Origin of the sequence: Bradyrhizobium sp. (assembly GCF_004799405.1) — a bacterium.
In the GTDB taxonomy this organism is placed as follows: Bacteria; Pseudomonadota; Alphaproteobacteria; order Rhizobiales; family Xanthobacteraceae; genus Bradyrhizobium.
In genome coordinates, this window is the sequence record NZ_SSMW01000159.1 from 1 (window position 1) to 53,672 (window position 53,672).

The following is a 53,672-nucleotide window of genomic DNA, read 5'->3' on the forward strand; positions in this document are numbered from 1 at the left end:
AGCTTATTGATGCTGAGACTGGCAGTCATCTGTGGGCGGAACGGTACGACCGCGAGCTGAACGACATCTTCGCCGTGCAGGACGAGATCACCGACGCGGTTACTAATTCAATCACGCCCGCGATTGGAAAAACCGAACAACATCGTGCCGTTCGCAAACCACCGGAAAGTTTGGGCGCGTGGGAGGCCTTCCACCGGGGGCTTTGGCATATGAGTCGCATCGGCGTGACGGAGAACCAGGCGGCGATAGCTTTTTTCCGACAGGCAATTGATCTCGACCGGAACTTCGCACCCGCGCACGCTTTTCTCGCGTCCGCGATATATCAGGGTTTTTCGCTCTACCAGACATCAACTTTCGCCGAAGTCATAGACGAAGTTCTCATGACGGCCCAAAGGGCAATCTCTCTTGATCCACTGCAGCCAGGGGTCCATTTGCTCATGGGATGGGTATTGTTCTATCGGGGGGATTGCGCGGGTGCGTCGGCTGAAGTCCGGCAAGCACTCGATAACAGCCCAAATTACTCCGGCGCTCACCATCTTTTGGGCGTGGTGCTGCTATTTTCGGGCTCGCCGCGCGAAGGACTCGAAGCCTTTCGCGAGTCGCTAAGGCTCGATCCGCTCAATCCCTCACGTCATCTCGTGTTAGTCCAGATCGTCATAGCTCACTATTTTCTTCGAGAGTATGACGCCGCCGTTGCGGCGGCAGAGGAGGCAATACGGTTTTTCCCCGAGCACCCATGGTGCTACCGCTGGCTTGCGGCGGCGCTTGGGCAGGCTGGTCGCTTGGACGAGGCCAGACAAACCCTGCAGAAGGCAATCACAATCTCTCCGAAGTCGTTCGACATGTCCGTGCGCCAACGCCCCGCGTCCTGGCGACCCGAGGACTACGAGCACATGCTCGAAGGACTCCGGAAGGCCGGGTGGGAAGGCTGACTCGCCAGAAGGCCACTCCGAACGGCTGATTTGGAGCCAAGTATGGTGAGGCCTTCCAGGAGGTCCTCTTATTACCTTTCGTCAATCTGCTTAGATTTACTTTGCTACTTGCGGCGGCGACTTTGGAAATGCCGTGAGCATCCGGATTTTCCACACACCGTCCTCACGAACATTAACCGCGGTCCAACGGCCACCAAATTCTATAGGCGTGCCGCTCTGGTTCTTTCCAGTTCCCCGGTATTCTCCCATGGAGATGACCGTATCCGGTCCTAACGGCCAAAACTGATCGAGTGTATTTTCGACGTGGTCAAATCCGGCTTTGAAAACGCCCTCATACCATTTCACGAGGTCCGTATGCAGCCCCCCTGGATTTACGAGCACGCCATCCTTCGCGTAAAGCGCAGCCATTGCCGCAGGGTCCAGCTTGCTGAAGGTCGCGGGGTATGCTGCCAACCCTTTTTCGATTTCCTGCCTAAGGTTTTGATCTTGCTCAGCGGCAGCAGCTGGCGCCAAAAGTGCTAGAAAAGAACACAACAGGTAAGCTATTCTCACGGTGCATCCTCCTTTGACGAATGACGGGAAAGCTTGAAAATACGGGCTTTAAACAGCCTTCCGGGGTCAGCCCGGAAGTAATTTCAGACGGCTCAACCCATCCGGTGCAAGGCGCAGATTTTGTTGCCGTCGGGATCGCGCAGATAGGCAAGATAAATTTTACCCGCCGCGCCCTCCCGAACGCCCGGCGGTTCTTCGCAAGACGTGCCGCCGTTGGCGACGCCGGCAGCGTGCCAGGCGTCGGCCTGTTCGCTTGAGCCGCACGCAAAACCAATGGTGCCCCCATTAGCCGGGGTCGCAGGCTTACCATCGATCGGCTTCGACACCGAAAAGACGCCGGTCTTGGTGCGGTAGAAGATGCGGTGGCGGTCCACAGTCGCGGGAGGTACACCGAGCGTACTCAGCAGCGCATCATAAAACGCCTTGGCTTTTTCCAGGTCGTTTGTTCCGATCATCACATGCGAAAACACTGTCCTGCCCTCCCGATCTCTCCCGCACGAACGAACATCGTGGGAAGCCGAGGTTAGCAGGGTCTGCCGGAGCAGGAAAGTATCACGGCGAAGCTGAGTCGCCTGAGGAGTGTCGAATTGCTTCCCAAAGTGAGGGAATTGCGCCCCGATGTTCCGTTATCATGTCACTGCCTTCGGGGATCCTGAAACTAGACGCATGGCGATCTGCGTGAAGAAATCGATGCGCGACTTGAAACTGCTATGCGCTCGTCGGGCAAGGAAGGCGGGCATTCCATTGCGTGAACTCATCGGCCTGGTGAGGGAACCGACAAATATAACACACTCGAAACAAATTGGGGTTCGGGTGTGACTGAGGGTATCAATAACCTTCGGTAATCTCCTAGTGTTTTGATCTGTTAAAGGCTGCTTTGGCGCGGGGGCCACCGGAATGACGTATCAATCTGTTTTTAGTACAGATCGTTCCCGGAATTTATTCAAGCCGATCGCTTGCTTGATTGGTTCGGCGAGTCTTATCGCATTCAGTGGAGCACAGGCGGCCGATCTTCCCGTCAAGGCCAAAGCGGTCGAGTACATGAGGATCTGCTCCCTGTATGGTGCCGGTTTCTACTATATTCCCGGCACCGACACTTGCATCAAGCTGAGTAGTTATCAGCGCGTTGACGTGCTGGCTAACTCAAACTTCGACGACACCGGCAACTATTCGGCGCAGAGCGGCGCGAAAAATCGCTTCACCAACGCCTTCACCTGGCGCTCCCGTGCAGATCCCAGCATCGATACGCGCACCGCGACCGAATACGGCGTGGTCCGTACCTTCACCGATCTGGCGTTCACCTGGACCGACGACTCCTATACAGGCAACCTGACAACTGGTGCCGGTACCGTTTACTCGGCTCTCGGTGGCAGCTCGGCGGTTGCCCCGGGTGGCAACGCGAACAACGGCAATTTGGGCTTGGTCGCCGCCGGTTCGCTCGGCGTCTACTACGCCTTCATCCAGTTCGCCGGCTTCACGATGGGTAAGGCCGTCTCGCCGTTCAGCGCTCCCTGGCAGAACTATCCCGGCAACAACTTCGACGGTCTCGTCGGCGGCGGCGGCACGGTTACCGGCGTCAACCAGTTCGTCTACACCGCCGACCTTGGCGGCGGCGTATCGGTTACGTTCGGTGCGCAGGATCCGACCCAATACTATCAGGCCGGCGTCCTCAACTTCAGCCCGACCGCGACTACCGGTTCCGGTCTCTTTGGCAGCACTGGCTCCAACGACTACGGTGGGAACACCTTTCCTGACGTGATCGCCACCCTGAAGGTCGATCAGGCCTGGGGACTTTTCCAGGCGTCGGTAGCGGCGCATGACAACAATCCCGCTTACTACAACAACAACCAGAGCAATACGATCGGTCTTCTGCCCGGCCAAATCGGTGGCGGTCCCGAGGACAAGTGGGGCTATGCCGGTCAGTTGGCCTTGAGGATCAAGAACATCCCGACGGGAGCCGGCGACGTGATCAACGTTCAGGGCGTCTACACCGACGGTGCCACCCGCTATAATATCCAGGACCTGGCAACTCAGGCTGGCGCGGCCGCGATCTTTGGCCACAGCAGCATACCTGGCGTCTTCCAGAGCGTCGGATTCGGGGTTGCCCCCGACACCGTGTTCAACCTGCATGGTTCGCAGCAGTTGATCCAGACCTGGGGTGGGCGCGGTGCGTTCAACCACAACTGGGATCCGTACTGGAGTTCCGCCCTCTATGGTGCCTACGCTCACGTCAACTTCGGCGGCGGCAGCGCCTTCGACCTTACCTCGGCTCGGGGTATCTACTGCCACGGGTTCGTGGCCGCGACTGGTCTTAGTACGGGTCTTGCTGGCTGCAACCCGGACTATAACATCGCGCAGCTTGGTACGATCACCCGGTGGACTCCGGTCAAGAACCTGACCTTCTCGGCGGACGCTACCTTCACCCATCTGCAGCAGGATATGGCGGCTGGATCTTTGATCGTCTTCGGCAGCTCTGCCATTGCCAAGCCGTTAGCAGTCTACCAGATTAAGAATGAGAACACCGGGATCCTTTTGCTCCGGGCACAGCGCAACTGGTAATCGATAGCGCTCGGCGGAAACGCAAGAGCACATCGCTCGGAGGCGGACCACCAGTTAAATTTGACGTACCCGCCCTTTGCGATGGTCGTCGATTCTTTGGCCATTGGCTCCAACACGACGCGGATGCCGCTCAACGCTCAGCGTTGGAAGCCCGCGATTTTTTGGCTACTGAACTGGCTAAATAGATGCCATTCTGACAGCTCGGAATCGTCTTGAAATATTTGGCTCTGGATCGATAGCCAATGTCGCATATTGGCACAAAGCGGACATGCGGGCCCGAGCTGACGATGTCCGTTACTGGGGGAATAGCGGAAGTGGTCGCCCGACTAATCCAGTGTAGCGGCCCGAATGTCGTGGAGCACCGCAAGCGTCATTTCACGGGCCACTTCTTCCGCAGTCCAGTGCGTTACGTCCACAAGCAATTTATATTCTGGCCGCTTATGTGCTTGCCCGTATTTCGCCCAAACGTCCTCGATCCCACAATCTATCGCCATAGCGACGTCCTTCATAAGGTTGTCGCCCACATAAACACATTCAGCTTTCTGCAAACCTAGACCGCTCACAATGGCGTTCAGCACAGCGGGATTTGGTTTCTTCGAGCCCTTCGGAGTATGTTCGGATTTGGTATGCTTCAGCTTGTACAGTTCCGCTGGGTATCTGCTGAGGCCACGGCATCCTTCGCCTCTTGCCTGATCGCCGTCACTAATGGACCAAAAAGATAGGCCAGCGCTTCGTCTGGAATAATTGGCTCAACACCCAATCCCGTGCCCGCGAATTTACCGTTAGGGCCAGCTCTGAATGTTCCGACCGCTCCTTCAGCGTCGCCGCCCGGCAAACTGCCGCAAAATAAATCCAAATAAGATTGTCGATTGGGTCGGTGTAGCCTTATGCGGAAACATCGCACCCTATGAAGGTCAAAAATGGCTTGTTTTGAGGCTATCACTATACCCCCGCAGGTTACTGCGGGGGCTGGGTAGGCCGACAAGGACCGATGAACAGGAGCGTGGGGCGTTAGCCCCCGACGTCGCCGCTGACGACATCGCCGAACAGCTCCCATTTCTCGCCCTTGAACCGCTGCAACTGAAGCTGGCTGATCGGGGCAAAATCGGTGGCGCTGGTGTTGATCTTGATGCCGGGCAGCAGCATCTCGGTCCGGAAGTCCTTCAGGCTAGCCGCCTGCTTCATGACGTTCTCGCGGGTGAGGTTGTCGCCGCACTGCTTGAGAACCTGAATCAGGGTCTGCGTCACGCCATAACCGACGATGACGGAGGCATCGTTCTTGTCGCCTTCCGGAAAATCCTTCGCCATGAAGGCCAGGAATTCCTTCATGCCGGGATCGTTGGCCCATTGCGGATCCGAAACGTCCTTGAGGTAGGCGGCAGAGATAATGCCTTGCGCATTCTCAAAGCCGGCCGGCTTGATCACGCTGCCGACCGAAGCCGCAACGTTGTTGAGGAAATGCAGCGGCTTCCACTCGATCTCCGACAGCTTCTTGATGGCTTGCGCTGCGAATTTCGGCGTCGTGATATCGACGAAGATGTCGGCGCCGGTGGCCTTGAGCTTGACGAGATGGTTGTCGATCGAAGGCTCGGTGGTCTCGTAGCTTTCCTCGGCGACGATCATCGAGGCGGCTTTGGCGCCGAGGCCGTCCTTCAGGCCCTTGAGGTAATCCTTGCCGTAATCGTCGTTCTGATACAGCACCGCGATCTTGGCGTCGGGTTTGTTCTTCAGAATATATTTCGCGTAAATTTGCGCTTCGCTCTGGTAGTTGGGCTGCCAGCCCATGGTCCACGGAAAATTCTTGGGATCGTTCCATTTGGTAGCGCCGGTGGCGACGAACAGTTGCGGCACCTTTTTCGAATTCATGTATTTTTGAATCGCGGAGTTCGGCGGCGTGCCGAGCGAATTGAAGACGAACAGAACCTCGTCGCTCTCCACCAGCTTGCGAGCCTGCTCGACGGTCTTGGGCGGGCTGTAGCCATCGTCGTAGCTGATGAAGTTGATCTTGCGGCCGTTGATGCCGCCGGCGTCGTTGATCTTCTTGAAATAGGCGGCTTCGGTCTTGCCGATCACGCCGTAGGCGGAAGCCGGTCCGCTATAAGGCATGATGTTGCCGATCTTGATTTCGGTGTCGGTGGCGCCGGTGTCGTATTTCTTTTGCGCGAGCGCGCCGCTGCTCGATGCGGCGAGCACCGCCAGCGCGGCCGCCGAAGCGATTGCGATTTTGTTGATGGTTGCAGTCATTACGGTCTCCCTGTTTCCGATGATCTGGATGGCGTGTGTCGCGGCTTCTGGATCGAAAGCTCTTGATGACCTCGGGCGCCCAAATACCATTTTACCGGAACCCTCACAAGAAAAAGCCCCTGCGGCAAAGACGCAGGGGCTGCTTCTTTAGTAGTCAATTGGCTTTCGTGGTTAATCGGCCCGGCTGGCGGGCCGATTGAAACGTCAGCCGCCAACGTCGCCGCTGATGATCTCGCCGAACAGTTCCCATTTCTCGCCCTTGAATTTCTCCAACTGAAGCTGCGAAATCGGGGCGAAATCGGTGGCGCTGGTCTGGACCTTGATACCCGGCAGCAGGCCGCCCAGTTCAAGCCCATTGATGCTGGCCGCCTGCTTCATGATGTTCTCTCGGCTGAGATTGTTGCCGCAGGCCTTCAGTACGTGCACGAGGCCCTGGGCAACGGTGTAGCCGTACATCACGGAGGCATCGATCCTGTTGCCTTCGGGGAAATACTTGGTGAGGAACGCGTCGAAGGCCATCATGCCGGCATCGTTCTTCCACTGTGGATCGGACGTATCCTTCAGGTAGTTGGACGAGATGATGTCCTGCGAATTCTCAAAGCCGGCCGGTTTGATCACACTGCCGATCGAGGATGACACGTTGTTGAGAAAGTGCAGTGGCTTCCATTCGATTTCCGCCATCTTCTTGATCGCCTGCGCCGCGAATTTTGGCGTGGTGACGTTGAAGAACACGTCGGCGCCGGTCGATTTGAGCTTGACGATGCTGGAATCGATGGTCGGCTGCGTGGTTTCGTAGCTTTCCTCGGCGATGATCATCGAGGCGGCCTTGGCGCCGAGGCCGTCCTTGAGGCCTTTCACATAGTCTTTGCCGTAGTCGTCGTTCTGATAGAGTATGGCGATCTTGGCATCGGGCTTGTTCTTCAGGATATATTTGGCGTAGATGCGGGATTCGCTCTGGTAGTTGGGCTGCCAGCCCATGGTCCACGGAAATTCCTTGGGGTCGTTCCATTTGGTGGCGCCGGTGGCGACGAACAGTTGCGGCACCTTTTTCGAATTCATGTATTTCTGGATCGCGGAATTCGGCGGCGTGCCGAGCGGGTTGAAGATGAACAGCACTTCGTCGCTCTCCACCAGCTTGCGCGCCTGCTCGACCGTCTTGGGCGGGCTGTAGCCGTCGTCATAGCTGATGAAATTGATCTTGCGGCCGTTGATGCCGCCTTCGGCATTGATCTTCCGGAAGTAGGCATCTTCGGTTTTGCCGATTACGCCATAGGCAGAAGCCGGACCGCTATAGGGCATGATGTTGCCGATCTTGATTTCGGTATCGGTGGCGCCGATGTCGTATTTCTTTTGTGCAAGTGCACCGCTGGAGGTTACCGCGAGCACCGCAAGGGCAGCCGAAAAGGCCCCCAATCGCAAATGGATAGCAGGCATTTTGATCTCCCTGATCTCGGTTGAATGTGTCGTTTTTTTTGATTGGGAGCGCTTTGCGGCTCCTCGCCGCATTCAATACCCTTGGAGGCCACCCTTCAAGAAAAAGCCCCCTGCGAAGCGCTCGCGGGGGGCCTCATTTAGTCGAACAAACCGGCCGGGCGGAGGCCCGTTGACCCAGGACCCCGGTTACCGAGGCGTTAGTTTCCTCTGAGTTTGCCGATCAAATGCTGGACCACGATGGCACCCTGCCTTGCGCCATGCGGCACCAGGAAGATGACGAGGAACAAGAGCACGCCGAACACCGCGCCGGAGAGGCCCTTTGAAATTCCCTCCGCGATGTTCGGCACGAAAATGATGAAGGCCGAACCGACGATCGATCCGGGCAACCATCCGACGCCGCCGACCACCATGCCGAGAAACAGCGAGATCGCCAGCGCAATGGTGTAGCTGTCGGGGGCGACGAACTGCACCGCGATCGCCCCGAGGCCGCCGGCCACGCCGGTGATGCCGGCGCTGACGCCGAACGCCAGCGTTTTGTACAGCGCGACGTCGATGCCCATGGCGGAGGCCGCAATCTCATTGTCGCGGATCGCCATGAAGGCGCGGCCGGAACGCGACCTCAGCAGGTTGACCGAGAAAATATAAATCGCGAGCGAGATCGCGAGCGTGAAGTAATACAGCCACATGTCCTGCGACATCGGCAGACCAAACGGCGCATCGGGCTTGGTCACGACCAGGCCCTGCACGCCGCCGGTCCAGTATTCGAACGCCCCGAGCTTCAATAGCTGCGGCATGGCGGTTGCCAGCGCAAAGGTGGCCAGCGCCAGATAGACGCCGCTCAGGCGCAGCGCCGGCTGGCCGAACAAGAATCCAAACCCGAAACAGATGACGCCGGCGACGGGCAGTGTCAGGGCGTAGTTGATCCCGCCATGTTCCATCAGGATCGCCGAGGTATAGGCGCCGACCGCGTAAAACGCGCTCTGGCCGAGCGAGAACTGACCGCTGCCCCCGGTCAGGATATTGAGCGCCAGCACGGCGACCGCATAGATCAGCAACATCGTGAGCTGGAAGATGATGAAGTTCTTCACCAGCAGAGGCACCGCGATCAGCAGCACCAGTACGGCCAGTGACGTTCCGTAGCCGAGCGTCATGGCCTTCTTGGGAACGGCCTCGACGGCGGCTGCTTCGGTGACGGTTTCCTCGATGGCGCTCATGATCAGACTCGCTTCACGATGGGCCGGCCCAACAGGCCCGCAGGTTTGACGACCAATACGACAATGATCAGGGCCAGCGCGATCGGCAGTTTCAATTCATTGCCGGCGCCGGGGATATAGGTTCCGGCGAGATTTTCCATGATGCCGACCAGGAAGCCTCCGATCACCGCCCCCAGCGGGCTGGTCAGGCCGCCGAGTACGGCGGCGGCAAATCCGTAGATCAGCACCCCGAGCATCATGTTCGGCTCCAGGAACACCACCGGTGCGATCATCATGCCGGCAATGGAGCCGATCGCGGCCGCCATGCCCCAGCCGAGCGCGATCATCCACGAGGTGTTGATGCCGACCAGCCGGGCCGATTCAGGCAGCGACGCGGCCGCCCGCATCGCCAGCCCCATCCGGGTGAACCGAAAGAAGAAAAACAGCCCGATCAGCAGCAGGATGGTGACGCCGATCATGCCGGCCTGATGGGTCGAGATCAGCTGGCTGCCGAGAAACGGGTACGAGCCGAACGGCGTCGGATACTGCTTGATGGTGAAGTCCCAGATCAGCCCGGCCACGCTGTTGACGATCGAGTACAGCGCGATGAAGCCGGCGACGTTGGTCAGGATCGGCGCCTTCGCCAGCGGCTTGAACAACAGCCGTTCGATGGCGATGCCGCCGATGAAGGACAATACGAGCGTGAGCACGAACGCTCCCCAGTAGGGTACGCCCCATTGCATCAGCTGCCAGGAAATGAAGGTCGAGAACATCGCCATTTCGCCCTGCGCGAAATTGAGATGATCGATCGCCTGGTAGATCATGACGACGGCAAGCGCCATGCAGGCATAGATGGCGCCGGTGGAGATGCCAGCCAGGACTTGATTGGTAAAAAGCTCCATGACCGTGTTCCTCAATAACCCAGATAGGATTTACGGACGTCTTCGTTGTTGGCGATCTCACTGGCGCTTCCGGACATCACGATCCGCCCGGTTTCGATCACATAGGCCTTGTCGGCGAGTTCCAGCGCCAGTTGCGCGTTCTGCTCCACCACCAGAATGGTGACCTTGTCCTCGCGGTTGATCTTGCCGAGGATCTTGAACAGGTCGCGCACGATCAACGGCGCGAGGCCGAACGACGGTTCGTCGAGCAGCATCAGCCTCGGGCGCAGCATCAGTGCGCGCGCGACCGCGAGCATCTGCTGTTCGCCGCCCGACAAGGTGCCGGCCTGCTGGGTATAGCGGTCCTTCAGGACCGGGAAATGGTCGTACATGCGCTCGATGTCGGACACCACGCCGGCCCTGTCGGTTCGCGTGATGGCGCCGAGCTGGAGGTTTTCCTCCACCGTCATGGTGGTGAAGGTGCCGCGTCCCTGCGGCACATGGGCGATGCCGAGCCGGACGATGCTTTCGGTCGGACGGCCGATCAGCGGAGCGCCTTCGAATTCGATGGTGCCGGTCGAGCGCACCATGTTGCAGATGGCGCGCAGCGTGGTGGTCTTGCCGGCGCCGTTGGCGCCAAGCAAAGTGGTCATGCTGCCTTCGCTGAGATCGAACGCCATGCCATGAAGCGCCTGGACCTGGCCGTAATAGGCTCGCAAATCCCTGACATTGAGCATCGCCGTCATTGGTCCTTGCTCCCCAGATAGGCCTTGATGACATCGGGGTCGGACTGCACCGCGGCCGGCGTTCCCTCGGCCAGCTTGCGGCCGAAATTGAGCGCGACCACGTGGTCGGCGATCGACATCACCAGCCCCATGTGATGCTCGACCAGCAGGATGGTCATCTTGCGTTCGTCGCGAATGCGGCGGATCAGGTCGCCGAGGACGTGGACCTCTTCGTGGTTGAGGCCGCCGGCGGGCTCATCAAGCAGCAGGATCTTCGGATCCGCGGCGAGCGCGCGCGCCAGCTCCACCCGCTTCTGGGTGCCGAACGGCAGACCGGAAACCGTGACGTGGCCGACATCCTCGAGGTCGAGGTAGCCGAGGATTTCGTGGACGCGCTTGTTGAGCTCGGCTTCGCTGCGGCGGACCCAGGCCAGTCTCAGGGAGTCGCTGATGATATCGCTGTTGGTGCGGGAGTGGGTGCCGATCCGGACGTTGTCGAGCACCGAAAGATTGGGAAACAGCGCGACGTTCTGGAAGGTGCGGCCGATGCCGATCTCGGCGATGCGGTGCGGCGGCCGCGTCAGGATGCTCTGGCCTTCCATCAGGATGTCGCCGGAGCTCGGCTGGTAGAGCCGGCTGAGGCAGTTGAAGAGGGTGGTCTTGCCGGCGCCGTTCGGTCCGATCAGGCCGAGGATCTGGCCCTGCTGCATGTCAAAGGACACGCCGTTCAACGCGACGATGCCGCCGAACACGACGCTGACGTCGCGAACCGCCAGCAGCGGATACGCCTCGTGCGCAAGCTGTGCCTGCGTCATTTGGTCCGGCCCGGATCGACGACTGGGCCTGCGCAACCCTGCGGATCTCGCCGCCGGTCATGACGATGAAGGCTACCTGATCCCCTCGACCATACGTGCAACTTTCCCTCCTGCTTTCAACTTTTTGCTTTCCGCTTTTTTTGATTGTGTCGTCGTGCCGCCCAGGGCGGCTTCGATGTTCCTTACCATCGCCACGAGGCGAGGTCCAATATCGTCGCGCAGCCGGTCTTCCGTGAAACGGAATGCGGGCGCCCCGCAATTGAAGGCGTAGGGGCCGGTGCCGTCGTTAAGCTTTAGCGCGACGCCGACCGCATGCACGTCGTCCTGCCACTCGCCGGCCGAGATCGTAAAGCCGAATTGCTCCACGGTTTCACCGGAGCGCTCGATGCCGTCCCGGATCAGCGGCCAGCGGCTGCCATAATGTTCGCGCAGTTCGCGCAATAAAGAGGCACGCTCGTCGCTCGGCAGCGCCCAGATATAGGCCCGGCCCATCGCGGTGGTCGCGATCGGGATGCGCGAGCCGACGTCGAGCTGGACGCCCAGCGTGAGACCGTTACGGCTCTGGCCGAAATAGATCATGCTGAGCCGGTCGCGGCCGCCGACCGCGACCGCGCCGCCGGTCTCGCGCATCAGTTCCTCGCGATAGGCTTCGGACAAATGCCGAACGCCGAGATTGGCAAGGGCGGCGTAGCCGAGCGACATGGCCGAGGGCGCCAGTTGATACTTTTCGAAACGTGGAACGGGTGTAAGGTAGCCCAGCCTGGTCAAGGTATAGGTCAGCCGCGAAACGGTCGGCTTTGGCAGGTTGGTACGGGCCGCGATCTCCTGATTGCCAAGAAGCCCGTCGTTGGGACGGAATGCGCGCAACACATCAAGACCGCGGGAGAGCGCGACGACGAAGCTGCGATCAGTCGCCACTTTCTTGCCTGGACGCTTCATACTTTGCTGCTGCGCGGACCTCGTTGACAACGGACGTGCTTCAAAATAACCCTCCGTGTCAAGATGTGGAATTAAATTCCGCACTGCGAAATCGTCGAGAAAAAGATCTTTAAAGGGAGAATCCCGTGAACGAAGTGGTCAAGCTCGAGCGTCAGGACGTGGTCGCCATCGTTACGGTCAACAGCCCTCCGGTCAACGCGCTGAGCGCCGCCGTCCGCGGCGGCATTCTGGACTGCATCAAGCGCGCGATCGCCGATCCCGAAGTAAAGGCGATCGTGCTGACCTGCGGCGGCCGCACCTTTATCGCCGGCGCCGACATCACCGAATTCGGCAAGCCGCCGAAGCCGCCCGGCCTGCATGAAGTGCTGGCGGTCATGGAGAACAGCTCCAAGCCGATCGTCGCCGCCATTCACGGCACCGCGCTTGGCGGCGGGCTAGAAGTGGCGCTCGCCTGCCATTTCCGCGTTGCTACTAAAGACGCAAGGCTCGGCCTGCCCGAGGTGAAGCTCGGCCTGCTGCCGGGCGCCGGAGGCACGCAACGGTTGCCGCGCGCGGTCGGTCCGGAACTCGCGGTCAAGATGATCGTCGGCGGCGATCCGATCGGCGCCCCCGAAGCGCTCAAGAACGGCCTGATCGAGGAAATCGTCGAGGGCCCGGCCGCCGGCGGCGAGGCGTTTGCCCGCAAGGTGCTGGCGGAGAAGCGCCCCTTGCGCAAGCTGCGCGACGACGACAGCAAGCTCGCCGCCGCCAAGGCCGACCGCTCGATCTTCACCAACGCGGTGGCCGCCATGACCAAGCGGGCGCGCGGGCTGGAAGCGCCGTTTGCCGCGGCCGACGCGGTCGGCGCCGCCATCGACCTGCCATTCGACGAAGGTCTTAAGAAGGAACGCGAGGGTTTCCTCAAGCTGGTGGCGAGCGACCAGTCCAAGGCGCAGCGCTACGCCTTCTTCTCCGAGCGCGAGGCGGCGAAAATCGCCGGCGTGCCCGAGGGCACCAAGCCGCGCAATGTCGAGCGGGTCGCCATTATCGGCGCCGGCACCATGGGCGGCGGCATCGCGATGTCGTTCGCCAATGCCGGGATTCCCGTGACGCTGATCGAGACCGGGGAAGAACAGCTCAAGCGCGGCATGGGCGTGATGCAGAAGAACTACGAGGCGACCGCGGCCCGCGGCGGCATTCCCGCCGACGCTCCCGCCAAGCGGATGGGCCTGATCAACGGCGTGGTCGGGATCGAGAACGTCAAGGACGCCGACCTCGTCATCGAGGCCGTGTTCGAGACCATGGCGATCAAGAAAGAGGTGTTCGCCAAGCTCGACCAGTTCGCCAAGCCGGGCGCCGTGCTGGCGTCCAACACCTCCTACCTCAACATCGACGAGATCGCCAAAGTCACAAAACGTCCGCAGGATGTGCTCGGCATGCACTTCTTCAGCCCGGCCAACGTGATGAAGCTGTGCGAGATCGTGCGCGCGGCAAAGACCGCGCCGGATGCGCTGGTCACCGCGGTCGCGGTTGCCCGCCGCATCGCCAAGGTGCCGGCGGTGGTCGGCGTCTGCGACGGCTTTGTCGGCAATCGCATGCTGGCGCAGCGCGGCAAGCAGGCCGAGAAGCTGCTGTTCGAAGGCGCGTTGCCGCAGCAGGTCGACGCGGTGGTGACCAAGTTCGGCATGCCGATGGGTCCGTTCGCGATGGGCGATCTCGCCGGTCTCGACATCGGCTGGCGCTCGCGCAAGGATCGCGGCATCAAGTCCGAGATCGCCGACGCCCTATGCGAGGCCGGCCGCTTCGGCCAGAAGACCGGCAAGGGCTATTACAAGTATGAAGGCGGCTCGCGCGCGCCGCTGCCCGATCCCGAAGTGGAAAAGCTGATCGACGAGACCCTGCAGCGGCTCGGGCGCAAGCGCCGCGTGGTCAGCGACGACGAGATTCGCGAGCGCATGATGTATCCGATGATCAACGAGGGCGCGCGCATCCTCGAGGAGAAGATCGCGGCGCGTCCGAGCGATATCGACGTGATCTGGCTCTACGGCTATGGCTGGCCGATCTATCGCGGCGGCCCGATGTTCTACGCCGACCAGGTCGGGCTCAAGCACATCGCCGACCGGCTGTCGTTCTACGCCAAGGAAACCAACGATCCCTCGCTGGAACCCGCGCCGCTGCTCAAGCGCCTGGCCGCCGAAGGCAAGACGTTCGCCTCGCTGGCGCAGACGGCGAAAGCGGCGTGATGGGCGACGCGAACCTCAACGCGTCGTCCCTACGAACGCAGGGACGACGTGCGGACATGACCCATCCCGGCGAACAGTTCTATCCGGAGGGTGTCCGCTGGGACGATCCGATCCCGCGCGGCACGCTGCCCGACCTGCTGGCGAAGGCGGCGGCCGAATACGGCGCGCGGCCGGCGCTCGAATTCCGCGATCGTCCGATCAGCTACACCGCGCTCGAAGCGATGGTCGAGGTCGCGGCATCGGCGTTCCTGCGCGCCGGTTACGGCAGGAACCATTCGGTGGCGCTGTTTCTCGGCAATTCGCCGGATCATCCGGTCAACTTCTTCGGCGCGCTGAAAGCCGGCGCCCGCGTCGTGCATCTTTCCCCGCTCGACGGCGAACGCGCGCTGTCGCACAAGCTGAGCGACAGCGGCGCGCGCATTCTGGTCACCAGCGATCTTGCGGCGCTGCTGCCGATGGCGCTGAAATTTCTCGACAAGGGCCTGCTCGACCGCCTGATCGTCTGCGAGGATGACAGTTGGGGCGCGGTCGGCAATCCGCACGCGCCGATCCCGGATCACCCGGCCATCGTCACCTTCAAGGCCTTCGTGCAGGGTGCGACCAAGCCGGTGCAATGGCCTGTCATTTCGGCCGACGACGTTGCACTGTTGCAATATACCGGCGGCACCACCGGATTGCCGAAGGGCGCGATGCTCAGCCATGGCAACCTGACCTCGGCGGTGTCGATCTATGATGTCTGGGGCAGGAAATCGCGCGCCGAACGCGACGCAATCGAGCGCGTGATCTGCGTGCTGCCGCTGTTTCATATCTTCGCGCTGACCGTGATCCTGCTCGGCAGCCTCGAACATGGCGACCTGATCTCGCTGCACCAGCGTTTCGACGTCGAGGCCGTGATGCGCGACATCGAGGTCAAGCGCGCCACCGCGTTCCCTGGCGTTCCCACCATGTGGATCGCGATTGCCGGCCTACCCGATCTGGAAAGCCGCGACCTGTCGTCGCTGGCCACTTGCGCATCGGGCGGCGCGCCGCTGCCGGTCGAGGTGGCGAAGATCCTGGAACGCAGGGTCAACATGAAGCTCAAGAGCGGCTGGGGCATGACCGAGACCTGCTCGCCCGGCACCGCCCATCCCAAGGACGGTCCGGAAAAGCCAGGCTCGATCGGGCTGATGCTGCCCGGCATCGAGATGGACGTGGTGGCGCTCGACGATCCCAACAGGCTCCTTGCCGCCGGCGAAGTCGGCGAAATCCGCATCAAGGGACCGAACGTCACCAAAGGCTACTGGAACCGGCCGAAGGAGACCGCCGAAGCGTTCGTCGGCGACCGCTTCCTGACCGGCGACATCGGCTACATGGACAGCGACGGCTATTTCTACCTGGTCGACCGCAAGAAGGACATGATCATCTCCGGCGGCTTCAACGTCTATCCGCAGATGATCGAGCAGGCGATCTATGAACACCCCGCCGTGCAGGAAGTCATCGTGATCGGCGTTCCCGACGACTACCGCGGCGAGGCGGCCAAGGCCTTTGTCAAATTGCGCGCCGGCGCCAAGCCGTTCACGCTGGAGGAGCTCAAGACGTTTCTCGCCGGCAAGCTCGGCAAGCACGAAATTCCCGCCGCGCTCGATTTCGTCGACGAGCTGCCGCGCACCACGGTGGGAAAACTCTCGCGCCACGAATTGCGCAACCAGCAATCGGTGCAGCAGCCCGCACAGCCCAGGCAACAACAACTCGCCGCCGGAGGTCGCCCGTAAATAAACCCCATCGTCGTCCCGCCTTCGCGGGGACGACGAGGAAAGATATCGCGTACTACGAAAAACAATTCATCCGCTCACAGGAGGATCCGATGGATCTCAGCTTCACCAAGGAAGAAGTGGCGTTTCGCGACGAAGTGCGCGCGTTCTTCAGGGACAACGTGCCGCCGGCGACGCGCCAGAAATTGCAGGAGGGCCGTCATCTCGGCAAGCAGGAGATGATCGACTGGTGGCGCATCCTGAACAACAAGGGCTGGGGCGTGTCGCACTGGCCGAAGGAATATGGCGGCACCGGCTGGAGCTCGGTGCAGCATTACATCTTCAACGAGGAACTGCAGATGGCGCCTGCGCCGTCGCCGCTCGCCTTCGGCGTCAGCATGGTCGGCCCCGTGATCTACACCTTCGGCAATGAACAACAGAAGAAGCATTACTTGCCGCGCATCGCCAATGTCGACGACTGGTGGTGCCAGGGTTTCTCGGAGCCGGGCTCGGGCTCCGATCTCGCCTCGCTCAAGACCAAGGCCGAGCGCAAGGGCGACAAGTATATCGTCAACGGCCAGAAGACCTGGACCACGCTGGCGCAGCATGCCGACTGGATCTTCTGTCTTTGCCGCACCGATCCTTCCGCCAAGAAGCAGTCGGGCATTTCCTTCATCCTGATCGACATGAAATCGAAGGGCATCACGGTGCGTCCGATCCAGACCATCGACGGCGGCCACGAGGTCAACGAAGTGTTCTTCGACGACGTCGAGGTGCCGGTCGCGAACCTGGTCGGCGAGGAGAACAAGGGCTGGGACTACGCCAAGTTCCTGCTCGGCAATGAGCGCACCGGCATTGCCCGGGTCGGCGTTTCCAAGGAGCGCATCCGCCGCATCCGGGAATTGGCGGGCCAGGTCGAATCCGGCGGCAAGCCGGTGCTGGAAGATCAGGCCTTCCGCGAAAAACTCGCCGCGGTCGAGATCGAGCTGAAGGCGCTCGAACTGACGCAGCTTCGCGTCGTCGCCGACGAGAACAAGCACGGCAAGGGCAAGCCCAACCCGGCGTCCTCGGTGCTCAAGATCAAGGGCTCGGAAATCCAGCAGACCACCACCGAGTTGCTGATGGAAGTGATCGGCCCGTTCGCCGCCCCCTACGACGAGCATGGCGACGACGGCAGCAACGAGGCGATGGACTGGACCGCGCAGATCGCGCCGAGCTATTTCAACAACCGCAAGGTCTCGATCTACGGCGGCTCCAACGAGATCCAGCGCAACATCATCACCAAGGCGGTGCTGGGGTTGTAGCCGTCATTCCGGGGCGCGCGTCAGCGCGAGCCCGGAATCCATACTCCCGATCGTGGTTATGGATTCCGGGCTCGCTCGCTTCGCTCACGCCCCGGAATGACGAGATATGTTTTGAATACGGGGAAAATAAAAAATGGATTTTGATCTGTCCGAGGAGCAGCGGCTTCTCAAGGAAAGCGTCGACGGCCTGCTCAACAGTTCCTACAGCTTCGAGGCGCGCAAGAAATACGGCGCCGAGAAGGGCGGCTGGAGCAGGAACGTCTGGGGCAAGCTCGCCGAGCAGGGCCTGCTCGGCCTGCCGTTTGCGGAAGACGATGGCGGCTTCGGCGCCGGCGCGGTCGAGACCATGATCGTGATGGAAGCCTTGGGCAAGGCGCTGGTGCTGGAGCCGTATCTCGCCACCGTCGTGATCGGCGGCGGCTTCCTGCGCCGCGGCGGCTCGGCCGAACAGAAGGCCGCGCACATTCCCGGCATCATCGAAGGCACCAAGACCTTTGCCTTTGCGCAGCTTGAGAAGAACTCGCGCTACGACCTGCAGGACGTTTCGACCTCGGCCAAGAAGAAGGGCAACGGCTGGGTGATCGACGGCGAGAAGTTCGTGGTGCTCAACGGCGAGGCGGCCGACACGCTTGTCGTGACCGCGCGCACCAAGGGCGGCCGGCGCGACGCCGGCGGCATCGGCGTGTTCATGGTGCCCGGCAACGCCAGGGGCATCGCGAAAAAAGGCTATCCGACCCAGGACGGCCTGCACGCCGCCGACATCACCTTTACCGGCGTCGAGGTCGGCGCCGATGCCGCGATCGGCGATCCCGACAACGGCCTGCCGCTGATCGAGCGCGTGGTCGACGACGCCCGCATCGCGATGTGCGCCGAGGCGGTCGGCGCGATGGACGAATCGCTCAAATCCACCGTCGAGTATCTCAAGACCCGCACCCAGTTCGGCGTGCCGATCGGCAGCTTCCAGGTGCTGCAGCATCGCGCCGCCGACATGTTCGTCGCGGTCGAGCAGGCCCGCAGCATGTCGATGTTCGCGACCATGGCGTCCGATTTCGACGACGCCAAGGAGCGCGCCACCGCGGTGGCGGCGGCCAAAGTGCAGATCGGCAAGTCGCTGAAGTTCGTCGGCCAGCAGGCGATCCAGCTCCACGGCGGCATCGGCATGACCCAGGAGGCCAAGATCGGCCATTACTTCAAGCGGCTGACCATGATCGAGAACACCTTCGGCGACAGCGACTATCACCTGCGCCGCGTCACCGCGAATGGCGGGTTGATTTAGTCGCGTCATTCCGGAGCACGACGAAGTCGCTCGTGCCTGAGTGACGGCGCTATTCTCCCTCGCCCCGCCCTTGCGGGGAGAGGTAAAGACTCAGACCGTCTCAGGATGACGGCGTCGTTCGCGGAGAAAGTCAAAATGAGAAACACCCCGTTCGATCTCACCGGCAAGGTCGCCGTCGTCACCGGTTCGAGCCGCGGCATCGGGCGTTCCTCGGCGGAGCTGATGGCGCGCCTTGGCGCCAGGGTGGTGATTTCCAGCCGCAAGGCCGATGCCTGCGAAGAGGTCGCTGACGACATCCGCAAGGCGGGCGGCGACGCCCATGTCATCCCCTGCAACATCTCGCGCCGCGACGAAGTCGAGGCGCTGATCGCCGGCACCACGAAACACTACGGCAGGATCGACATCCTGGTCTGCAACGCGGCCGTCAATCCCTATTACGGCCCGCTGCTCGACATCACGGACGAGGCCTTCGACAAGATCATGGGCTCCAACGTCAAGAGCAACATCTGGCTGTGCGCGCTGGCGATCCCGCAGATGGCGGCGCGGGGCAACGGCTCGGTCGTCATCATCTCCTCGATCGGCGGGCTTCGCGGCTCGACCGTGATCGGCGCCTACGGAATTTCCAAGGCGGCGGATTTTGCGCTGTGCCGCAGCCTCGCCGGTGAATGGGGCCCGAAGGGCGTGCGCGTCAATTGCGTGGCGCCGGGTCTGGTCAAGACCGATTTCGCCAAAGCCTTGTGGGAAGACGAAGAGCGCCTGAAGCGCCGCTGCGCCACTACGCCCTTGCGCCGGATCGGCGAGCCCGACGAGATCGCAGGCGCGGTCGCCTATCTCGGCTCCGACGCCTCCAGCTTCATGACCGGACAGACCATCGTGGTCGACGGCGGCGTAATGACAGCGTCGGCGTAGCGCTTTCTTCCCTCTCCCCTTGTGGGAGAGGGTGGCTGCGATGCGCAGCATCGCAGACGGGTGAGGGTCTGTCTCCGCGAATTCAGTGTCCGCCGTGAGAGAGCCCTCATCCGGCGCCGTCCTGCTATAGAACGGCGACCGAAGGTCGCCTATGCCACCTTCTCTCAGAAGGGGAGAAGGGAAGAAATCGCGCGCTGCCGCCATATTGACGAACCAATCCCAATCCGCTTGCCTGCCGCCAATAAAACCACTCGGGAAAAACGCCAGGAAACACCATCATGTCCCACGTGCTGGCCATCGATCAGGGCACCACATCCTCGCGCGCGATGGTGTTTCGCGCCGACATCTCCGTTGCCGCGTCGGCGCAACAGGAATTCCCGCAGCATTTTCCGGCCTCCGGCTGGGTCGAGCACGAGCCCGAGGACATCTGGACCTCGACCATCGCCTGCTGCCGCGATGCGATGAAGAAGGCCGGCGTCAGCGCCAAGGACATCGCCGCCATTGGCATCACCAACCAGCGCGAGACCACTGTGGTGTGGGACCGCGCCACCGGACACGCCATTCACCGCGCCATCGTCTGGCAGGATCGCCGCACCGCCGACATCTGCGCGCAATTGAAGAGCGAAGGCCACGAGCCCGCGATCACGGCCAAGACCGGCCTCATTATCGATCCCTATTTCTCCGGCACCAAAGTGGCCTGGATCCTCGATCATGTCCCGGGGGCGCGCGCGCGTGCTATGCGCGGCGAGCTATTGTTCGGCACCGTCGATTGTTATCTGTTGTGGCGTCTCACCGGCGGCAAGGTTCACGCATCAGACGCCACCAACGCCTCGCGCACGCTGCTGTTCAACATCCACACCGGCGCATGGGACGATGAACTGCTGAAAATCCTGCGGGTGCCCCGCGCGATGCTGCCTGAGGTAAAGGACTGCTCCGGCAAGTTCGGCGACAGCACGCCTGATCTGTTCGGCGGCGCGATCGCGATCTCCGGCATCGCCGGCGACCAGCAGGCCGCCACCATCGGCCAGGCGTGCTTTGCGCCCGGCATGATCAAGTCGACCTACGGCACCGGCTGTTTCGCGCTGCTCAACACCGGCACCACGCCGGTGAAATCGAACAACAAGCTGCTGACGACGATTGCCTATCAGTTGAAGGGCCAGCGCACTTATGCGCTCGAAGGTTCGATCTTCGTCGCGGGCTCGGCGGTCCAATGGCTGCGCGACGGCCTCGGTATCATCAAGCAGGCGGCGGAAACCGGCGAACTCGCCGGCAAATCCGATCCCACCCAAAGCGTCTACCTGGTGCCGGCCTTCGTCGGCCTGGGGGCGCCCTACTGGAATCCGCGGGTGCGCGGCGCGCTGTTCGGGCTGACCCGCAACACCGGCCCGGCCGAATTCGCCCATGCCGCGCTGGAAAGCGTCTGCTACCAGACTTCGGATCTGTGGGCCGCGATGCGCGCCGACTGGCCGGAGGCGAAAACCGCTCATGTCGTGCTGCGCGTCGACGGCGGCATGGCGGTATCGGACTGGACCATGCAGCGCCTCGCCGACTTGCTGGACGCCCCGGTCGACCGTCCGATGATCCAGGAAACCACCGCACTCGGGGCCGCCTATCTCGCCGGGCTCGCCGCCGGCGTCTATCCCGAGCCGTCAAAGTTCGCCGACACCTGGCGGCTGGAACGCCGCTTCAAGCCGGCGATGAGTGCTGCGACACGCGAGCGAAAGCTTGCCGGGTGGGCGCGGGCGGTGAAGGGGGTTTTGGCGAGCGATGAGGGGGAGGGGTAGTGCTTCTCGGTCATCATTCCTGAGGGCCGGCTTTGCCAAAGGAGCGTGGCCCGGCGAAAACTCGGTCGCAATCGCCTGCAGCCATTCATCACTTGTTTAATAAATCGTGGAATCGATAGACCCGACAGGTCAGGAGATTGCTGTAGCTATGTGGTGGCTCTTATCGGTGCTTATGCCTTGCGTGGCCGCGTGGTTTGCCACCAAGCTCATGAACCGGGGCGACTTCGATCCCACGTACTTCCTGGCTTCGCTTTCGGGGGCGCTGGTGTTTCCGTTCGCCGCTGCGCTCCTGTCCTGGGATCTTTTCGGTCGCGCGATCGACGCTGGCGCATTTTATGATTTAAAGCCGCGTTGCGCTGGCGCTTTCATCGGCTGCCTCGTCTTTGACGCCGTGAAGGCGTTTCGAGCCTAAGGCTCTAGGGCGGTGGCTCAAGGCAGCGGCGCGTCACTTTTTCGCCGTATGCAACGCAGTCAATCCACGTATGTAGACTTCCACCGCCATGCTGTAGCTCTCATCGTAATCCAGCGGCTCAATGAAAGAGGCGGCCATCTCGTGCAGGACGAAGCCACGAACCAGCGCCCGTAAAATCCTGAGTGCATGGATCGCCGCATCGCCCGTCAGCCCGACGCCGGCAAAAACGCCGAGGACGAAGCGCCCCAGCGATTCGCCTTCGTGGTGCCATTCCGGAGAATCCACGGTCGGATTTCTGAAGGTCGCCGCTGACAGGCCGGGGCGATCACGGGCGTATGCCCGCATGGCGAAAGCCACCGCGCGCAGCGCCTCTTCACCGGATTTTCCATCGGCTGCGGCTTTGAGGCTTTGATGCAGTTCCCGATAACCCTTGATTGCCAGGAATCGCCGCATCTCGGGAATGGTGTCGATCCTTTCCGACAGCAGTGACTCGATCTCAGCCGAAAGATCCGCCGCGATCAATTGATCCCAGCGGGTCGGCTCGTAGAGAAGGTCCCGCACGGAAAGCTTCGGCTCTGACATGGGGTCAGCCCCTCGTTGGATATCAGAACAGCACCAATGCCGGGTTCCGACTAATAACAAAAGGGTGATTCCGGGTTCCCGCGATTTCCTCCTGTGGGCGTGATCCCTACGCTGTTTGCCAGCACCGGCGAGGTGATCGATTGAATTGTCCGCTTCTGGAACTTTTCGGACGCGGCGCGATGCGTGGCTTGAGTCCGTAACGCGTTTCAAAGCAGACGTCGGCCGAATTAACAGGTTCACGCCTTGATCTACCCGACGGGCAAATCAGCCATTTGGCTGTCAAGCCCGGTCCGCAAAAATATTCGGATTTACAGAAGTGAAGATCAGGTCCATATCAACCCCGTCCACCCCACAGAGGGGCGTATCGCGATCGTCACGGACGCGGGGTTGGATGCAGTGGACGCCGAAGCTCGCTTGACGAATCGTGCTGACGCGGACGGCGAAGTCGTGTGGTCCTGACACCCCGACGCTGGTGTCAAGTCGGCGGAATTATCCGCTGGCGACGGTGGCAACAAAGCCCGGTCACCGGGGAGAGCGCGAAATAAGCCGTAAAACCATTGTGCGGGGAATGCCGGGTGATTCCGGTGTGACCGTGGTGACTTTGCTGGCATAGCTTGTTTTTCTGCCCTGCCAGGCTGCGGGCGCATTGGGCGCCCGGCATTCCCTGCGCCCTCTCTTAAGAGGGTAAGGAATTCTGGCAGAGCTCGGGCGAAATCGCGCCGCGAGAATGCGGACTCATAGCTGCTCTTTGAAAATTGAATCCCCATGCCATCATCGTTCGCGAGCGTGGGTTCTGCGTCATTCTGAGAGCGCGCTCTTTGCGAGAGGCCGATTTGCCCTACCTGCGCTTCGGCAAGTGTAGTACTGCTGCCCCCGCTCAAGCAAAAATAACAGGTCTCGGCGATGGTATGGAATCCACAGCAGTATCTGAAATTCTCCGGACACCGGTTGAGGCCTGCAATCGATCTTCTGATGCGGATTCCGGATTTTTTGGTGCGAAGCGTCGCCGACCTTGGCGCCGGGGCCGGTAACGTCACCAAATTGTTGAAGGAGAGATGGCCGGACGCGGTCGTCGTCGGCGTCGAAGGCTCATCCGAGATGGTCGCGGCCGGGAGACAGGCGGCGCCCGCGGTCGAATGGCTGCAACAGGATTTGGGATCATGGCAGCCGCCGCAAAAATACGACGTCGTGTACTCCAATGCGGCGCTGCACTGGTTGCCCGACCATGCCAGGTTGCTTCCTTCAATATTGGAAAAAGTCGAGCCCGGAGGCATCCTCGCCGTGCAGATGCCGCGCAATTTCGCGGCGCCTTCGCATCTGCTGATCGCGGAAACCGCCTTGAACGGGCCATGGCGAAGCCGGCTCGAGCATCTCGTGATGCCGCCGCCGGTCCATGAGCCTGCATTCTATCATGCCGTGCTGGCGCCGCTGTCCAAGAACATCGATATCTGGGAGACCGAGTATCTGCAGATCCTCGAAGGGGAAAATCCGGTCAAGGAATGGACCAAGGGCACGTGGTTGACGCGGTATCTGGACATCCTTCAAGGCGAGGAGAAAGCCGCCTTCGAAACGGCTTACGGCGAGCGCGTTGCGAAAGCCTACCCGCGAAACCCCGCCGGCCAGACGCTGTTCCCGTTCCGGCGGCTGTTTATGGTGGTGCAGCGCAAGGGCTAAATGTCGCGGAGCCGCGCAAGCGGGGTCGAGCCGGCAAGCCCGTGATTTTGTTTGCGCGCCGGCCATGGGCTTGATTTTGTGCCCCCGCCAATTCGGCTTAGGTCTAGTTGTTCCAACGCCGGTTTGCTGCCACTACACCTACCCGGAAAACCAAAAGAACCGGTTTCCGTGTCAACCGGGAGGAGAGTTCATGCGCCGATTAATTCTTGCGAGCTTCGCGGCTGCCCTTTGTCTGGCTCCAGGCCTGGCCGCGGCCCAGGAGCCGATCATCATCAAGTTCAGCCACGTCGTCGCAAACGACACGCCGAAGGGCAAGGGCGCGCTCAGGTTCAAGGAACTCGCCGAAAAATATACCGCCGGCAAGGTCAAGATCGAAGTCTACCCGAATTCCTCGCTCTACAAGGACAAGGAAGAGATCGAGGCGCTGCAGCTCGGCTCGGTGCAGATGCTGGCACCCTCGACCGCGAAATTCGCCCCGCTCGGCATCAAGGAGTTCGAAGCGCTCGATTTGCCCTGGCTGTTCAAGGATGAGGCGACCTACGACAAGGCGATGAAGGGGCCGGTCGGCACGTGGCTGTTCCAGAAGCTCGAGTCCAAGGGCATCAGCGGTCTGGCCTATTGGGACAACGGCTTTCACATGACCTCGGCCAACCGTCCGCTGCTGGTGCCGGCCGATTTCCAGGGCCTCAAGATCCGCATCTCCGGCTCCAAGATTGCCGACCGCTATTTCCGCGACGTCGGCTCGATCCCGCAGATCATGGCGTTCTCGGAAGTCTACCAGGCGCTGCAGACCGGCGTGGTCGACGGCTGCGAGAACACGGCGTCGAACTACCTGACGCAGAAATTTTATGAAGTGCAGAAAGACGTCACGGTCTCCTATCATGCGCACCTGCAATATGCCGTGATCGTCAACTCGAAGTTCTGGAACGGATTGCCGCCGGATATCCGCAAACAGCTCGACAAGGCGATGGAAGAGGCGACCGATTACACCAACTCGATCGCGGTGAAGGAAAACGAAGACGCGCTGGCCGAGATCAAGAAGTCCGGCAAAACCACCCTTCACTATCTGACCGATGACCAGCGCAAGGCCTGGCAGACGGCGATGCGGCCGACCTATGCGTGGGCCAAGGGCCGCGTCGGGCAGGAGGTGCTCGACCTCGTCGCCAAGGAACTCTACATCAAGATGAACTGACGGCGGGCTTTGGCATAGCAAACAGGACAACGGTCGGGAGTGATCGCACTCCCGGCCGTTTCGGTCTGAGACGGGGGACTAGCGTGCTTAAAGTGCTCAATCGAGCGCTCAACCATTTGGAAGAGTGGCTGATCGCCACCCTGATCGCTGCGGCGACCGCGCTGATCTTTTTCGCCGTGCTGCACCGCTATGGGACCGGCCTCTCGATCGATCTGTCGAAATGGCTGGCCGCGCGCGGCGTGCCCGTGCTGCCGGAGATGCTCAAGGACATTTATTTGTGGCTTGCCGCCCTCGATGTCTCATGGGCGCAGGAGCTCTGCATCTACATGTTCATCTGGATGGCCAAGTTCGGCGCGGCCTACGGCGTGCGTACCGGCATCCATGTCGGCGTTGACTTGCTCGTCAACCGGGTGCCGGCGCGTTCGCGCAAACAGGTGATCCTGTTCAGTCTGCTGTGCGGTGCGTTTTTCACCGGGATGATCGCGAGCTTCGGCGGCTCGTTCGTCAGCCAGATGTGGCAGACCGGCCAGCAATCCAACGACCTCGAAGCGCCGATGTGGATCGTCTACCTCGCGATCCCGGTCGGCTCAGGCCTGATGTGCTTCCGCTTCCTGCAGGTGGCGTGGTTCTATTACCGGACCGGCGAACTTCCGCATCACAACGAGGCGCAGGTCGAGGGCATCGAGGTGACCGCCCCGGCGTTGCACCCTCTGGCGGCCGGTCCGAACGAGGACCTGCGTGGCAAGGCGAGCCCACTCGGATTGATCCTGATCCTGGCGCCGATATTGATTCTGACGATCTGCCTCGGAGAGAAGGCAGGCATCATCGTCATGCCGCAGGCGATGCGCGCCGGCACGATCTTCGTGCTGCTGATCGCGCTGATGCTGACCGGCATACCGGTTTCGATCGCGCTTGGTCTCACCGTGCTCACCTTCCTGTTCACGCTGACGACGGTTCCGATTGAAGCGGTATCGATGAAGCTGTTCACCGGAATCGAGAGCTTCGAGATCATGGCGATCCCGTTCTTCATCCTGGCTGGCAATTTTCTGACCCATGGCGGTGTCGCGCGGCGGATGATCAACTTCGCGACATCCCTGATCGGGCATTGGCACGGTGGATTGGGGCTCGCCGGCATCGTGGCCTGCTCGATGTTCGCACTTGTTTGCGGTTCGAGCGTCGCCACCGTGGCCGCTGTCGGGGCGATCGTTTTGCCCGAGATGGTGCGGAATGGCTATCCGATGCGATTTGGCGCCGGCATCATCACGGTTGCCGGCTCGCTCGGTATCCTGATGCTGCCGTCGATCCCGAAGATCATCTATGCGATCTCCACCGGCACATCGATCGGCGCGCTGTTTGTGGCAGGTCTTTTGCCCGGCTCTCTGTTGACCGCGATGCTGTGCGGGGTGACCTGGTATTTGGCCCGGAAGCGAAACTATCCACGGATGACCAGGGCGAGCTGGGGCGATACCCTTCATGCGTTCCGGGAAAGCATCTGGGGTCTGATGCTGGTCGTCATCATCATCGGCGGCATCTACAGCGGCCTGTTCACCGCGACGGAAGCCGCTGCGATGGCAGCGGTCTATTCGTTCTTCATATCGGTATTCGTGTACAAGGCTCTGAAGTTCAAGGATGTGCCGCGGGTGTTGCTGAAGGCCGCCAACACCAGCGCGATGCTGCTGTATATCGTGACCAACGCGGTATTGTTTTCGTTCGTTCTCAGCAACGAGAATATTCCTTCCGCGCTCGCCGACTGGATCACAGCTCAGGATCTCGGCTGGGTCGGTTTCCTTCTGCTCGTCAACGTATTGCTGCTGCTGGCCGGCAATTTCATGGAGCCGACCTCGATCATCCTGATCATGGCTCCGATCCTGGCGCCGGCGGCGAAGCGGCTGGGCATCGATCTGGTCCATTTCGGCATCGTGATCGACGTCAATATGGAGGTTGGCCTTTGCCACCCCCCGGTCGGCCTCAACCTGTATGTCGCATCGATGATCGCCGGCATGCGGATCACCGATCTGGCCATGGCCGTCATGCCGTGGCTGCTCACGATGCTGGTGTTTCTTGTAATCGTAACCTATTGGCCTGGACTAACCCTCTGGCTTCCGACTGTGCTCGGCATGCATTAGGTAAATTTGCGCGACCGGGTGGCCCGCAATAGTGGCAAGCCTGTTTGGACGAAGCTACCCGGCCCGCACGGCCTTCTTGCGATAGGCGAGGTGCACCGCGCAGGTGCAGCCCGGCGGATGCGCGGCCAGTTCCGGCGATGTCGCGTCGTTGGCCGGCGCCAGCGTCGGGATCGGCTCTTTCGTCGAGCGTCCCCGGCTGTCCTGCCCCGGAATATAATTCAGCACCGGCGCCAGCCAGCGCTCGGTCTCGGTGATGCTCCAGTCCTTGCGCGCGGCGTAGTCCTCGACCTGGTCGCGCTCGATCTTGCCGACACCGAAATAAAAACTTTCCGGATGACTGAAATAAAGCCCCGACACCGACGAGCCCGGCCACATCGCATAATTCTCGGTCAGCTTGACGCCGACGGTGTTCTCGGCGTCGAGCAGGCGGAACAGCGTCGCCTTCTCGGTGTGATCAGGCTGCGCGGGATAACCGGGCGCGGGACGGATGCCCTTGTATTGTTCGAGGATCAACTGGTCGGGCGTCAGCGTCTCGTCCGGCGCGTAGCCCCAGAATTCGCGGCGCACGCGGGCGTGCATGCGTTCGGCAAAGGCTTCGGCAAGACGGTCCGCCAGCGCCTTGCACAGGATCGAGGAGTAATCGTCATTGGCACGCCTGAAGCGGTCGGCGACGATGTCTTCGCCGATCCCGGCGGTGACCACGAAGGCGCCGATATAATCCGGCACGCCGCTCGCTGCGGGGGCGATGAAATCCGACAGTGCGGCGTTGAAGCGGCCTTCGCGTTTCTCGAGCTGCTGGCGCAGGGTGTGGAACGTCGCGATCCTGGTTTTACGCGTATCGTCGGCATAAACCGCGATGTCGTCGCCCTCGGCATTGGCCGGCCAGAAGCCGATGGTGGCCTGTGCCTTGAACCAGTTCTCCTTCACGATGAGGTCCAGCATCTTGCGGGCGTCGGCATACAGCGAGCGCGCGACTTCGCCGACTTTTGCGTCGTCGAGAATGGCGGGAAAGCGCCCGGTCAGCTCCCAGGTCTGGAAGAACGGCGTCCAGTCGATGTAATCGGCCAGCTCGGCGAGGTCGTAATCCCCAAAGCTCTTGATGCCCAGGAACGCCGGCTTTTTTGGCGGCGCCTTGGCAAAATCGATGGTGACGGCGTTGGCACGGGCATCCGCCAACTTCACGCGCTTCTTGTCAGCTTGCGCGCGCAAATGCGCCGCCGAGATCTTGGCGTAATCGGCGCGCACCTCGGCGGCATAGGCCTCGCGCCGCTCCGGCGACAGCAGCGACGAGGCGACGCCGACGGCGCGGCTGGCGTCGTTGACATGGACCACCGGGCCGTTTTTGTAGTTCGGGTCGATCTTGACCGCGGTATGGACCCGGCTGGTGGTGGCACCGCCGATCAACAGCGGCACGTTCATGCCCTGCCGCTCCATCTCGCCGGCGAGGAAGCTCATCTCGTCGAGCGAGGGCGTGATCAAACCGGAAAGGCCGATGATGTCGGCGCGCTCGGCTTTAGCGGTCTCGATGATCCGGGAGGCCGGCACCATGACGCCGAGGTCGATCACCTCGAAATTGTTACATTGCAACACGATGCCGACGATGTTCTTGCCGATGTCGTGGACGTCGCCCTTCACGGTGGCGAGCACGATCTTGCCGGCGGAGTTGCGGCCGTCGCCTTCGACGCCATTGGCGAGGTTGCGCGCCTTCTCCTCTTCCATGAACGGCATCAGGTAGGCGACCGCCTGCTTCATCACGCGGGCGGATTTCACCACCTGCGGCAGGAACATCTTGCCGTCGCCGAAGAGATCGCCGACCACGTTCATGCCAGCCATCAGCGGGCCTTCGATGACGTTGAGCGGACGCTCGGCGAGCTTGCGGGCGTCCTCGGTATCCTCTTCGATATATTCGGTGATGCCGTGCACCAGCGCGTGGCTCAGCCGCTTGTCGACCGGCCATTCGCGCCAGGCCAGATCGGTCTCCTTGGCCTGCTTCTCCTTGCCGCGGAATTTTTCGGCCAATTGCAGCAGCCGCTCGGACGCGCCGGGATCGCGGTTGAGGATCACGTCCTCGCATACTTGGCGCAGTTCGGGGTCGATGTCGTCATAGACGATCATCTGGCCGGCATTGACGATGCCCACGTCCATGCCGGCATGAATCGCGTGATACAGGAATACCGAATGCATGGCCTCGCGCACCGGCTCGTTGCCGCGGAATGAGAACGAAAGGTTGGAGACGCCGCCGGAGATATGGGCAAGCGGCAGGTTCGCGCGGATCCAGCGCGTCGCCTCGATGAAATCGACGCCGTAGTTGTTGTGCTCCTCGAGCCCGGTGGCGATCGCAAAGATATTCGGATCGAAGATGATGTCTTCCGGCGGGAAATTGATTTGGCCGACCAGGATGTCGTAGGCGCGCTTGCAGATCTCGGTCTTGCGCGCAAAGGTGTCGGCCTGGCCGGCTTCGTCGAACGCCATCACCACGACGGCGGCGCCATGACGCCGCGCGATGGTGGCCTCGTGAATGAACTTGGCCTCGCCTTCCTTCATCGAGATCGAATTCACCACCGGCTTGCCCTGCACGCATTTCAGGCCGGCTTCGATCACGGCGAATTTCGAGGAGTCGACCATCACGGGCACGCGGGCGATGTCCGGCTCGGCGGCGACGAGATTGAGGAACGTCACCATCGCGGCTTCGGAATCCAGCAGGCCTTCATCCATGTTGACGTCGATGATCTGGGCGCCGTTCTCGACCTGGTCGCGCGCCACCTGCAGTGCTGCGGTGTAGTCGCCGGCGGTGATCAGTTTGCGGAATTTCGCAGATCCCGTGACGTTGGTGCGCTCGCCGACGTTGACAAAGGGAATCGCGGGCGTCAGTTCGAACGGCTCCAGCCCCGAGAGCCGCAGGCGCGGTTCGATCATGGGAACTATGCGCGGGCGCTGCGGCGCGACCGCGGCGGCAATCGCCGCGACGTGTTCCGGCGTGGTGCCGCAGCAGCCGCCGACGATGTTGACGAGGCCGGCGCGTGCGAATTCGCCGATCAGCCGGGCCATGAATTCTGGGCTCTCGTCGTACTGGCCGAATTCGTTGGGCAGGCCGGCATTGGGATAGGCGCAGACCAGCGTATCGGCGACGCGGCCGATGTCGGCGATATGCGCGCGCAAATCCTCGGCGCCGAGCGCGCAGTTGAAGCCGACGGTGAGGGGTTTGGCGTGGCGCACCGAATTCCAGAACGCCTCGGGCAATTGCCCCGACAGCAGCCGGCCGGACTTGTCGGTGATGGTGCCGGAGATCATCACGGGAACATCGAGGCCTCTAGCCTCCGCGATCTCGGCGATCGCATAGAGTGCTGCCTTGGCGTTGAGCGTGTCAAAGATGGTCTCGACCAGCAAAAGGTCGACGCCGCCGTCCAGCAGGCCCTTGACCTGCTCGCCGTAAGCGGTGCGCAGATCATCGAAGGTGACGGCGCGGAAACCGGGGCTGGAAACATCGGGCGAAATCGACGCGGTGCGGTTGGTCGGGCCGATGGCGCCGGCGACAAAGCGCGGTTTGCCGTCCTCGGCGGTGACGCGCTCGGCGGCGGCGCGTGCCAGTTTCGCGCCTTCGAGGTTCATCTCATAGGCAATGCCGGAGAGGTCGTAATCGGCCTGCGCGATCGAGGTCGAGGAAAAGGTGTTGGTGGCGACGATGTCGGCGCCGGCGCGCAGGTAGTCGGCGTGGATGTCCAGGATCGCTTTCGGCTGCGTCAGGATCAACAGGTCGTTGTTGCCGCGCAGGTCGCGGTGGAAAACCTTGAAGCGCTCGCCGCGAAACGCGGCCTCGTCGTAGTCGAGGCCCTGGATCATGGTGCCCATGGCGCCGTCGAGCACCAGAATCCGCTCGCGGGCAGCCGCCAGCAAAGCGATACGTTTGGGAGAAACCGGAACAGTCATCGGATCAGGCGGCTTTCTGCGCGCCATTCGGGCGGATGCCGAGCAAATGACTGATCGCGAATACGAGGTCGGCGCGGTTCATGGTGTAAAAGTGAAAAGTGTCGATGCCGTGCTTGGCGAGCTTCTGCACCTGGCCGGCCGCGACGGTGGCAGCAACCAGTTTGCGGGTTTCTGGATCGTCGTCGAGGCCCTCGAATTTCTCCGCGAGCCAGTTCGGCACGGTGGTGCCGGCGCGGGTCACGAAGGCTCTTGCCTGCTTGAAATTGTGCATCGGCATGATGCCCGGCACGATCGGAATCTCGATGCCGCGCGCCCTGACACGGTCGAGATAGCGGAAGTAGAGATCGTTGTCGAAAAAGACCTGGGTGATGGCGCGGGCTGCGCCGGCATCGACCTTGGCCTTCAACATATCGATGTCGGCATCGAAGTCGCGGCTTTCCGGATGTTTCTCGGGGTAGGCGGAGACCGAGACCTCGATGTCGCCATGCTGCCGCTTGATGCCGGCGACGAGATCCGCCGAGGTGCGATAGCCGTCCGGATGCGTGGTGTAGGCGGTGCCGATGCCGCCGGACGGATCGCCGCGCAGCGCAACGATATGGCGGACGCCGGCGTCGTAATAGCGGCCGACGATGTCGTCGATCTCGCCGCGCGACGCACCGACGCAGGTGAGGTGTGCCGCCGGCAGCAGGCTGGTTTCGGACAGGATGCGGGTGATGGTCGAATGGGTGCGCTCGCGGGTCGATCCGCCCGCGCCGTAGGTCACCGAGACAAAGGAGGGCTCCAGCGGCGCCAGGCGCTTGATGGTCTCCCACAGGCTGCGCTCCATCTCCTCGGTCTTTGGCGGAAAGAACTCAAAGGAAATGGCCGGGAGTTTTTGCCCCGCATGGCGGTCTTGCGGGGCGGGCGTAATCTCGGTCATGGCACCACAAACTCCGCTCAGGGCTGTAAACTGCGTCCAGCTTGGTTGCAGACCCCTAAAATAAGCCAAAGAAGGCTTTCCATATAGCCCATTGCTGGTGGGAAATTGCCCAATTTTTGCGGATAATATGGTGAGAGATCAAAATTATGTAATTGTTGGGCAAGCTTCGAGAGCAACTGAATTTCCATAGAAGATTTAATTAGTGCTTTATTTACAAGCCAAAGAGTGAAGTTCTCTTGCGAAAGACCTTCAGGCCCAGTTAGTGGGCAGTACATGATTAAGAATCATATCAGAAATATCGTCCCACCCATCCATCCAGGAACGGCCTACCCGTCCCATCGGGTGCGCGACTGGTCTGCGCATCAGGCCCCTTTGTGCGCTCGATCCGAGGCACTAGCTTAGCGCCATGATCCCTCTTTCCATCCTCGACCTCTCCGTCGTCACCACCGGCACCAAGCCCGCTGCGGCGTTGCGCAACAGCATCGATCTGGCGCGCCACGCCGATGCGCTCGGCTACCTGCGTTACTGGCTGGCCGAGCATCACAACCTCGCCTCGGTGGCGAGCCCGGCGCCCGACCTCATGATCGGGCAGATCGCTGCGGTGACGAGCCGCATCCGGGTCGGCTCCGGCGGCGTGATGCTGCCCAACCACGCGCCGCTGATGGTGGCCGAACGCTTCAAGATGCTGGAGGCCCTGTTTCCCGGCCGGATCGATCTCGGACTGGGACGCGCGCCGGGTACCGACGGGGCCACAGCCTACGCGCTGCGCAGCCGGCTCGATCGCCGCGAGGGTGACGATTTTCTCGAGCGCCTGCATGAATTGACGCTGTGGGAGACCCGCGATTTCCCGCCCGGCCATCCCTTCAACAACGTGATCGCGATGCCCGACGACGTGCCGCTGCCGCCGATCTGGCTGCTTGGCTCCAGCGATTACAGTTCGGAACTCGCAGCGCAAGTCGGCATGGGCTTTGCGTTCGCACATCATTTTGCGTCCTATGATGCGGTCGAGGCGCTGACCAACTATCGTCAGCGCTTCAAGCCGTCGGGCTGGCGCTCGACGCCCTATGGCATTCTTGCGGTCGCCGCGATTGCGGCCGACACCGACGCGGAAGCCGAGCGGTTGGCGTCGTCGATGGATCTCAACCGGCTGCGCCGCGACCGCGGCCAGTATTTGCCGTTGCCGAGCGTCGAGGAAGCGTTGGCCCATCCCTACACCGACGCCGAGCGTGGCTCGATCGCGCGCAATCGCTCGCGGCTGTTCGTCGGCAGTCCCGCCACCGTGATGGCGAAGCTGCAGCCGATGATTGCGGCGAGCAAGGCCGATGAGTTGATGGTCATTACCGCGGTGTACGATCACGACGCCCGCAAGAAATCGTACGATCTGCTGGCGGATGCGTTCGGGCTCGGCAACAAGGCCGCAGCATAAGGTTGATCGGCCAATCGGATGGCGCCCACTATCTCTCGCCGCGCAGCGTTGGCAGGCCTCGCCGCCACGGCCGCCTGCGGTCCTGCCATCGCCGAGACGATTGACGACGGTGCGGTGACCGGCAATGGCGCCGGTCCGACATTCTCTCCCACCGGCCCGAACGCCGATCTGTACGGTGCCGCCGAGGGTTTTCCCGCTCCCAGTTCTCTAAGGGCCCGACTGCATGGCAACCCCTTTGAGCCAAACTACCGCGTAGGCGCTTTCAGCCATTTCGGTGAGATTTATACGACGCGGAAGATCGAGCGCGCCGCCACACCGTGGATGTTCAAGCGTTCGCTCGCGGAGTTGCGCTATTCGTACAAGGGCAAGCCATCTTCCCTGACCGAATATTTGTCGCGCAATCCCGTCACCGGCCTTTTGATCGCGAAGGACGACCGGATCCTGTTCGAGCATTATCAATACGGCCGAACCGATCGCGACCGGATGCTTTCGCAGTCGATGGTGAAATCGATCACTGGGATATTGATCGGCATCGCCGTTTCCGAAGGCGCGATCAAATCGGTCGACGACACGCCGGAGACCTATGTCCCGGGCTTCAAGGGCACCGAATACGGCAGGACACCGATCCGCGATTTGCTGCACATGTCTTCCGGTGTTGATTTTGGCGAAGAAAGAGACGACAGCCGCGACCTCAATCGCTTGTGGGGCGACATGATCAGAGGGTCGTGGTTCTCCCAAAAAGGCACGGTCGCCAGCATCGCGCAATTCAACCATCGGATCGCTGCGCCGGGCACGCGATACTATTACGCCAGCATCGAACCCGATGTGCTCGGCGTGGTGCTCCACAACGCCGTGAACAAGTCGGCATCGGATTATCTGCAGGAAAAAGTATGGCAACCGATCGGCGCCGAAGCCGATGCTTCGTGGTTCCTGGATGCGGAGGGCTTTGAGGTCGCGCATTTCGGTTTCAACGCCGTGCTGCGCGATTACGCGCGGCTCGGACGCCTGCTTGCCTATGACGGTGCGTGGGAGGGCAAAGAGATCATTCCGGCGCAGTGGATGCTGGAGGCGACCACGGTGCGGCCGTCCGACAGCTATTTGCTGCCGGGCAAAGCCATGCCGGATTTCGGTTACGGCTATTTTCTGTTTCTGCTTCCCGGCAAGCGGCGCCAGTTCGCGTTCTCCGGCGACCTCGGCCAACGCGTCTGCGTCGATCCGGCCTCGAAGCTGGTCATGGTCCAGACCGCTCTTGAAACCCGTCCCGAGGTCTGGCGCCTGTGGTCGGCGGTGGTTGAGCAGTTCGGCTAAAGCCGGCCGTTATTCCTGCTTCTCGCTGAACGTCGCCCTGAATGGATGGCCGGGATAGACCCCGACGATCCGGAATTCACGCGAGAAGAATTTCAGCTCCTCCAGCGCGAATGCAAGATTCCTGTCGTCGGGATGGCCGTCGACGTCGGCATAGAACTGGGTGGCGAAGAAATTGCCGTCGACCATGTAGCTTTCCAGCTTGGTCATGTTGACGCCGTTGGTGGCAAAGCCCCCCATCGCCTTGTAGAGCGCGGCGGGCAGGTTGCGCACCCGGAAAACAAAAGTCGTGACCAGCGGCCCCGAGCCCTGTTTGGCCCAGTTCGCCTCGCGCGCCAGTACCACAAAGCGCGTGGTGTTGTGGGTTTCGTCCTCGACGTCCTCGGCCAGGATATCGAGGCCATAGATCTCCGCCGCAAGGCGCGAGGCGATCGACGCGCAACTCTTGTCGCCGCGCTCCGAGACGATACGCGCACTTCCCGCGGTGTCGCCGGATACGACCGGCTTGATGCCGAGCTTGCGGATGATGCGGCGGCATTGCCCGAGCGCATGGACGTGGCTCTCCACGGTCTTGATATCGGCGAGCCTGGCGCCGCGCGGCGCCATCAATTGATGGTGGATCGGCTCGAACCATTCGCCGACGATGAACAGGCCGGATTGCGGCAGCAGATGGTGAATGTCGGCAACGCGTCCGGCGACCGAATTTTCGATCGGGATCATGCCGAGGTCCGCCTCGCCGGAAGTGATGGCGGCCAGTGCGTCTTCGAAGGTCGGGCAAGCCAGCGCCTCGGCGTCGGGATAGGCGTTGACGATGGCGATATGCGAATTCGCGCCCGGTTCGCCCTGGAATGCGATCTTCATGGCTTTGGTCGTTGCCTTGGTCATTGTTGCAGTCATGGCCGCCTTGTAACAGCCGCTCAGCTTTTCGCCAGTAGGAGGCGGGTGGTCGCGAGGTCTTCGGGGGTGTCGACGCCGCGCGGCACGGTATCGACGATCATGGCGTCGATCCGCATGCCGGCCTCCACGGCCCGGAGCTGCTCGAGTTTCTCCTGCCGCTCCAGGGCGGAGGGCGGCAGCGCCACGAAACGCTCCAGTGCCGCGCGGCGATAGGCATAAAGGCCGACATGATGGTAGCGCGGCCCGTCCCCCCAGGGGGCGGTGGCGCGGGTAAAGTAGAGTGCGCGCAGCCGCCGCTCGCTCACCTGCGAGCCGACCATCTTGACCACGTTCGGGTTGATGCTCTCTTCCTCGGTATGGATTTCGGCGGCCAGCGTTGCGATATCGACCGCGGGGTCGGCAAGCGGTGCCAGCACGCTGCGGATGTTGTCGGGCAGGATGGTCGGAAAGTCGCCTTGCAGGTTGACGACGATGTCGATCCTGCCTTGCGGATCGAGCTTGCCGAGGGCCTCGTAAATCCGGTCCGATCCGGAAGGATGATCGGCGCGGGTCATGACAGCTTCAAAGCCGTGGGATTTGGCTACCGCGGCGATTTCCGGTGTATCGGTGGCGACCGCCACCCGGCCGATTTGCGCGGCCTCGGCACGGCGCAGGACATGGACGATCATCGGCAGGCTGGCAATATCCAGCAGCGGTTTGCCGGGCAGGCGCGTGGCGGCCATGCGGGCGGGAATCAGCACCAGAATGCGGGTTTCGGTCATGGGAGCGGTCTTGAGAACGGCTTGGGGACGAGGGCCGGCCCCGGTTGATAACGGGCCGTAAATGATGGGGATTGGCCGGAAGTTGGCGCATTTATACGGGTTGCCAGAGCGCGGGCAAACCGATATCTGATCGTGGCTTGGGGTGCGGTGCGAAAGCCTGATTCCTGATGCTCAACCGCGGCCGCTCAGCCGGCCTGAAGTCGACCTTACGGCCCGGAGCCGAGCGAAAATGGACTCCTTCGAACTCAATAAAATTCTCGGTGCCATTCTGGGCACCTGCCTTGTTTTGCTGATAATGAGCTTCTCGGCCGGAGCGATTTTTGCGCCCGTGATACCGGAAAAGCCGGGTTATGAGATCGCCGTGAAGGAAGAGGCGTCGGCCGCCGGCAAGGAAGCCGCACCCGCGCCCTCCGAACCGATCGAGAAACTGCTGCAGACCGCCTCGGTCGAGAAGGGCGCCGCTTCGGCCAAGAAGTGCGCCGCCTGTCACACCTTCGAGAAGGGCGGCCCGAACCGGGTCGGGCCGAATCTTTACGGCATCGTCGGCGACAAGAAAGGCGAGGGACGCGGGGGTTTCAATTTCTCCGCCGCGATGAAGGCCAAGGGCGGTACCTGGAGCTATGACGACCTCAACCAGTTCATTGCCAATCCCAAGGGCTTCGTCCCCGGCACCGCGATGGGCTTTGCTGGAATCCCGAAGGACAGCGAGCGCGCCGACGTGATCGATTATCTGCACACGCTTTCGGATAGTCCGGTTCCGCTGCCGACCGCGGCGAAATAACCTTGCGACGGTTCTGGTTGAACTTCTACGTAAAGTCCGGCAGCGGCCAGGCATTGCCTGGCCGCTTTTGCATCTGAGCTTCGCCTCGTCATTTTGATGCGACGGCTCGCGCTTTTGTTATCGGGACCTTTCGCCGCAGAAACCCCTGTTACGGGGTGCTATCATGGGCAAAAAGCAACATAATCCGTCGAATCCTTGCCTTATATTACGCCCTCAATAGCGCTCCGCACCCACAGGAATTCTCCATTTGGCAATCACCCGACGACATCTTTTGCAGAGCGGGGCGTTTGCCGCGGTTGCCCCTACTTTGGGAGCGACGATCGGTCTCCCGACCGCAAGCCCGGCGAGCGCGCAGACCGCAACAGGCGCACCAAGTTGGCGGCACGCGTTGTCGATGTTTGGCGACGTCAAATATCCCGCCGGCTTCGAACACTTCGACTACGTCAATCCGGGCGCGCCGAAGCAAGGCATCGTACGTCTGTTCGAACTCGGTACTTTCGACAATTTCAACATCGTGATCCAGGGATTGAAAGGGTCGATCGCCGGCGGCGCCACCTTGATAAATCAAACGCTGACGACCAGGTCGCTGGATGAACCGGGGACGGCCTATGGGCTGCTTGCGGAAGCGGCCAGCTATCCCGACGATTTTTCGTACGTCATCTATCGATTGAACGCTGCGGCGCGCTGGCACGATGGCAAGCCGGTAATCCCGGCCGACGTCATCTTCTCGTTGGATGCGTTCAAGAAGAACAGTCCGATGTTCAGCGCCTACTACCGGCATATCGTCAAGTGCGAACAGGCCGGCGAGCGCGACATCAAATTTACTTTCGACAGGCCGGGCAACCGCGAACTTCCCTCGATCGCTGGCGAGTTCCCGGTGCTGCCGAAGCACTGGTGGGAAGGCACCGATGCGCAGGGGCGCAAGCGAGACATCACGGCGACGACGTTGGAGATTCCGCTGGGGTCTGCGGCCTATCGTATCAGGGAGTTTGAAGCAGGCCGCACGCTGGTGCTTGAACGGGTCAAGGATTATTGGGGGAAGGATTTTCCGCACAGCGCCGGCCAGGACAATTTCGACGAGCTTCGGTTTGAATTCTTTCGCGACGACACGGTTGGGCGCGAGGCCTTCAAGGCCGATCAGATGGACTGGTTTACCGAGCGCAGCGGCAAGCAATGGTCGACGGCCTACGATTTCCCCGCCGAGCGCGAAAAACGCGTCATCAAGGAAAAATTTCCCGATGCGAGTTCGGGGCACATGCAAGGCTTCGCGTTCAATCTGCGCCGGGCAATATTTGCGGATGTCAGGGTCCGCCGCGCATTCAATTATGCCTATGATTGGGAGGAGTCGGACCGGCAGCTCTCGAACGGAGAGTACCATCGCGACAGCAGTTATTTTGACGGCATCCCCGAACTCACCTCGTCGGGACTTCCCGAGGGTCAGGAGCTGCAGATTCTCGAAACGGTGCGCGACAAGGTGCCTGCCGAGGTCTTTACGATGCCGTACAAAAATCCGGTCGGCGGCAATCCGGAAGCCGCCCGCAACAATTTGCGCGAAGCCACACGGCTTCTGAAAGAGGCCGGCTTCGAAATTCGCGACCGCAAACTCGTCGGCGCCGACGGCCGGCCGGTCGCCGTCGAATTTCTGAGCCAGGACCAAGGCGATGAACGTGGCATTCTTTTCTACAAGCCTTATCTGGAGCGGCTTGGCCTGACCGTGAATATTCGCACCGTCGACAGTGTGCAGTATCAGAATCGCTTGCGCAGTTTTGACTTCGACATCACCACCTATGGGTGGGGACAATCACTTTCGCCAGGCAACGAGCAACGCGATTTCTTCGGGTCGGAGTCGGCGGATCGGCCCGGTTCGCGAAATCTTCCCGGCATTAAAAATCCTGCAGTCGATGCCCTGATAGACCGTATCATCTTCGCCAAGGATCGCGCGGAACTGATTGCGAGTTGCAAGGCGCTGGATCGGGTATTGCTCTGGAATTGTTACGTCGTCCCGCAATTCGCCGCCGGATTTCAGCGCGCCGCGCGCTGGGATCGCTTCAGTCATCCGGAGCCTTTGCCAAAATACGGTGTTACCGGATTTCCCTCCCTGTGGTGGTGGGATGCTGAAAAAGCCGCCAAAACGGGCAAACGATCTTGAATAGCCCTTATCGAAAGCTCTCGCTTTCTCGCAGGCATATACTCGGGCTCGGTGTCGGCGCGCTGAGTGCGACACAGTTTCGGCCCGCGATGGCGGCCGATGCCGATGCCGAGGTTCATGGCATCTCGGCGTTCGGCGATCTGAAGTATCCGGCCGACTTTCCCCACTTCGACTATGTCAATCTTGCCGCACCGAAAGGCGGGATGTTTTCGACGATTCCCTCGGAGCGCACCTACAATCAATCGTTTCAGACGTTCAATTCGCTCAACGCCTTCATCCTCAAGGGCGAGGGCGCGCAAGGCATGGACCTGACGTTTGCGACCCTGATGGCGCGCGCCGGCGACGAGCCGGACGCGTTGTACGGCCTTGCCGCCAGATCGGTGCGGATTTCAGCCGACAAGTTGACCTATCGCTTCACGATGCGGCCGGAGGCGAGGTTCCACGACGGCGCGAAAATGACGGCGCACGACGCCGCCTTCTCCCTGACGACGCTCAAGACCAAGGGTCATCCGCTGATCCTGCAGCAGATGCGCGACATGGTGAAGGCCGAGGCGCCCGATGAGGCGACCCTGATCGTCACTTTCGCGGAAAAGCGCGGGCGCGACGTGCCGCTCTATGTTGCGAGCCTGCCGATCTTCTCGCAATCCTATTACGCGACGCGGCCGTTCGACGAATCGACGCTCGATACCCCGCTGGGATCCGGGCCCTACAAGGTCGGAAAGTTCGAGGTCAACCGCTACATCGAATTCGAGCGGATCAAGGATTGGTGGGGAGCCGACCTGCCGGTCAGCCGCGGCAGCTTCAATTTCGATATTGTGCGTTACGAATTCTACCGCGACCGCGATGTCGCGTTCGAGGGCTTCACGGCGAAGAATTACCTGTTCCGCGAGGAGTTTTTGTCGCGATTGTGGGCGACGCGCTACGATTTTCCTGCGATCAAGGACGGCCGTGTCAAACAGGAAATCCTGCCCGACGACACGCCGTCGGGCGCGCAGGGCTGGTTCATCAACCTGCGGCGCGACAAGTTCGGGGATGTGCGGGTGCGCGATGCCTTGACGCTGGCGTTCGACTTCGAATGGACCAACAAGACCATCATGTATGGCACCTATGCGCGCACCCAGTCGCCGTTCCAGAATTCGGACATGATGGCCAACGGACCGCCGTCGCCGGAAGAGCTCAAGCTGCTCGAGACGTTTCGCGGCCAGGTGCCGGACGAAGTGTTCGGCCTGCCCTTCGTGCCGCCGGTGTCGGACGGATCGGGGCAGGACAGGACGCTGCTGCGCAAGGCCTCGCAACTGCTTGCCGATGCCGGGCTCGCCATCAAGGACGGCAGGCGGGTGCTGCCGAATGGCGAGGCTTTCAAGATCGAGTTTCTGACCGATGACACCACGTTCCAGCCGCACCATGCGCCCTATATCAAGAACCTCGGCACGCTCGGGATCGAGGCAAGCCTGCGGATCGTCGATGCCGTGCAATACCGCGCCCGGGTGGAAGATTTCGATTTCGACATGACCGTCGAGCGCTTCAGCATGTCGGCGACCCCGGGCGACGCCATGCGTCCGTTCTTTTCGTCGCAGGCCGCCGCCACCAAAGGATCCTACAACCTTGCCGGCATTGCGAATCCGGTCCTCGATGCCCTGATCGAGCGCATCATCGCCGCCGACAACCGGGCTGACCTGACGACCGCGTGCCGGGTGTTCGACCGGGTGTTTCGCGCCGGGCGCTATTGGGTGCCGCAATGGTACCGCACCACGCACCCGCTGGCCTACTGGATCGGGTTCGACCATCCGAAGAATTTGCCGCGCTATCAGATCGACAACTATTCTTCCAGCCTTGGGGAGCGCACCCTATGGTGGTGGGACACCGCCAAGGCGGCGAATTCCAGGCAGGCAAAGTAGTTCATGAGCGCATATATCGCCCGCCGCATTTTCCTGATGTTCCCTACGCTGTTGGGAATTCTGTTCGTATCGTTCGTGGTGGTGCAATTTGCGCCGGGTGGTCCGGTGGAGCGCGTCATCGCGCAGTTGACCGGCGCGGACACCGGCGGCACCTCGCGGATTTCGGGTTCCGGCGGAGATTTCGGCCCGCGCGGCCAGGTCAACGTGGCCGCCGGCGGCGCCATCAACTCGAAGTATCGCGGCGCGCAGGGGCTCGATCCCGAATTCGTCAAGAGCCTCGAGAAGCAATTCGGCTTCGACAAGCCGGCGCCGGAACGTTTCGCGTTGATGCTGTGGAATTATGCGCGCTTCGATTTCGGCAAGAGTTACTTTCGCGATGTCAGCGTGCTGCAATTGATCAAGGAGAAGCTGCCGGTCTCGATGTCGCTGGGAATCTGGATGACGCTCCTGACCTATCTGATCTCGATACCGCTCGGCATCCGCAAGGCGGTGATGGACGGCTCGAGGTTCGATACCTGGACCTCGGCGGTGGTCATCGTCGGATTCGCGATCCCCGGTTTCCTGTTCGCGATCCTGCTGATCATCCTGTTCGCCGGCGGCTCGTTCTTCAATTTCTTCCCGCTGCGCGGGCTGACCTCGGACGGCTGGTCGCAATTTCCCTGGTACTGGAAAGTCCTCGACTATTTCTGGCACATCACATTGCCGCTGATTTCGATGGCGCTGGGCGCCTTCGCCACCATGACATTGCTGACCAAGAATTCGTTCCTTGATGAAATCCGCAAACAATATGTCATGACGGCCCGCGCCAAGGGCTGCGGCGAACGGCAGGTGCTTTACAATCACGTCTTCCGCAACGCCATGCTGATCGTCATCGCCGGCTTTCCAGGAGCGTTCATTCATGCGTTTTTCTCCGGCTCGCTGCTGATCGAGACCATCTTCTCGCTCGACGGGCTCGGTCTGCTCGGCTTCGAGAGCGTGCTCAATCGCGACTATCCGGTGGTGTTCGGAACGCTGTTCATCTTCTCGCTGGTCGGCCTCGTCGTCAATCTGATCTCCGACCTTGCCTATATGTGGATCGATCCGCGGATCGATTTCGAGGCCCGGGAAGTCTGATGACCGTCATCGCGCCGCCGCCGATCGAAACCACCACGCACGCGCCGCTCGGCGAAGCCGTGCCGATCACCCGCCACCGGTTCAGCCCGTCGCCGCTCAACCGCCGCCGCTGGCAGAATTTCAAATCCAACCGCCGCGGCTACTGGTCGTTCTGGATTTTCCTGATCCTGTTCTTTGTCTCATTGTTCGCCGAGCTGATTGCCAACGATCGTCCGTTCCTGGTCAGGTTCGACGGCCATCTGTATTGGCCGGCCTTCGTCAGCTATTCCGAGACCACGTTCGGCGGCGACTTCGAGACCGCCGCGGATTATCGCGATCCTTATCTGCAGAAATTGATCGCGGACAAGGGCGGCAGGATATTCTGGCCGCTGATCCGCTATTCCTACGATACGCACAATCTCGACCTGCCGACGCCGGCGCCCTCGAAACCGACCTGGATGCTGACGGAAACCGAGTGCAGGGAGGTGGTGCAGAAAAAGGGCCTGACCGGCTGCCGCGACCTCGAATACAACTGGCTCGGCACCGACGACCAGGGCCGCGACTTGGTGGCGCGCCTGATCTACGGCTTTCGGATCTCGGTGCTGTTCGGCCTCGCGCTGACCATCATCTCGTCGATCGTCGGTGTTGCCGCCGGCGGGGTGCAGGGCTATTTCGGTGGCTGGATCGATCTGACATTTCAGCGTGTCATCGAGGTGTGGACCGCTATTCCCTCACTGTATCTGCTGCTGATCCTGTCGTCGGTGCTGGTGCCGGGCTTCTTTGTCCTGCTCGGCATTCTCCTGCTGTTCTCGTGGGTGTCGCTGGTCGGCCTGGTGCGTGCGGAATTCCTGCGCGGGCGCAACTTCGAATACATCATGGCGGCGCGGGCGCTCGGCGTCTCCAACGCCGTGATCATGTTCCGGCATCTGTTGCCCAATGCAATGGTGGCGACCATGACGTTCCTGCCGTTCATCGTCTCTTCGTCGGTGATGACGCTGACCGCGCTGGATTTTCTCGGCTTCGGATTGCCGCCGGGCTCACCCTCGCTCGGCGAATTGCTGTCACAGGGCAAGACCAACGTTCAGGCGCCGTGGCTCGGCTTCACCGGGTTTTTTGCCGTCGCCATCATGCTCTCGCTGTTGATTTTCATCGGCGAAGCGGTGCGCGACGCGTTCGATCCGCGCAAGACGTTCAGGTAGGCCGCCATGGACGCCATCAACCAGCCCCTGCTCGATGTCCGCGACCTGTCGGTGGCGTTTCACCAGCCCAGCGGCAGCTCGATTGCGGTGAACCATATTTCCTTTGAGATCAGGCGTGGCGAGTGCGTGGCGCTGGTCGGCGAATCCGGCTCCGGCAAATCGGTCAGCGCGCTGTCGATCCTGAAGCTGTTGCCGTATCCGACTGCGACGCACCCCTCCGGCAGCATTCATTTCAAGGGCCGGGAGCTGCTCGATCTGTCGGAGCGCGAGATTCGCAGTATTCGCGGCAACGACATCTCGATCATTTTCCAGGAGCCGATGACGTCGCTCAATCCGCTGCACACGATCGAATCCCAGATCGTTGAAATCCTGCAGCTTCACAGCGGCATTGGCGGAAATGCGGCGCGGGCGCGCACGCTGGAGCTGCTGACGCAGGTCGGCATTCCCGAACCGGAAACCCGGCTGGCGAGCTATCCGCATCAATTGTCCGGCGGCCAGCGCCAGCGCGTGATGATCGCAATGGCGCTCGCCAACGAGCCGGATTTGCTGATCGCGGACGAGCCAACCACGGCGCTCGATGTCACCGTGCAGGCGCAAATCCTGACGCTGCTGGCGGAAATTCGCGCGCGGCTCGGCATGAGCATGCTGTTCATCACCCACGATCTCGGCATCGTTCGCCGCATCGCCGACGTCGTCTGCGTCATGAACAGCGGCAAGATCGTCGAGCAGGGACCGGTAGAGCAGGTCTTCACCGCGCCGAAGCATCCTTATACCCGCGCGTTGCTGGCGGCGGAGCCGAAGCCAGACCCGGCGCCGCCGCGGCCGGATTCTCCGGTGGTGATGTCGGCCGACGACCTCAAGGTCTGGTTTCCGGTCAAGCGCGGCCTGCTTCGCAAGACGGTCGGACATATCAAGGCGGTCGATGGCGTCACGTTCAAGGTGCGCAAGGGCGAGACGCTCGGCGTCGTCGGCGAATCCGGCTCCGGCAAGACCACGCTGGGCCTGGCGCTGCTGCGGCTGATTTCGTCCGACGGGCGGATCGTGTTCCTGGGCAGCGATATCCAGGGGCTGCGCTTCAAGGCGATGCGGCCGTTTCGCCGTGACATGCAGATCGTGTTCCAGGATCCGTTCGGCGCGTTGAGCCCGCGCATGTCGGTTGGCGACATCGTCGCCGAAGGCCTCAGCGTGCATCAGCCCGGACTTTCGCCGGAGCAGCGCGAAGCCCGCGTCATCAAGGCGCTTCGCGATGTCGGCATGGATCCGGCGACGCGGTTTCGCTATCCGCACGAATTTTCCGGCGGCCAGCGCCAGCGCATCAGCATTGCGCGCGCGGTGGTGCTGGAGCCGGATTTCGTCGTGCTGGATGAGCCGACCAGCGCGCTCGACATGCTGTTCCAGGCCCAGATGGTCGATCTGTTGCGCGAACTGCAGCGCAAGCGCGATCTGACCTACATGTTCATTTCGCATGATCTGCGCGTTGTCGCTTCGCTCGCCAGCCATCTGATCGTGATGCGTCTCGGCAAGGTGGTGGAGGAGGGGCCGGCGATGGAGCTGTTCAAGAATCCGAAGACCGACTATACCCGCGCGCTGTTTGCTGCCGCCTTCCGGCTGGAAACCGCGCCGGACGGCACCGCCGCGACGTAGGGCAAACACCCACACTCACCGGGGACGGGCCGCGTTTCACCTCTCCCTCCGGGAGAGGTGAAGCCGAGTTCAAGTCGGCCGCTTGATCGCCGTGATTTCGCTGCCCGCGGCCTTGATGCGCGCGATGGCGCTGGGGGTATTTTCGATCGTGGTCGCCATGTGATGCGCATTGGCATGCACGATGCTGTCGGCATCACGCACGATGGCCACATGGCCTTTCCAGAAAATCAAGTCGCCGCGCTGCAGCCTGTTCAATTCCGCCGCATCCAGCGCTCGGCCGATGGCGTCCTGCTGCATGTCGCTGTCGCGCGGGCAGCCGGTGCCCGCGGCATTCAGCGCGATCTGCACCAGGCCGGAACAATCGATCCCGAGGCTGCTCTTGCCGCCCCACAGATAGGGCGTGCCGCCAAAGCGTTCGGCGACGCCGACGAAATCGCGCTCATAATGCTCGACGCTGCCGACATGCGGCAGCGGCAGATACCAGCCTTCGCGCGTGACGGCGAACGCGCCGTCCTCACGCACCACGGTTATTTTTGCTCCCAGGAGCAGAGCATCGACCGGCGGCAGCTTGATCGACGGGCCTGGAAACGCGAACGTCCGCAAGGCCGTGATCATGTGGGTCGGCGCTCCAACGGGTTTTGCCAGGGCGCGATCGGGAAGCCAGCCGACATAGCCGTCGCTGTTGAGTTGACCCCAGGCCCAGCCTTCGCCGTTGCGGTCATAGATGGTGACGCGCTCGCCCTTCAGCGCTTGTGTCAGCAGCATGGCATCCGAAGACGGCTGGCTGCGCAGCGGGGCGATGGCATCCGATATTTCGAACTCTTCGCCGGTGACAAAGCGCGCCGCCGCGACCTTGCCTTCGAGGTATTTCGCGGCGAGGTCCGGCCGCGCCGGGGTCAGGCGCGGATCATCCATAGCGTTCGCCGAGCAATTTGTAGATCGCACGGGCGGCCTGGCACTCACCGCCTTCCGGCCGCGCCGGTTTGGCCTGTGGCGTCCAGCCGTAGATATCGACATGCAGCCAGCTTTTGGCGGCCTCGACGAAGCGCTGCAGGAACAGCGCACAGACAATCGAGCCGGCGAACCCGCCCGACGGCGCATTGTTGAGGTTGGCGACCTTCGAATCGAGCCAGGCGTCGTAGGCCGGCCATAGCGGCAATCGCCACAATGGATCGTTCTCCGCTTTCGCGCACCGCGCGACATCCAGCGCCAGCGTCTCATCATTGGTGTAAAAGGGCGGTAAATCGGGACCGAGCGCCACCCGCGCCGCGCCGGTCAGGGTGCCCAGATCGACCAGCAGATCGGGCTTCTCCTCGTCGGCGAGCGCCAGCGCATCGGCCAGCACCAGCCGTCCCTCGGCGTCGGTGTTGCCTATCTCGACGCTGAGCCCCTTGCGCGAGGGGAAAATGTCGAGCGGCCGGAAGGCGTTGCCGCCGACCGCGTTTTCGACCGCGGGAATCAAGACCCGCAACCGCACCTTGAGCCTGGCATCCATCACCATCGATGCCAGCGCCAGCACGTTGGCAGCACCCCCCATATCCTTCTTCATGATCAGCATGCCGGTGGATGGCTTGAGGTCGAGCCCGCCGGTATCGAAGCAGACGCCCTTGCCGACCAGCGTCACCTTCGGATGCGCAGGGTCGCCCCAAGTGAAGTCGATCAGGCGCGGCGCGCGCGGCGACGCCATGCCGACCGCATGAATCAGCGGAAAGTTCTGCCGCACGAGGTCGTCGCCGACGATGCAGTTGAAATCGGCGCCAAAGCGCGTCGCAAGCGTCTGCGCCGCCAGCGCCAGTTGTTCCGGCCCCATGTCGTTGGCCGGCGTATTGATGAGATCGCGGGCAAGTGCCGCCGCTTCCGCCATTCGCGTAATATCGGCAATGTCGATGCCATCCGGCGGCACCAGTTTGACCTCGGGCGCATCGACTTTCCGGTAGCGGCTGAACCGGTAACTGCCGAGTGCGAAGGCAAGCGTCGCAAGCCGCCTGTCGTGCGGCGCGTTGGCAAAGCGATAGACTCCCGGCGGCAGCAGGCCCGGCAACGCGCCGGGCCGAAACAGGTCACGGGATTTGCCGGTCTCGTCCTCCAGTCCGAACACCACCTGCGCGATCTGTCCGTCCGCGGACGGCAATGTCAGGCACGCTCCGGGTTTGGCTGCAAAGCCGTTGGCTTGCGCGAACTGCTGCGCCTGCGCGGGAAAACCGGCGCAGATCGACTTCCATGTCGCCTTGGTCGCAAATGTAATGGGAATTGCCGATGCAGCGGCTGCGGTCTCGAACACTGAAGGCATCCTCTGTCTCGGTCTTCCATTGGAGCGGTCAGCGCGGAGCCGGCGTGGAGGGTGGTCTTTGACCGGAAGTTGCAGTCTGCCTGACGTCCGCAATCGGCTGGGTACGCGGTTGATCGGGCTGTTGTAGCAGCAACCGAAGCCGCCGCCTACTACACAGCGCCCGGAGATGATGCTAGGCTACATCACGCAATCCGGGAGGGGATCGAATGGCCAAGAAGGGGTTAGACAACAGGCATCGCGATACGACAGGCCGTATCGACAAGAAGCACGGCAACACGCGCGTCAAGGCCTTGCGAAAAACCTATGGCGAGCATTTTGCAAAAAGCCGTCGCGGCGACATGATGCTCAAGACGCTGCTCGTCGAGACCGGCACCGATTCGCTTCACGCCTATCTCCGCAAGCATCACAAATAGCCGAATACCGGAGGCGATATCTCGTCCGCCGGTGCCAAGCAAAGTCTAGCAGAGTCGGAATGCCATTTTCTCTAAACGGAGAATGCGATGGATGTTTTGTGGACTATTGTTGTTTCAGTCGGCCACGCGATCGAGCAGGTCATCAATTACATCGAGACCCACCACTGGATCTTCGGGCTTTTGGCCGGCGGTTATATTTTTTATCTTCACGACAAGGGGCTGCACGCCAGGTTTGATGCGCTGGACAAGCGGATCGACGAAATCAGGAAGCGCCTCGCCGTGGAATATTGAGGGTCGGGTTTTGCGGAATAATGGACAGCCGTCGCGCGCGGGAGACTTTGCCGAACCGGTGCTTGACCGACGCCTGATGGTAGCGGGATCGGGAGCGCATCGGCGGAATTAACCAACCGTTAGGGTTAACAGTCTATTGCTGGCACGTTCGGTTCGATCCATTCGCCCGAGTTAAAGTGTCATGCGTCATCAGTGCAGCCTTGCCCGGTTTCTAGCATCCGCGGCCGTGACGGCGATTTTGGCCGCAGGGCTTGGCGGCTGCCAGACCATGTCGGACATCACGGGATCGATCACGGCAAAGGCCGAGCCCAGCCCCGACGCCGATCCGCGGCGCGCGGTGGAAGTCTACGGCGAACGCTACCGCGCCAACCCCAAGGATGCCGATGCGGCGCTGGCCTATGGCCAGGCGCTCCGCGCCACCGGGCAGCGCTCCCAGGCCGCCGCCGTGCTCGAACAGGCCACCATCGCCCATCCCGGCAACAAGGCGCTGCTGGCCGGATACGGCCGGGCGCTCGCCGACAACGGCAATTTCCAGCAGGCGTTCGATGTTCTGGCCCGCGCCCATTCGCCCGAGAATCCCGACTGGCGACTGCTTTCGGTGCAAGGCACCGCGCTCGATCAGCTCGGCCGCCACGAGGAAGCCCGCCGCTATTATGCCGGCGCACTGAAGATTTCACCGGAGCAGCCGTCGGTGCTTTCCAATCTCGGGATGTCCTATGTTCTTTCAAAGGATTTGCCGAAGGCGGAAGAGGCGCTTCGCCGGGCCTATGACAGCCCCGGAGCCGATGCGAAGGTGCGGCAGAATCTGGGCCTGGTGGTTGGCCTGCAGGGCCGCTTTGCCGAGGCCGAGGCGATCGTGAAGGCTGACCTGCCGGCGGACGAGGCGGCGGCGAATGTCGCCTATCTGAAGCAGATGCTGAGCCGCAAGGACAATCCGCGCACCGGCGCCAGGCCGACGCCGATGGCGTCTCTCAGCCGTCCCGACTGATCGTCCGGATCACGACCGACTAGCCGAAGCACTTGCATCAAAAGAGGAGGTTATCCCCCTCCGGCTTGGTAGGCCGCGACCTTGATGAAGGTCGGTCCGAGGATGACGACGAACAGCACCGGCAGGAAGAACAGGATCATCGGCACCGTCAGTTTCGGCGGCAAGGCGGCCGCCTTCTTCTCGGCTTCGTTCATGCGCATGTCGCGATTTTCCTGCGCCATGACGCGCAGGCTCTGGCCGAGCGGCGTGCCGTAGCGTTCCGACTGCTGCAGCGCCAGGCAGACCGATTTCACGCCTTCGAGGCCGGTGCGCTTGGCAAGGTTCTCGTAAGCCACCTTGCGATCCTGCAGATACGACAGCTCTGCCGTGGTCAGCGTGAACTCCTCCGATAGCGCCACCGACTGCGTGACGATCTCGGTAGAGACCTTGCGGAATGCGGTTTCGATCGACATGCCGGACTCGATGCAGATCAACAGCAGGTCGAGCGCGTCGGGAAATGCCCGCTTGATCGAGAGCTGGCGCTTCGAGATCGCGTTTTTCAGGTACAGCATCGGCGCCTGCAATCCGAGATAAGCCGCGGCGATGCACATGCCGATCTTTACCGGTACCGACTTCTCCATATGCGAGATCACGAAAACGTACAGCACCGCCAGTATGAAAAGCAGGATCGGGGTCACCAGTCGGAAGAACAAGAATGTGACGTAAGGCGCGTGCCCGCGATGGCCGGCCATGATGAGCTTTTCACGCGCGGCCTCCTGCGCCAGCCATTTCCCGAGGTTGAAGTCTTCCACCACCTTCGAGACGACCTGCTTCGGCGCCTGGCGCAGCGACACTTTTTCGGTCTTGCTGAGACGCTCGCGCTCGCGTTGTCGGATCCGCTCGCGCTCGCTGGCCACCGCCTTCATCCGCTTGGCGAGGCCCTCGCCCGCGAAAAACGGCATGACCAGCGTATAGGCGGTCATGCTCGCGGCGATCGCAGCCAGCAGCATGGTCATGAACCGCGCGTCGTGAAGCTTGCCGACCAGAAAATCAATCATGCTGCACCGTCAGAAGTCGAAATTGATCATTTTCTTCATTACGAAGATGCCGATCGACATCCAGATCACGCAGCCGCACAGCATCAATTGACCGGTCGGGTGCGTCCACAACAGCGCGATGTAGTCGGGGGTCGAAAGGTAAACCAGCAGCATGACGATGGGCGGCAGCGAACCGATGATGCCCGCCGACGCCTTGGCTTCCATCGACATGGCTTGAATCTTTTCCGCCATTTTCTTGCGGTCGCGCAGCACCTTGGACAGGTTGCCCAGAGCCTCGGAGAGGTTGCCGCCGGATTTTGTCTGGATCGCGATGACGATCCCGAAGAAGTTTGCCTCCGGAACCGGCATCCGCTCGAACAGGCGCGCGCAGGCCTCGCCGAGTGGCATGCCGATCGCCTGGGTTTCGATGATGGCCATGAACTCGCCCTTGAGCGGCTCCGGCGCATCGGCTGCGACGACCTTGATCGAGTCGAATAACGGCAGGCCGGCCTTGATGCCGCGCACGATCACGTCGACGGCGTCCGGCAGCGCTTTCAGGAATGCCTTTTCACGGCGTTTCTTCAGATAGCTCAAGCCCCATCGCGGCAGGCCGAAGCCCGCGGCGAACGCCACGCCGCCGGCGCCAAGCAGACTGCCTCCGATCATCATCGCCATCGCGAAGCCGATCACCCCGAGAATACCGGAAATGATCATGAATTTCCGCGGCGACCAGGAGACGCCGGCCTGGACAAGACGGGCGCTCAGCGGCACCTTCTTTTCCTTCAGCCGGCGCGCTTCGAGATCCTTCAGCGATCCTTCGACCTGTTCGCGGCGCGTGCGCTGATTTCTGTCGGCCTGACGCGCGGCCGGCTCCGGCTTTGCGACGGACGCGCGGCGGCTCGCAGCCTTTTGCTCCCCCGACAGCAAGGGATAGATAAAGACCCACGCCAGACCGCCGACGGCGGCGGTGGCGAGGAAGGCAAATGCGAGCGCTTGGAGTTTCATGGCGCGCCCTTTAGATCTCCACGACGACTTCAGCGGCGTCGAGAGCCGCGGCAAGCCGCTTCTCTTCGCCGTAATAACGCGCGCGATCCCAAAAGCGCGGCCGTCCGATGCCGGTCGAGCGATGCCGGCCGATGATGTTCCCGTTGGCGTCCTCGCCGGTCATGTCGTACAGGAACAGGTCCTGGGTAATGATGGTCTCGCCTTCCATGCCCATCACTTCGGTGATGTGGGTGATGCGCCGCGAGCCGTCGCGCAGACGGGCGGCCTGAATGATGACGTCGATCGAGGCGCAGATCATTTCGCGAATGGTTCGCGAGGGCAGTGAAAAGCCGCCCATCGTGATCATCGATTCGCAGCGCGACAGGGCTTCGCGGGGATTGTTGGCGTGCAGCGTTCCCATCGATCCGTCGTGGCCGGTGTTCATGGCTTGCAACAGGTCGAACGCCTCCGGTCCGCGGACTTCGCCGACGATGATGCGTTCCGGACGCATGCGCAGGCAGTTTCGCACCAGTTCGCGCATCGTGACCTGACCCTCGCCCTCGATGTTGGGCGGGCGGGTTTCCAGCCGCACCACATGCGGCTGCTGCAGCTGAAGTTCCGCGGCGTCTTCGCAGGTGATGATGCGTTCGTCGTCGTCGATGTACTGCGTCAGGCAATTCAGCAGCGTGGTCTTGCCGGAGCCGGTGCCGCCGGAAATCAGGACGTTGGCGCGGCAGCGGCCGATGATCTGCAGGATATCGGCACCTTCCGGTGTGATCGCGCCGAATTTGACCAGCTGATCGAGGGTCAGCTTGTCTTTCTTGAATTTGCGGATCGTCAATGCGGGGCCGTCGATCGCCAGCGGCGGCACGATGGCGTTGACGCGCGAGCCGTCGGCGAGGCGCGCGTCGCAGATCGGCGAGGATTCGTCGACCCGCCGGCCGACCTGGCTGACGATGCGCTGACAGATATTGAGCAATTGCTGGTTGTCGCGGAAGCGGATCCCGGTGCGCTGAATGCGGCCCGAGACTTCGATGAACACCGTTCCGGCGCCATTGACCATGATGTCGGAGATGTCGTCGCGCGACAACAGCGGTTCCAGCGGGCCATATCCGAGAACGTCGTTGCAGATGTCGTCGAGCAGTTCCTCCTGCTCGGCGATCGACATCACGATATTCTTGATCGCGATGATCTCGTTGACGATGTCGCGGATTTCCTCGCGGGCGGACTCGCCGTCGAGCTTGGCGAGTTGGGCAAGGTCGATCGCTTCGATCAGGGCGCCGAAGATCGTCGCCTTTACCTGATAATAGGTGTCCGACCGGCGCGCCTCCGCCGAGGGCGCAGTCGGCGGCGGTTTTGCCGGTGCCAGCGGCGGCGAGGAAACGGCGGGCGGAGATGCTTCGCGCGAAACGGCGGCGGCGCCGGAAGCTGGTTCCAGCGCGCTGGCGGCGGGCTTCGCCGGCCTTGTATCGGTATCTGTTCCGCTACGCTTACCAAACACGACGGCACTCCAGGCGGGCTAACTTACTTTGCCCGCAACTTTCCAATGAGGGGTGACAGGAACGAACCCTTCGGCTTTTTGGTCTCGCCGCGGCCCGTCAGCCGCTGCGCGATCTGCAGAAATATCTCGGTGGTGCGATGATTGGCGGAGATTTCCGCGATCATCTGGCCATTGTTGGCCGCCGAACCGAACATCTGCGGGTCGAACGGGATCGCCGCGATCGGCTGGCTCTCGATGGCTTTGGCGAATTCGCTCGAATTGATTTCCGGCCGCTTCGGCACGCCGACCTGGTTGAGACAGTACAGCGGCGTCCGGTCGTTGGGCCGCGATGCCTTCAACAGGTCGAATATGTTCTTGGTGTTGCGCAGGTTGGCGAGGTCGGGCGCCGCCACAATCAGGATATCGTCCGCACCCACCAAGGCGCGCTTGGTCCAGCCCGACCATTGATGCGGAACGTCGAGCACGATGCACGGCATCGTGGTGCGAAGCGTGTCGAAGATCGAGTCGAAGGCGTCGGCGCCAAAGTCGTAGACCCGCTCCAGCGTGGCCGGCGCCGCCAGCAGGCTGAGGTGGTCGGTGCATTTCGACAGCAGCCGGTCGATGAACGCGGTATCGACGCGATCGGGCGAAAATACCGCGTCGGCGATCCCCTGGGCGGGATCCTGATTGTAGTCGAGGCCGGCGGTGCCGAATGCAAGGTCGAGGT

Annotated in this window: 45 protein-coding genes and 1 pseudogene; 24 read left to right on the top strand and 22 right to left on the bottom strand. The window is 61.8% G+C overall.

Translation table 11 applies throughout. The features are described 5' to 3' along the window. A partial coding sequence (locus E7813_RS25730; protein ID WP_291578117.1) for a tetratricopeptide repeat protein occupies positions 1-932 on the top strand: 932 nt, incomplete at its 5' end. A 96-nt stretch (positions 933-1,028) separates the two neighbouring features. Here E7813_RS25730 and E7813_RS25735 read toward each other — a convergent pair. Together E7813_RS25735 and E7813_RS25740 are read right to left on the bottom strand one after the other, a co-directional pair. Then, the gene (locus E7813_RS25735; protein ID WP_291578118.1) at positions 1,029-1,484 is read right to left on the bottom strand and encodes a nuclear transport factor 2 family protein; all 456 of its coding nucleotides are present in this window, start codon (positions 1,482-1,484) and stop codon (positions 1,029-1,031) included. Between the two features lie 92 nt (positions 1,485-1,576). Then, the gene (locus E7813_RS25740) at positions 1,577-1,954 is read right to left on the bottom strand and encodes a VOC family protein (RefSeq protein ID WP_291578119.1); all 378 of its coding nucleotides are present in this window, start codon (positions 1,952-1,954) and stop codon (positions 1,577-1,579) included. A gap of 427 nt (positions 1,955-2,381) precedes the next feature. On the opposite strand from E7813_RS25740, the gene E7813_RS25745 reads away from it, so the two are divergent. Then, positions 2,382-4,043 (top strand): porin, encoded by a 1,662-nt coding sequence (locus E7813_RS25745; protein ID WP_291578120.1) that lies wholly within the window; start codon positions 2,382-2,384, stop codon positions 4,041-4,043. A gap of 326 nt (positions 4,044-4,369) precedes the next feature. Here E7813_RS25745 and E7813_RS25750 read toward each other — a convergent pair whose 3' ends face one another. The 8 genes from E7813_RS25750 to E7813_RS25785 all read right to left on the bottom strand — a co-directional run bounded on the left by E7813_RS25750 (position 4,370) and on the right by E7813_RS25785 (position 12,274). Further along, positions 4,370-4,750: an HAD-IA family hydrolase gene (locus E7813_RS25750; RefSeq protein WP_363331218.1), complete on the bottom strand. Its 381-nt coding sequence runs from the start codon at positions 4,748-4,750 to the stop codon at positions 4,370-4,372. Positions 4,751-5,054: 304 nt separating this feature from the next. Further along, on the bottom strand, positions 5,055-6,287 hold the full coding sequence (locus E7813_RS25755; protein ID WP_291578121.1) for an ABC transporter substrate-binding protein: 1,233 nt from the start codon (positions 6,285-6,287) through the stop codon (positions 5,055-5,057). Between the two features lie 204 nt (positions 6,288-6,491). Beyond that, positions 6,492-7,721 carry an ABC transporter substrate-binding protein gene (locus E7813_RS25760; RefSeq protein ID WP_291578122.1) on the bottom strand — a complete coding sequence of 410 codons (1,230 nt, stop codon included), beginning with the start codon at positions 7,719-7,721 and terminating at the stop codon, positions 6,492-6,494. Positions 7,722-7,918: 197 nt separating this feature from the next. After that, entirely contained in the window at positions 7,919-8,935 is a 1,017-nt protein-coding gene (locus E7813_RS25765; RefSeq protein ID WP_291578123.1) for a branched-chain amino acid ABC transporter permease, read from the bottom strand. 2 nt (positions 8,936-8,937) lie between these two features. Next, positions 8,938-9,816 (bottom strand): branched-chain amino acid ABC transporter permease, encoded by an 879-nt coding sequence (locus E7813_RS25770; protein WP_291578125.1) that lies wholly within the window; start codon positions 9,814-9,816, stop codon positions 8,938-8,940. A gap of 11 nt (positions 9,817-9,827) precedes the next feature. Next, entirely contained in the window at positions 9,828-10,541 is a 714-nt protein-coding gene (locus E7813_RS25775; protein WP_291578126.1) for an ABC transporter ATP-binding protein, read from the bottom strand. After that, positions 10,538-11,335, bottom strand: coding sequence for an ABC transporter ATP-binding protein (locus E7813_RS25780; RefSeq protein ID WP_291578128.1), 798 nt, complete (start codon positions 11,333-11,335; stop codon positions 10,538-10,540). The genes E7813_RS25775 and E7813_RS25780 overlap by 4 nt, the downstream gene beginning before the upstream one ends. Positions 11,336-11,407: 72 nt before the next feature. Next, on the bottom strand, positions 11,408-12,274 hold the full coding sequence (locus E7813_RS25785) for an IclR family transcriptional regulator (RefSeq protein WP_291578162.1): 867 nt from the start codon (positions 12,272-12,274) through the stop codon (positions 11,408-11,410). Between the two features lie 125 nt (positions 12,275-12,399). Between E7813_RS25785 and E7813_RS25790 the strand changes: the two genes are divergently transcribed. From E7813_RS25790 to E7813_RS25820, 7 genes are all read left to right on the top strand, one after another. Continuing rightward, positions 12,400-14,496 carry a 3-hydroxyacyl-CoA dehydrogenase NAD-binding domain-containing protein gene (locus tag E7813_RS25790; RefSeq protein ID WP_291578129.1) on the top strand — a complete coding sequence of 699 codons (2,097 nt, stop codon included), beginning with the start codon at positions 12,400-12,402 and terminating at the stop codon, positions 14,494-14,496. A 56-nt stretch (positions 14,497-14,552) separates the two neighbouring features. Next, on the top strand, positions 14,553-16,247 hold the full coding sequence (gene pimA / locus E7813_RS25795) for a dicarboxylate--CoA ligase PimA (protein WP_291578130.1): 1,695 nt from the start codon (positions 14,553-14,555) through the stop codon (positions 16,245-16,247). Positions 16,248-16,339: 92 nt separating this feature from the next. Next, the gene (gene pimC, locus E7813_RS25800; protein ID WP_291578131.1) at positions 16,340-17,530 is read left to right on the top strand and encodes a pimeloyl-CoA dehydrogenase large subunit; all 1,191 of its coding nucleotides are present in this window, start codon (positions 16,340-16,342) and stop codon (positions 17,528-17,530) included. A 133-nt stretch (positions 17,531-17,663) separates the two neighbouring features. After that, a complete protein-coding gene (pimD, locus tag E7813_RS25805; protein WP_291578132.1) occupies positions 17,664-18,806 on the top strand; it encodes a pimeloyl-CoA dehydrogenase small subunit in 1,143 nt (380 codons plus the stop codon). A gap of 135 nt (positions 18,807-18,941) precedes the next feature. After that, positions 18,942-19,715 carry an SDR family oxidoreductase gene (locus tag E7813_RS25810; RefSeq protein WP_291578133.1) on the top strand — a complete coding sequence of 258 codons (774 nt, stop codon included), beginning with the start codon at positions 18,942-18,944 and terminating at the stop codon, positions 19,713-19,715. A 278-nt stretch (positions 19,716-19,993) separates the two neighbouring features. Beyond that, the gene (gene glpK, locus E7813_RS25815; RefSeq protein ID WP_291578134.1) at positions 19,994-21,499 is read left to right on the top strand and encodes a glycerol kinase GlpK; all 1,506 of its coding nucleotides are present in this window, start codon (positions 19,994-19,996) and stop codon (positions 21,497-21,499) included. A 148-nt stretch (positions 21,500-21,647) separates the two neighbouring features. After that, the gene (locus E7813_RS25820; protein ID WP_291578135.1) at positions 21,648-21,911 is read left to right on the top strand and encodes a hypothetical protein; all 264 of its coding nucleotides are present in this window, start codon (positions 21,648-21,650) and stop codon (positions 21,909-21,911) included. A gap of 33 nt (positions 21,912-21,944) precedes the next feature. Here the strand turns inward: E7813_RS25820 and E7813_RS25825 are convergent, their stop codons facing one another. Further along, a complete protein-coding gene (locus tag E7813_RS25825) occupies positions 21,945-22,493 on the bottom strand; it encodes a TetR-like C-terminal domain-containing protein (protein ID WP_291578136.1) in 549 nt (182 codons plus the stop codon). Between the two features lie 243 nt (positions 22,494-22,736). On the opposite strand from E7813_RS25825, the gene E7813_RS25830 reads away from it, so the two are divergent. The 4 genes from E7813_RS25830 (at position 22,737) to E7813_RS25845 (ending at position 27,485) form a co-directional block, all read left to right on the top strand. Next, a complete protein-coding gene (locus E7813_RS25830; protein ID WP_291578137.1) occupies positions 22,737-22,952 on the top strand; it encodes a hypothetical protein in 216 nt (71 codons plus the stop codon). Positions 22,953-23,396: 444 nt separating this feature from the next. Continuing rightward, on the top strand, positions 23,397-24,167 hold the full coding sequence (locus E7813_RS25835; protein WP_291578138.1) for a methyltransferase domain-containing protein: 771 nt from the start codon (positions 23,397-23,399) through the stop codon (positions 24,165-24,167). 190 nt (positions 24,168-24,357) lie between these two features. Then, a complete protein-coding gene (locus E7813_RS25840) occupies positions 24,358-25,359 on the top strand; it encodes a DctP family TRAP transporter solute-binding subunit (protein ID WP_291578139.1) in 1,002 nt (333 codons plus the stop codon). A gap of 83 nt (positions 25,360-25,442) precedes the next feature. Continuing rightward, complete coding sequence (locus tag E7813_RS25845; RefSeq protein WP_291578140.1) at positions 25,443-27,485, top strand: TRAP transporter large permease subunit; 2,043 nt, start codon at positions 25,443-25,445, stop codon at positions 27,483-27,485. A gap of 54 nt (positions 27,486-27,539) precedes the next feature. On the opposite strand, the gene metH is transcribed toward E7813_RS25845, so the two are convergent. From metH to E7813_RS25860, 3 genes are read right to left on the bottom strand one after another with little or no spacing between them, the layout of a single operon-like run. Continuing rightward, complete coding sequence (metH, locus tag E7813_RS25850; protein WP_291578141.1) at positions 27,540-31,412, bottom strand: methionine synthase; 3,873 nt, start codon at positions 31,410-31,412, stop codon at positions 27,540-27,542. Positions 31,413-31,416: 4 nt separating this feature from the next. Then, on the bottom strand, positions 31,417-32,331 hold the full coding sequence (gene metF / locus E7813_RS25855; protein WP_291578142.1) for a methylenetetrahydrofolate reductase [NAD(P)H]: 915 nt from the start codon (positions 32,329-32,331) through the stop codon (positions 31,417-31,419). Between the two features lie 17 nt (positions 32,332-32,348). Next, complete coding sequence (locus E7813_RS25860; RefSeq protein ID WP_291578143.1) at positions 32,349-32,606, bottom strand: hypothetical protein; 258 nt, start codon at positions 32,604-32,606, stop codon at positions 32,349-32,351. A gap of 131 nt (positions 32,607-32,737) precedes the next feature. Here E7813_RS25860 and E7813_RS25865 point away from each other — a divergent pair, with 131 nt between their 5' ends. Both E7813_RS25865 and E7813_RS25870 read left to right on the top strand, forming a co-directional pair. Beyond that, complete coding sequence (locus E7813_RS25865) at positions 32,738-33,757, top strand: LLM class flavin-dependent oxidoreductase (protein ID WP_291578144.1); 1,020 nt, start codon at positions 32,738-32,740, stop codon at positions 33,755-33,757. Positions 33,758-33,775: 18 nt separating this feature from the next. After that, complete coding sequence (locus E7813_RS25870; protein ID WP_291578145.1) at positions 33,776-35,065, top strand: serine hydrolase; 1,290 nt, start codon at positions 33,776-33,778, stop codon at positions 35,063-35,065. Between the two features lie 9 nt (positions 35,066-35,074). Here the strand turns inward: E7813_RS25870 and E7813_RS25875 are convergent, their stop codons facing one another. Further along, positions 35,075-35,923 (bottom strand): prephenate dehydratase, encoded by an 849-nt coding sequence (locus E7813_RS25875; protein ID WP_291578163.1) that lies wholly within the window; start codon positions 35,921-35,923, stop codon positions 35,075-35,077. A gap of 56 nt (positions 35,924-35,979) precedes the next feature. Next, entirely contained in the window at positions 35,980-36,720 is a 741-nt protein-coding gene (locus E7813_RS25880; RefSeq protein ID WP_291578146.1) for a 3-deoxy-manno-octulosonate cytidylyltransferase, read from the bottom strand. A gap of 229 nt (positions 36,721-36,949) precedes the next feature. On the opposite strand from E7813_RS25880, the gene E7813_RS25885 reads away from it, so the two are divergent. The 6 genes from E7813_RS25885 to E7813_RS25910 all read left to right on the top strand — a co-directional run bounded on the left by E7813_RS25885 (position 36,950) and on the right by E7813_RS25910 (position 45,483). Next, complete coding sequence (locus tag E7813_RS25885; RefSeq protein WP_291578147.1) at positions 36,950-37,501, top strand: cytochrome c family protein; 552 nt, start codon at positions 36,950-36,952, stop codon at positions 37,499-37,501. Positions 37,502-37,748: 247 nt separating this feature from the next. Beyond that, a complete protein-coding gene (locus tag E7813_RS25890; protein WP_291578148.1) occupies positions 37,749-39,650 on the top strand; it encodes an extracellular solute-binding protein in 1,902 nt (633 codons plus the stop codon). After that, entirely contained in the window at positions 39,647-41,548 is a 1,902-nt protein-coding gene (locus tag E7813_RS25895) for an extracellular solute-binding protein (RefSeq protein WP_291578149.1), read from the top strand. Before E7813_RS25890 ends, E7813_RS25895 begins: the two co-directional genes overlap by 4 nt. Before the next feature lie 3 nt (positions 41,549-41,551). Then, positions 41,552-42,661, top strand: a complete 1,110-nt coding sequence (locus E7813_RS25900) for a microcin C ABC transporter permease YejB (protein ID WP_291578150.1) — start codon at positions 41,552-41,554, stop codon at positions 42,659-42,661. Continuing rightward, on the top strand, positions 42,661-43,839 hold the full coding sequence (locus E7813_RS25905; RefSeq protein WP_291578151.1) for an ABC transporter permease: 1,179 nt from the start codon (positions 42,661-42,663) through the stop codon (positions 43,837-43,839). The genes E7813_RS25900 and E7813_RS25905 overlap by 1 nt, the downstream gene beginning before the upstream one ends. Positions 43,840-43,845: 6 nt before the next feature. Beyond that, entirely contained in the window at positions 43,846-45,483 is a 1,638-nt protein-coding gene (locus E7813_RS25910; protein WP_291578152.1) for an ABC transporter ATP-binding protein, read from the top strand. 69 nt (positions 45,484-45,552) lie between these two features. Here E7813_RS25910 and E7813_RS25915 read toward each other — a convergent pair whose 3' ends face one another. Then, a complete protein-coding gene (locus E7813_RS25915; protein WP_291578153.1) occupies positions 45,553-46,398 on the bottom strand; it encodes an NlpC/P60 family protein in 846 nt (281 codons plus the stop codon). Continuing rightward, entirely contained in the window at positions 46,391-47,773 is a 1,383-nt protein-coding gene (locus E7813_RS25920; protein WP_291578154.1) for a leucyl aminopeptidase family protein, read from the bottom strand. The genes E7813_RS25915 and E7813_RS25920 overlap by 8 nt, the downstream gene beginning before the upstream one ends. A gap of 206 nt (positions 47,774-47,979) precedes the next feature. Here E7813_RS25920 and E7813_RS25925 point away from each other — a divergent pair, with 206 nt between their 5' ends. From E7813_RS25925 to E7813_RS25935, 3 genes are all read left to right on the top strand, one after another. Next, complete coding sequence (locus E7813_RS25925) at positions 47,980-48,186, top strand: hypothetical protein (protein ID WP_291578155.1); 207 nt, start codon at positions 47,980-47,982, stop codon at positions 48,184-48,186. Positions 48,187-48,273: 87 nt separating this feature from the next. Then, positions 48,274-48,477, top strand: a complete 204-nt coding sequence (locus E7813_RS25930) for a hypothetical protein (RefSeq protein WP_291578156.1) — start codon at positions 48,274-48,276, stop codon at positions 48,475-48,477. A 181-nt stretch (positions 48,478-48,658) separates the two neighbouring features. Continuing rightward, positions 48,659-49,465, top strand: a complete 807-nt coding sequence (locus tag E7813_RS25935) for a tetratricopeptide repeat protein (RefSeq protein ID WP_291578157.1) — start codon at positions 48,659-48,661, stop codon at positions 49,463-49,465. A gap of 50 nt (positions 49,466-49,515) precedes the next feature. Here E7813_RS25935 and E7813_RS25940 read toward each other — a convergent pair whose 3' ends face one another. The 4 genes and pseudogenes from E7813_RS25940 to E7813_RS25955 all read right to left on the bottom strand — a co-directional run. Then, positions 49,516-50,502, bottom strand: coding sequence for a type II secretion system F family protein (locus tag E7813_RS25940; RefSeq protein ID WP_291578158.1), 987 nt, complete (start codon positions 50,500-50,502; stop codon positions 49,516-49,518). A gap of 9 nt (positions 50,503-50,511) precedes the next feature. Next, the gene (locus tag E7813_RS25945) at positions 50,512-51,486 is read right to left on the bottom strand and encodes a type II secretion system F family protein (protein WP_291578159.1); all 975 of its coding nucleotides are present in this window, start codon (positions 51,484-51,486) and stop codon (positions 50,512-50,514) included. Positions 51,487-51,496: 10 nt separating this feature from the next. Then, positions 51,497-52,966, bottom strand: coding sequence for a CpaF family protein (locus E7813_RS25950; protein ID WP_291578160.1), 1,470 nt, complete (start codon positions 52,964-52,966; stop codon positions 51,497-51,499). A gap of 23 nt (positions 52,967-52,989) precedes the next feature. Beyond that, a pseudogene (locus E7813_RS25955) lies at positions 52,990-53,672 on the bottom strand (CtpF protein); the annotation flags it as partial.

What these genes read in the sequence shown, in the direction of transcription:
- E7813_RS25945 (WP_291578159.1), bottom strand. Translation starts at nt 51,486, where the DNA reads ATGAAACTCCAAGCGCTCGCATTTGCCTTCCTCGCCACCGCCGCCGTC.
- E7813_RS25770 (WP_291578125.1), bottom strand. Translation starts at nt 9,816, where the DNA reads ATGGAGCTTTTTACCAATCAAGTCCTGGCTGGCATCTCCACCGGCGCC.
- pimD (WP_291578132.1), top strand. Translation starts at nt 17,664, where the DNA reads ATGGATTTTGATCTGTCCGAGGAGCAGCGGCTTCTCAAGGAAAGCGTC.
- pimC (WP_291578131.1), top strand. Translation starts at nt 16,340, where the DNA reads ATGGATCTCAGCTTCACCAAGGAAGAAGTGGCGTTTCGCGACGAAGTG.
- metF (WP_291578142.1), bottom strand. Translation starts at nt 32,331, where the DNA reads ATGACCGAGATTACGCCCGCCCCGCAAGACCGCCATGCGGGGCAAAAA.
- E7813_RS25940 (WP_291578158.1), bottom strand. Translation starts at nt 50,502, where the DNA reads ATGATTGATTTTCTGGTCGGCAAGCTTCACGACGCGCGGTTCATGACC.
- metH (WP_291578141.1), bottom strand. Translation starts at nt 31,412, where the DNA reads ATGACTGTTCCGGTTTCTCCCAAACGTATCGCTTTGCTGGCGGCTGCC.
- E7813_RS25930 (WP_291578156.1), top strand. Translation starts at nt 48,274, where the DNA reads ATGGATGTTTTGTGGACTATTGTTGTTTCAGTCGGCCACGCGATCGAG.
- E7813_RS25900 (WP_291578150.1), top strand. Translation starts at nt 41,552, where the DNA reads ATGAGCGCATATATCGCCCGCCGCATTTTCCTGATGTTCCCTACGCTG.
- E7813_RS25865 (WP_291578144.1), top strand. Translation starts at nt 32,738, where the DNA reads ATGATCCCTCTTTCCATCCTCGACCTCTCCGTCGTCACCACCGGCACC.
- E7813_RS25875 (WP_291578163.1), bottom strand. Translation starts at nt 35,923, where the DNA reads ATGAAGATCGCATTCCAGGGCGAACCGGGCGCGAATTCGCATATCGCC.
- E7813_RS25880 (WP_291578146.1), bottom strand. Translation starts at nt 36,720, where the DNA reads ATGACCGAAACCCGCATTCTGGTGCTGATTCCCGCCCGCATGGCCGCC.
- E7813_RS25925 (WP_291578155.1), top strand. Translation starts at nt 47,980, where the DNA reads ATGGCCAAGAAGGGGTTAGACAACAGGCATCGCGATACGACAGGCCGT.
- E7813_RS25745 (WP_291578120.1), top strand. Translation starts at nt 2,382, where the DNA reads ATGACGTATCAATCTGTTTTTAGTACAGATCGTTCCCGGAATTTATTC.
- glpK (WP_291578134.1), top strand. Translation starts at nt 19,994, where the DNA reads ATGTCCCACGTGCTGGCCATCGATCAGGGCACCACATCCTCGCGCGCG.
- E7813_RS25785 (WP_291578162.1), bottom strand. Translation starts at nt 12,274, where the DNA reads ATGAAGCGTCCAGGCAAGAAAGTGGCGACTGATCGCAGCTTCGTCGTC.
- E7813_RS25820 (WP_291578135.1), top strand. Translation starts at nt 21,648, where the DNA reads ATGTGGTGGCTCTTATCGGTGCTTATGCCTTGCGTGGCCGCGTGGTTT.
- E7813_RS25910 (WP_291578152.1), top strand. Translation starts at nt 43,846, where the DNA reads ATGGACGCCATCAACCAGCCCCTGCTCGATGTCCGCGACCTGTCGGTG.
- E7813_RS25920 (WP_291578154.1), bottom strand. Translation starts at nt 47,773, where the DNA reads ATGCCTTCAGTGTTCGAGACCGCAGCCGCTGCATCGGCAATTCCCATT.
- pimA (WP_291578130.1), top strand. Translation starts at nt 14,553, where the DNA reads ATGACCCATCCCGGCGAACAGTTCTATCCGGAGGGTGTCCGCTGGGAC.
- E7813_RS25905 (WP_291578151.1), top strand. Translation starts at nt 42,661, where the DNA reads ATGACCGTCATCGCGCCGCCGCCGATCGAAACCACCACGCACGCGCCG.
- E7813_RS25765 (WP_291578123.1), bottom strand. Translation starts at nt 8,935, where the DNA reads ATGAGCGCCATCGAGGAAACCGTCACCGAAGCAGCCGCCGTCGAGGCC.
- E7813_RS25870 (WP_291578145.1), top strand. Translation starts at nt 33,776, where the DNA reads ATGGCGCCCACTATCTCTCGCCGCGCAGCGTTGGCAGGCCTCGCCGCC.
- E7813_RS25755 (WP_291578121.1), bottom strand. Translation starts at nt 6,287, where the DNA reads ATGACTGCAACCATCAACAAAATCGCAATCGCTTCGGCGGCCGCGCTG.
- E7813_RS25835 (WP_291578138.1), top strand. Translation starts at nt 23,397, where the DNA reads ATGGTATGGAATCCACAGCAGTATCTGAAATTCTCCGGACACCGGTTG.
- E7813_RS25840 (WP_291578139.1), top strand. Translation starts at nt 24,358, where the DNA reads ATGCGCCGATTAATTCTTGCGAGCTTCGCGGCTGCCCTTTGTCTGGCT.
- E7813_RS25780 (WP_291578128.1), bottom strand. Translation starts at nt 11,335, where the DNA reads ATGACGCAGGCACAGCTTGCGCACGAGGCGTATCCGCTGCTGGCGGTT.
- E7813_RS25860 (WP_291578143.1), bottom strand. Translation starts at nt 32,606, where the DNA reads ATGTACTGCCCACTAACTGGGCCTGAAGGTCTTTCGCAAGAGAACTTC.
- E7813_RS25885 (WP_291578147.1), top strand. Translation starts at nt 36,950, where the DNA reads ATGGACTCCTTCGAACTCAATAAAATTCTCGGTGCCATTCTGGGCACC.
- E7813_RS25760 (WP_291578122.1), bottom strand. Translation starts at nt 7,721, where the DNA reads ATGCCTGCTATCCATTTGCGATTGGGGGCCTTTTCGGCTGCCCTTGCG.
- E7813_RS25935 (WP_291578157.1), top strand. Translation starts at nt 48,659, where the DNA reads ATGCGTCATCAGTGCAGCCTTGCCCGGTTTCTAGCATCCGCGGCCGTG.
- E7813_RS25825 (WP_291578136.1), bottom strand. Translation starts at nt 22,493, where the DNA reads ATGTCAGAGCCGAAGCTTTCCGTGCGGGACCTTCTCTACGAGCCGACC.
- E7813_RS25775 (WP_291578126.1), bottom strand. Translation starts at nt 10,541, where the DNA reads ATGACGGCGATGCTCAATGTCAGGGATTTGCGAGCCTATTACGGCCAG.
- E7813_RS25915 (WP_291578153.1), bottom strand. Translation starts at nt 46,398, where the DNA reads ATGGATGATCCGCGCCTGACCCCGGCGCGGCCGGACCTCGCCGCGAAA.
- E7813_RS25810 (WP_291578133.1), top strand. Translation starts at nt 18,942, where the DNA reads ATGAGAAACACCCCGTTCGATCTCACCGGCAAGGTCGCCGTCGTCACC.